62 protein-coding genes and 1 riboswitch (2 of these 63 only partly in view) are annotated in these 53,490 nt (G+C 68.1%); of the genes, 32 read left to right on the plus strand and 30 right to left on the minus strand.

From position 1 onward, the window contains the following. Positions 1–803: the 3' portion of a dimethylarginine dimethylaminohydrolase family protein gene (locus tag EV643_RS02115; protein WP_133798208.1), read on the plus strand. The gene continues 73 nt to the left of window position 1, outside the view; the window shows 803 of its 876 coding nt (coding positions 74–876); its start codon lies beyond the left edge, outside the window; its stop codon occupies positions 801–803. Between the two features lie 39 nt (positions 804–842). Here the strand turns inward: EV643_RS02115 and EV643_RS02120 are convergent, their stop codons facing one another. Further along, a complete protein-coding gene (locus tag EV643_RS02120) occupies positions 843–1,451 on the minus strand; it encodes a PEGA domain-containing protein (protein ID WP_238165293.1) in 609 nt (202 codons plus the stop codon). A 16-nt stretch (positions 1,452–1,467) separates the two neighbouring features. Continuing rightward, on the minus strand, positions 1,468–3,033 hold the full coding sequence (locus tag EV643_RS02125; protein ID WP_133798210.1) for a phage tail tip lysozyme: 1,566 nt from the start codon (positions 3,031–3,033) through the stop codon (positions 1,468–1,470). Positions 3,034–3,233: 200 nt separating this feature from the next. Between EV643_RS02125 and EV643_RS02130 the strand changes: the two genes are divergently transcribed. From EV643_RS02130 to EV643_RS02140, 3 genes are all read left to right on the plus strand, one after another. Next, a complete protein-coding gene (locus EV643_RS02130) occupies positions 3,234–3,902 on the plus strand; it encodes a GntR family transcriptional regulator (RefSeq protein ID WP_133798211.1) in 669 nt (222 codons plus the stop codon). Between the two features lie 159 nt (positions 3,903–4,061). Continuing rightward, positions 4,062–4,448, plus strand: coding sequence for a phage holin family protein (locus tag EV643_RS02135; RefSeq protein ID WP_133798212.1), 387 nt, complete (start codon positions 4,062–4,064; stop codon positions 4,446–4,448). 1 nt (position 4,449) lies between these two features. Next, positions 4,450–4,899, plus strand: coding sequence for a low molecular weight protein-tyrosine-phosphatase (locus EV643_RS02140; RefSeq protein ID WP_202869347.1), 450 nt, complete (start codon positions 4,450–4,452; stop codon positions 4,897–4,899). Positions 4,900–4,945: 46 nt separating this feature from the next. Here the strand turns inward: EV643_RS02140 and EV643_RS02145 are convergent, their stop codons facing one another. From EV643_RS02145 to EV643_RS02155, 3 genes are all read right to left on the minus strand, one after another. After that, on the minus strand, positions 4,946–6,157 hold the full coding sequence (locus EV643_RS02145; protein ID WP_133798213.1) for a pyrophosphate--fructose-6-phosphate 1-phosphotransferase: 1,212 nt from the start codon (positions 6,155–6,157) through the stop codon (positions 4,946–4,948). Between the two features lie 90 nt (positions 6,158–6,247). After that, on the minus strand, positions 6,248–7,000 hold the full coding sequence (ubiG, locus tag EV643_RS02150) for a bifunctional 2-polyprenyl-6-hydroxyphenol methylase/3-demethylubiquinol 3-O-methyltransferase UbiG (RefSeq protein WP_133798214.1): 753 nt from the start codon (positions 6,998–7,000) through the stop codon (positions 6,248–6,250). A gap of 9 nt (positions 7,001–7,009) precedes the next feature. Then, positions 7,010–7,465: an Lrp/AsnC family transcriptional regulator gene (locus EV643_RS02155; RefSeq protein ID WP_238165294.1), complete on the minus strand. Its 456-nt coding sequence runs from the start codon at positions 7,463–7,465 to the stop codon at positions 7,010–7,012. Positions 7,466–7,559: 94 nt separating this feature from the next. Here EV643_RS02155 and EV643_RS02160 point away from each other — a divergent pair, with 94 nt between their 5' ends. After that, positions 7,560–8,483, plus strand: coding sequence for a DMT family transporter (locus tag EV643_RS02160; protein ID WP_133798215.1), 924 nt, complete (start codon positions 7,560–7,562; stop codon positions 8,481–8,483). On the opposite strand, the gene EV643_RS02165 is transcribed toward EV643_RS02160, so the two are convergent. After that, positions 8,421–9,413, minus strand: a complete 993-nt coding sequence (locus EV643_RS02165) for an acetamidase/formamidase family protein (protein ID WP_133798216.1) — start codon at positions 9,411–9,413, stop codon at positions 8,421–8,423. The genes EV643_RS02160 and EV643_RS02165 overlap by 63 nt on opposite strands. 148 nt (positions 9,414–9,561) lie before the next feature. On the opposite strand from EV643_RS02165, the gene EV643_RS02170 reads away from it, so the two are divergent. The 8 genes from EV643_RS02170 (at position 9,562) to EV643_RS02205 (ending at position 19,106) form a co-directional block, all read left to right on the plus strand. Further along, positions 9,562–10,254: a response regulator transcription factor gene (locus EV643_RS02170; protein WP_133798217.1), complete on the plus strand. Its 693-nt coding sequence runs from the start codon at positions 9,562–9,564 to the stop codon at positions 10,252–10,254. Then, positions 10,251–11,879 (plus strand): sensor histidine kinase, encoded by a 1,629-nt coding sequence (locus tag EV643_RS02175; RefSeq protein ID WP_238165295.1) that lies wholly within the window; start codon positions 10,251–10,253, stop codon positions 11,877–11,879. Before EV643_RS02170 ends, EV643_RS02175 begins: the two co-directional genes overlap by 4 nt. A gap of 127 nt (positions 11,880–12,006) precedes the next feature. Further along, a complete protein-coding gene (locus tag EV643_RS02180; RefSeq protein WP_133798218.1) occupies positions 12,007–13,443 on the plus strand; it encodes a S1C family serine protease in 1,437 nt (478 codons plus the stop codon). Between the two features lie 137 nt (positions 13,444–13,580). After that, positions 13,581–16,382 (plus strand): helix-turn-helix transcriptional regulator, encoded by a 2,802-nt coding sequence (locus tag EV643_RS02185; RefSeq protein ID WP_166665282.1) that lies wholly within the window; start codon positions 13,581–13,583, stop codon positions 16,380–16,382. Between the two features lie 176 nt (positions 16,383–16,558). Further along, positions 16,559–16,891, plus strand: a complete 333-nt coding sequence (locus EV643_RS02190) for a hypothetical protein (RefSeq protein WP_133798220.1) — start codon at positions 16,559–16,561, stop codon at positions 16,889–16,891. Positions 16,892–16,967: 76 nt separating this feature from the next. Further along, positions 16,968–17,516, plus strand: coding sequence for a hypothetical protein (locus EV643_RS02195; protein WP_202869349.1), 549 nt, complete (start codon positions 16,968–16,970; stop codon positions 17,514–17,516). Between the two features lie 58 nt (positions 17,517–17,574). Next, positions 17,575–17,763, plus strand: coding sequence for a hypothetical protein (locus tag EV643_RS02200; RefSeq protein ID WP_133798222.1), 189 nt, complete (start codon positions 17,575–17,577; stop codon positions 17,761–17,763). A gap of 83 nt (positions 17,764–17,846) precedes the next feature. After that, complete coding sequence (locus EV643_RS02205) at positions 17,847–19,106, plus strand: glycerophosphodiester phosphodiesterase family protein (protein ID WP_133798223.1); 1,260 nt, start codon at positions 17,847–17,849, stop codon at positions 19,104–19,106. Positions 19,107–19,155: 49 nt separating this feature from the next. Here EV643_RS02205 and EV643_RS02210 read toward each other — a convergent pair whose 3' ends face one another. Next, positions 19,156–19,776 carry an FAD-binding oxidoreductase gene (locus tag EV643_RS02210; protein ID WP_238165296.1) on the minus strand — a complete coding sequence of 207 codons (621 nt, stop codon included), beginning with the start codon at positions 19,774–19,776 and terminating at the stop codon, positions 19,156–19,158. Positions 19,777–19,939: 163 nt separating this feature from the next. Then, a complete protein-coding gene (locus EV643_RS02215; protein ID WP_133798224.1) occupies positions 19,940–20,830 on the minus strand; it encodes a DMT family transporter in 891 nt (296 codons plus the stop codon). Between the two features lie 81 nt (positions 20,831–20,911). Between EV643_RS02215 and EV643_RS02220 the strand changes: the two genes are divergently transcribed. Further along, complete coding sequence (locus tag EV643_RS02220; RefSeq protein ID WP_133798225.1) at positions 20,912–21,814, plus strand: LysR family transcriptional regulator; 903 nt, start codon at positions 20,912–20,914, stop codon at positions 21,812–21,814. A gap of 40 nt (positions 21,815–21,854) precedes the next feature. On the opposite strand, the gene EV643_RS02225 is transcribed toward EV643_RS02220, so the two are convergent. Further along, a complete protein-coding gene (locus EV643_RS02225) occupies positions 21,855–22,124 on the minus strand; it encodes a ribbon-helix-helix domain-containing protein (protein ID WP_133798226.1) in 270 nt (89 codons plus the stop codon). 112 nt (positions 22,125–22,236) lie between these two features. Here EV643_RS02225 and EV643_RS02230 point away from each other — a divergent pair, with 112 nt between their 5' ends. Beyond that, positions 22,237–22,950, plus strand: a complete 714-nt coding sequence (locus tag EV643_RS02230; protein WP_133798227.1) for a pirin family protein — start codon at positions 22,237–22,239, stop codon at positions 22,948–22,950. Positions 22,951–22,956: 6 nt separating this feature from the next. On the opposite strand, the gene EV643_RS02235 is transcribed toward EV643_RS02230, so the two are convergent. Continuing rightward, entirely contained in the window at positions 22,957–23,283 is a 327-nt protein-coding gene (locus EV643_RS02235) for an L-rhamnose mutarotase (RefSeq protein ID WP_133798228.1), read from the minus strand. 138 nt (positions 23,284–23,421) lie between these two features. Here EV643_RS02235 and EV643_RS02240 point away from each other — a divergent pair, with 138 nt between their 5' ends. After that, the gene (locus tag EV643_RS02240) at positions 23,422–24,210 is read left to right on the plus strand and encodes a VOC family protein (RefSeq protein WP_133798229.1); all 789 of its coding nucleotides are present in this window, start codon (positions 23,422–23,424) and stop codon (positions 24,208–24,210) included. Positions 24,211–24,342: 132 nt separating this feature from the next. Next, on the plus strand, positions 24,343–26,259 hold the full coding sequence (locus EV643_RS02245) for a penicillin-binding transpeptidase domain-containing protein (RefSeq protein ID WP_238165297.1): 1,917 nt from the start codon (positions 24,343–24,345) through the stop codon (positions 26,257–26,259). 15 nt (positions 26,260–26,274) lie between these two features. Here the strand turns inward: EV643_RS02245 and EV643_RS02250 are convergent, their stop codons facing one another. Further along, complete coding sequence (locus tag EV643_RS02250) at positions 26,275–27,990, minus strand: AAA family ATPase (RefSeq protein ID WP_133798230.1); 1,716 nt, start codon at positions 27,988–27,990, stop codon at positions 26,275–26,277. Positions 27,991–28,098: 108 nt separating this feature from the next. On the opposite strand from EV643_RS02250, the gene EV643_RS02255 reads away from it, so the two are divergent. Further along, positions 28,099–28,506, plus strand: coding sequence for a nuclear transport factor 2 family protein (locus EV643_RS02255; protein WP_133798231.1), 408 nt, complete (start codon positions 28,099–28,101; stop codon positions 28,504–28,506). Between the two features lie 109 nt (positions 28,507–28,615). Next, entirely contained in the window at positions 28,616–28,951 is a 336-nt protein-coding gene (locus EV643_RS02260; protein ID WP_133798232.1) for a TFIIB-type zinc ribbon-containing protein, read from the plus strand. 9 nt (positions 28,952–28,960) lie between these two features. Here EV643_RS02260 and EV643_RS02265 read toward each other — a convergent pair whose 3' ends face one another. Then, complete coding sequence (locus EV643_RS02265) at positions 28,961–29,374, minus strand: PaaI family thioesterase (protein ID WP_133798233.1); 414 nt, start codon at positions 29,372–29,374, stop codon at positions 28,961–28,963. A gap of 84 nt (positions 29,375–29,458) precedes the next feature. On the opposite strand from EV643_RS02265, the gene EV643_RS02270 reads away from it, so the two are divergent. The 3 genes from EV643_RS02270 (at position 29,459) to EV643_RS43975 (ending at position 32,896) form a co-directional block, all read left to right on the plus strand. Continuing rightward, positions 29,459–30,559, plus strand: a complete 1,101-nt coding sequence (locus tag EV643_RS02270) for a DNA polymerase IV (RefSeq protein ID WP_133798234.1) — start codon at positions 29,459–29,461, stop codon at positions 30,557–30,559. Between the two features lie 365 nt (positions 30,560–30,924). Then, positions 30,925–32,373, plus strand: a complete 1,449-nt coding sequence (locus tag EV643_RS02275; protein WP_202869350.1) for a selenium-binding protein SBP56-related protein — start codon at positions 30,925–30,927, stop codon at positions 32,371–32,373. Positions 32,374–32,743: 370 nt separating this feature from the next. Further along, on the plus strand, positions 32,744–32,896 hold the full coding sequence (locus EV643_RS43975) for a hypothetical protein (protein ID WP_166665283.1): 153 nt from the start codon (positions 32,744–32,746) through the stop codon (positions 32,894–32,896). Positions 32,897–33,215: 319 nt separating this feature from the next. Here the strand turns inward: EV643_RS43975 and EV643_RS02280 are convergent, their stop codons facing one another. Beyond that, positions 33,216–33,503, minus strand: coding sequence for a hypothetical protein (locus EV643_RS02280; protein WP_133798235.1), 288 nt, complete (start codon positions 33,501–33,503; stop codon positions 33,216–33,218). 245 nt (positions 33,504–33,748) lie between these two features. Between EV643_RS02280 and EV643_RS02285 the strand changes: the two genes are divergently transcribed. The 4 genes from EV643_RS02285 (at position 33,749) to EV643_RS02295 (ending at position 36,129) form a co-directional block, all read left to right on the plus strand. Beyond that, positions 33,749–34,138: a hypothetical protein gene (locus EV643_RS02285; RefSeq protein ID WP_133798236.1), complete on the plus strand. Its 390-nt coding sequence runs from the start codon at positions 33,749–33,751 to the stop codon at positions 34,136–34,138. 235 nt (positions 34,139–34,373) lie between these two features. Beyond that, positions 34,374–34,532: a hypothetical protein gene (locus tag EV643_RS43980; RefSeq protein ID WP_166665284.1), complete on the plus strand. Its 159-nt coding sequence runs from the start codon at positions 34,374–34,376 to the stop codon at positions 34,530–34,532. A 322-nt stretch (positions 34,533–34,854) separates the two neighbouring features. Then, positions 34,855–35,364 carry a DinB family protein gene (locus tag EV643_RS02290; RefSeq protein WP_133798237.1) on the plus strand — a complete coding sequence of 170 codons (510 nt, stop codon included), beginning with the start codon at positions 34,855–34,857 and terminating at the stop codon, positions 35,362–35,364. Between the two features lie 234 nt (positions 35,365–35,598). Continuing rightward, a complete protein-coding gene (locus EV643_RS02295; RefSeq protein ID WP_133798238.1) occupies positions 35,599–36,129 on the plus strand; it encodes a hypothetical protein in 531 nt (176 codons plus the stop codon). A gap of 64 nt (positions 36,130–36,193) precedes the next feature. Here EV643_RS02295 and EV643_RS02300 read toward each other — a convergent pair whose 3' ends face one another. Continuing rightward, positions 36,194–36,568: a hypothetical protein gene (locus tag EV643_RS02300; protein ID WP_133798239.1), complete on the minus strand. Its 375-nt coding sequence runs from the start codon at positions 36,566–36,568 to the stop codon at positions 36,194–36,196. A 118-nt stretch (positions 36,569–36,686) separates the two neighbouring features. On the opposite strand from EV643_RS02300, the gene EV643_RS02305 reads away from it, so the two are divergent. Together EV643_RS02305 and EV643_RS46360 are read left to right on the plus strand one after the other, a co-directional pair. Further along, positions 36,687–37,286 carry a VOC family protein gene (locus tag EV643_RS02305; protein ID WP_202869351.1) on the plus strand — a complete coding sequence of 200 codons (600 nt, stop codon included), beginning with the start codon at positions 36,687–36,689 and terminating at the stop codon, positions 37,284–37,286. Further along, complete coding sequence (locus tag EV643_RS46360) at positions 37,243–37,419, plus strand: VOC family protein (protein ID WP_255512917.1); 177 nt, start codon at positions 37,243–37,245, stop codon at positions 37,417–37,419. Before EV643_RS02305 ends, EV643_RS46360 begins: the two co-directional genes overlap by 44 nt. A 147-nt stretch (positions 37,420–37,566) precedes the next feature. Here EV643_RS46360 and EV643_RS02310 read toward each other — a convergent pair whose 3' ends face one another. From EV643_RS02310 to EV643_RS02330, 5 genes are all read right to left on the minus strand, one after another. Next, complete coding sequence (locus EV643_RS02310; protein WP_133798240.1) at positions 37,567–37,878, minus strand: SMI1/KNR4 family protein; 312 nt, start codon at positions 37,876–37,878, stop codon at positions 37,567–37,569. 10 nt (positions 37,879–37,888) lie between these two features. After that, complete coding sequence (locus tag EV643_RS02315) at positions 37,889–38,308, minus strand: alpha-isopropylmalate synthase regulatory domain-containing protein (protein ID WP_166665285.1); 420 nt, start codon at positions 38,306–38,308, stop codon at positions 37,889–37,891. 299 nt (positions 38,309–38,607) lie between these two features. Beyond that, positions 38,608–39,447, minus strand: a complete 840-nt coding sequence (locus EV643_RS02320; RefSeq protein ID WP_133798242.1) for an amidohydrolase family protein — start codon at positions 39,445–39,447, stop codon at positions 38,608–38,610. A gap of 13 nt (positions 39,448–39,460) precedes the next feature. Beyond that, complete coding sequence (locus EV643_RS02325) at positions 39,461–40,549, minus strand: mandelate racemase/muconate lactonizing enzyme family protein (protein WP_133798243.1); 1,089 nt, start codon at positions 40,547–40,549, stop codon at positions 39,461–39,463. After that, positions 40,546–41,616 (minus strand): sugar ABC transporter substrate-binding protein, encoded by a 1,071-nt coding sequence (locus EV643_RS02330; protein ID WP_133798244.1) that lies wholly within the window; start codon positions 41,614–41,616, stop codon positions 40,546–40,548. The genes EV643_RS02325 and EV643_RS02330 overlap by 4 nt, the downstream gene beginning before the upstream one ends. 129 nt (positions 41,617–41,745) lie before the next feature. On the opposite strand from EV643_RS02330, the gene EV643_RS02335 reads away from it, so the two are divergent. Further along, on the plus strand, positions 41,746–42,444 hold the full coding sequence (locus EV643_RS02335) for a GntR family transcriptional regulator (RefSeq protein WP_133798245.1): 699 nt from the start codon (positions 41,746–41,748) through the stop codon (positions 42,442–42,444). Positions 42,445–42,452: 8 nt separating this feature from the next. Continuing rightward, positions 42,453–43,316 (plus strand): fumarylacetoacetate hydrolase family protein, encoded by an 864-nt coding sequence (locus EV643_RS02340; protein ID WP_133798246.1) that lies wholly within the window; start codon positions 42,453–42,455, stop codon positions 43,314–43,316. 155 nt (positions 43,317–43,471) lie between these two features. On the opposite strand, the gene EV643_RS02345 is transcribed toward EV643_RS02340, so the two are convergent. The 6 genes from EV643_RS02345 to EV643_RS02370 all read right to left on the minus strand — a co-directional run bounded on the left by EV643_RS02345 (position 43,472) and on the right by EV643_RS02370 (position 47,219). Continuing rightward, positions 43,472–43,852, minus strand: a complete 381-nt coding sequence (locus EV643_RS02345; RefSeq protein ID WP_238165298.1) for a hypothetical protein — start codon at positions 43,850–43,852, stop codon at positions 43,472–43,474. Positions 43,853–44,046: 194 nt separating this feature from the next. Further along, the gene (locus EV643_RS02350) at positions 44,047–44,430 is read right to left on the minus strand and encodes a hypothetical protein (protein ID WP_133798247.1); all 384 of its coding nucleotides are present in this window, start codon (positions 44,428–44,430) and stop codon (positions 44,047–44,049) included. Then, on the minus strand, positions 44,427–45,542 hold the full coding sequence (locus EV643_RS02355; protein ID WP_133798248.1) for an alpha/beta hydrolase: 1,116 nt from the start codon (positions 45,540–45,542) through the stop codon (positions 44,427–44,429). The genes EV643_RS02350 and EV643_RS02355 overlap by 4 nt, the downstream gene beginning before the upstream one ends. An 87-nt stretch (positions 45,543–45,629) precedes the next feature. Then, entirely contained in the window at positions 45,630–46,190 is a 561-nt protein-coding gene (locus EV643_RS02360; RefSeq protein WP_133798249.1) for a histidine phosphatase family protein, read from the minus strand. Then, positions 46,187–46,954: a CbtA family protein gene (locus EV643_RS02365; protein WP_133798250.1), complete on the minus strand. Its 768-nt coding sequence runs from the start codon at positions 46,952–46,954 to the stop codon at positions 46,187–46,189. Before EV643_RS02365 ends, EV643_RS02360 begins: the two co-directional genes overlap by 4 nt. Before the next feature lie 67 nt (positions 46,955–47,021). Further along, positions 47,022–47,219, minus strand: a complete 198-nt coding sequence (locus EV643_RS02370; RefSeq protein WP_133798251.1) for a CbtB domain-containing protein — start codon at positions 47,217–47,219, stop codon at positions 47,022–47,024. A gap of 29 nt (positions 47,220–47,248) precedes the next feature. Next, a riboswitch (cobalamin riboswitch) is annotated at positions 47,249–47,383 on the minus strand. Positions 47,384–47,474: 91 nt separating this feature from the next. Here EV643_RS02370 and EV643_RS02375 point away from each other — a divergent pair. Continuing rightward, positions 47,475–48,113, plus strand: a complete 639-nt coding sequence (locus EV643_RS02375; RefSeq protein ID WP_133798252.1) for a LysE family translocator — start codon at positions 47,475–47,477, stop codon at positions 48,111–48,113. A 1-nt stretch (position 48,114) separates the two neighbouring features. Here the strand turns inward: EV643_RS02375 and EV643_RS02380 are convergent, their stop codons facing one another. From EV643_RS02380 to EV643_RS02390, 3 genes are all read right to left on the minus strand, one after another. Further along, entirely contained in the window at positions 48,115–49,491 is a 1,377-nt protein-coding gene (locus EV643_RS02380; protein ID WP_133798253.1) for an MFS transporter, read from the minus strand. Between the two features lie 66 nt (positions 49,492–49,557). After that, positions 49,558–49,752, minus strand: coding sequence for a DUF1304 family protein (locus EV643_RS02385; protein WP_370452213.1), 195 nt, complete (start codon positions 49,750–49,752; stop codon positions 49,558–49,560). 205 nt (positions 49,753–49,957) lie between these two features. Next, on the minus strand, positions 49,958–51,871 hold the full coding sequence (locus EV643_RS02390; RefSeq protein WP_238165299.1) for a DEAD/DEAH box helicase: 1,914 nt from the start codon (positions 51,869–51,871) through the stop codon (positions 49,958–49,960). A 178-nt stretch (positions 51,872–52,049) separates the two neighbouring features. On the opposite strand from EV643_RS02390, the gene EV643_RS02395 reads away from it, so the two are divergent. After that, the gene (locus EV643_RS02395; RefSeq protein ID WP_133798254.1) at positions 52,050–52,568 is read left to right on the plus strand and encodes a DinB family protein; all 519 of its coding nucleotides are present in this window, start codon (positions 52,050–52,052) and stop codon (positions 52,566–52,568) included. Here the strand turns inward: EV643_RS02395 and EV643_RS02400 are convergent, their stop codons facing one another. Together EV643_RS02400 and EV643_RS02405 are read right to left on the minus strand one after the other, a co-directional pair. After that, positions 52,569–53,237, minus strand: coding sequence for a TetR/AcrR family transcriptional regulator (locus EV643_RS02400; protein WP_202869352.1), 669 nt, complete (start codon positions 53,235–53,237; stop codon positions 52,569–52,571). Further along, positions 53,209–53,490 carry the 3' portion of a thiol-disulfide oxidoreductase DCC family protein gene (locus EV643_RS02405; RefSeq protein WP_133798256.1) on the minus strand. It continues 165 nt past the right edge of the window, so the window shows 282 of its 447 coding nt (coding positions 166–447); its start codon lies off the right edge, out of view; its stop codon occupies positions 53,209–53,211. Before EV643_RS02405 ends, EV643_RS02400 begins: the two co-directional genes overlap by 29 nt.

Here is a 53,490-nt window from a genome sequence, read left to right on the forward strand (position 1 = left end):
TCAACCCGTTCATGTCCACCCAGGATCAGCCGGACGCGGAGCTGACCATGAAGCAGTGGGACTCGCTCCGACAGGCGATCATCGACGCCGGCGGCGAGGTCGACGTGTTGGCGCAGCGTCCCGACTCCCCGGACATGGTGTACGCGATGAACCTCGGCCTCGCCACCAGCGACGGCCGGGCGATGTTGTCCCACATGCGGTTCGAGCCGCGCCGCAAGGAGTCGTTGACCGCCGGAGACTGGTTCGTCGGCCACGGTTTCGAGTTGCGGCGGACCGGGAGCGATGGGGTTGGCCCGCACTTCGAGTCAGGTGACGCCTTCGTGTTCGGCGACAGCCTGGTCGTCGGCTATGGTCCGCGCACGGATGCCGACGCGCTGAAGCACCTGGCCGCCGAGTGGGACATCCGCGTTCGGGGGCTGCGGATCGCGCACGAGGGGATGTACCACCTCGACCTGCCGTTCTGTCCGATCGACAGCACCCACGCACTCGTGTACCCGCCGGCGTTCGACGCGGCGAGTCAGGCGGAGCTGGCGGGAATCGTGCCGGATCCGATCGTGCTCACCGACGAGGAGGCGTTCGCGTTCAGCGGCAACTCGGTGGTGGTGAACGAGACGATCATCATGCCGGCTTGTTCGCCCCGGCTGCGCGAGATCCTGACCGGTCTGGGATTGCGTGTCGTCCTGGTCGACCTGTCGGAGTTCCACAAGGGCGGCGGCTCGGCCCGCTGCCTCACCAACCCCGTGGATTTCGACCTCACCCCGGCGGCGTTCCCAGGTGGAGAGGTCGTCCTGCCCACCGCCTGACGCTCGCGGGGGCGGGCCGGGGTCGTGAGGTGTCCGGGGTCAGCGGGTGTAGATGATGTCCAGGGTTGCTGGGTCGTAGCCGTGGCCCTCGATCCACTCCAGGGCCTTGGTCTTGCCCTCGGAGTCGAACAGCTGGATCTTGAGGGAGATCGCCTCGGGGTTGTCCGGATCGGACTTCGAGTCGGTGTACGTCGCCTTGAAGCCAGGGCCGATGTACGGCAACTCCAGCAGGATCGGGTACTTGGACCGCAACCGCTTCTGGATCTCGTCGTACCGGCGGCCGGCCTCGGCCTCCGCCTCGAGCGCCTGATCCGGGTTGTCCTGCTCCCAGGCCCGGCCGGCCGGATCGTTGGAGAACAGGTACATCTTGACGAACAGCGGATCGCCGCCCTTCGCGGTGACGGTCTCGGTGTAGCTCTGGAAGCCGTCCCGGGTCGCCGTCAGGGTGTGCTCGCCGGCCCTCACCTTGACGTCGCCGTTCGCCTTGATCGGCTTGCCGTCGAGGGTCAGGGTGAGGTCGTTCGGGATGGACTTGACCGTCAGCTTCGACTCGGCGCCGCCGCGGAACACCAGATAGCCGCCGAGCAGCACCACCACGACGCCGATCACCACCGCGCCGAGCAACCAGACTCTCCGGTTCTCTTCCATCATCTGCTCCTCTTGCTCAGTCGCCCTGCGGCTGCGGCGGGTTCTTCAGCCGGGCGGCGGCGAACTGGTTCCCGATGCTGTACGCGTGACCTGCCTCCGGGACGTGGTCATGCAGCGAACCGGCCGCTGAGTTGTACCCGTTGAACTCACCCACGAACAGATAGGTGTGCCCTGGTCCGATCAGGATGTCGCCGGGTCTGAGCTCGTCGACGGTGATGTCGTCGTACACGTCGTACTTGCCCGAGTTCCGCAGGTAGTCCTCCTGGACGCCGGTCGACCGCTTCGGGTACTCCGGATCGGCGCCGCTCATGTGCATCACGGTCGCGACGAAGACACCGCAGTCGCTGTACGGGTCGTCGGTGGTCGCGCCGTTGTACTCGTCCATCGCCTCGGCGTACTCCGGCTTGGCGTCGCCGCGGTCCTTGCCGTGCCCCGGGGTGTCCCAGGCCAGCATCTTGGCGGTGGCCGCGATATCGCCGTTACCCGCTCCACAACCGCCCGGGGCGGCACCCTCACCACCGCCGCCGAAGGTCTGGAAGACCTGGCGGGCCGCGGTCTTGCGCTGCGTGTAGCGCTCGTGGTTCAGGTTGTCGGAGCCGGCGAAGCGCTCGTAGTACCGGCCGAAGGCGACGGCGGCGTCCTCCGGTGTGGAGGTGGCCTTGAGCTGGGTGCCGGCGTTGCCCTCAGGCACCGGGCCTTCGCCCTCGAGCTGTTTGCGCAGGAACTCGAGCTGCCACTCCAGCGACTCGACCTTGGCCTCGTCGTTGTCGGTCGCGTTCATCGACGGCTCGATCATCTTGCCGGCCGGGGTCCACTGAACGATGCCCCAGCCGAGTTCGCTGTTGATCGCTGCCGAGGGGTGGGTGATGGTGCCCGGGCTGGTGCCCTGCAGCCGGGCCGGCTCGACGCTCGACTCGTGGATCATGTTGCCGACGATGCCGGCGGCCTGCTCCTTGCTGTACCCGTTCGAGACGAAGAAGTTGAAGGCCTTCTCCTGGTTGTTCCCGCCGACCAGTGGGCCGCCGCAGGCGCAGGCACCACCGGAGTCGGCGACGTCATCGCCGATCTCGTCGGTCGGGTCCTTCGCGACCCAGTTGCCGCCGTCCTTGATCCGCAGCTCGAAGTGCAGGTGCGCGCCGTCTTCGCCCGGCTCGTCCTCCTCGCCGGTGCCGACCTTGCCGATCTCCTCGCCGCGATCGACCTCCTCGCCGTTCGAGACGCTCTTGTTCTTGACGAACTTGTACCAGGTCTGGACGCGGCCCTGGGCGTGCTCGATCTTGATCCAGTCGCCCTCGGTGCTGACGACCTTCCCGCGCTCGGCCGCGCGCACCGGGCTGTCCTCGTCGGCGTCGTAGTCGATGCCCTCGTGCTTCTCCGCGCCCTCGTCGTCAAAGCCCTCCGAGGGCTCGTCGTGCACGTCGGTCGGCCAGACGAACGCCTTGCCTTGGGGCTCGCTCGCGCACGGGTTCTCCTGGCCGATGGCACCCATCGCGGTGAACAGCATCGCGGCCACGATGATCATCGGCAGCAAGAGGAGGAGTGCCAGGCCGCCCAGCAGCGGAGTGGCCTTGCTGTCAGCCATCGCTTCCTCCTCGGTTGGTCAGCGGCTCTCCCGGGACGGTCGGGGGAGAGGGCGGCCGTTGACGTCTTGGAACAGATTGCCCGAAAACCGGCTCATCATGACGGAAGTTATCCACAGGTTCACCCTCGACCCCGCCCTCGACCCGACCCTGGGACCGTGCCGCGCGCGACAACGGACGCTGACTGGACGAGAATCTCCCCATGTACGAACGGCTGCGGGTGGACCGCTCGACCACGGTGGACCGGGTGGTCGACGCCCTCCGCGCCGCCCTCTTCGCGGGCGACCTCGAACCCGGTACGCCGTTGCGCGAGCAGCCGCTGGCCGAGGCGCTCGGGGTGGCCCGCAGTACGGTCCGTGAGGCGATGACGATGCTGGTCACCGAGGGGCTCGCGGTCCGCGAACCCAACAAGGGGGTCAGCGTCGCGATCCTGCATCCGGACGCGGTCGCGGACATCTGCCGGGCCCGGTTCGTGCTGGAGTCGGCCGGGATCAGGGCCTGGTACGACGCCGCCGAGGCGGACCGGGACCGGGTCCGGGAGGCGATGCGGGAGTTCGCCGCGACGGCCAAGGACGGGGCCGATCCGGAGGCGATGACGGAGACGCATCTGGCGATCCACCGGAGCCTGGTCGCGCTCACCGGCAGTGCCAGGTTGATCGCGACGGCCGACTCGGTCACCGGTGAGGCCAGGCTCGCGCTCGCCCGCGTCGACGCGCTCCGCCAGGACGCCAAGCAACAGGTCGCCTCGCACCGCAAGCTGATCCGCCTGCTCGAAAAGGGTGAACTCGACGAGGCCGTCGACGAACTCCGCCGCCACCTGGCCGGCGCCGAGGAATCCCTCCTCGAAGCCATCGCCATGCCCCCCACCTGATCCACGCCCGCTCCGACGCACGGCGGTGCGCCCCGGCTCCACCCCTTTCCCGTACTGCGTGACGCCGCGCCGCCTGGTTCCCGGCAACTGCCGCGCCACAGGCCGGACCCTGCGTGGCGGGTGGGGGTTGGGTGAACTGGGGGGTGGGAGTATCGGGGTATGAAGAACTTGATCATCAGGTTGCTGGTGAACGCGGTGGCGCTGGCGGTGGCGAGCTGGATCGTCTCGGGGATCACGCTCCAGGGCGCGACCACCGGGCGGCGAGTGCTCACGCTGTTGATCGTCGCGGCGATCTTCGGGGTGGTGAACGCGGTGGTGAAGCCGATCGTGAAGCTGCTCTCGCTGCCGTTCATCATCCTCACGCTCGGGTTGCTGATCTTCGTCATCAACGCCCTGATGCTGCTGCTCACGTCATGGATCACCGGGAAGCTGGACGTGCAGTTCCACGTCGACGGGTTCTGGCCCGCGTTGCTCGGCTCGCTGGTGATCACCGTGGTCGGCATGCTGCTGAACGCAGTGCTGCCCGAGAAGTGGGAACCCCGCTGACGTGAGCCGGGCACTGAGGCAGGTCGAGATCGTCTGCACCGGCAACATCTGCCGCTCGCCGATCGGCGAGGTGGTGCTGCGGGCCAAACTCACCGCGGCCGGTGTCGACGACGTCCGGGTGACGAGTTCGGGGACGGGCGGCTGGCACGTCGGCGATCCGATGGACCCACGAGCGGCCGCCGCACTGCGACGACGCGGGTACGACGGGAGCGCGCACCGGGCCCAGGAGTTCCGCAGCAACTGGTTCGCCGAGCGCGATCTGGTTCTGGCGATGGATTCCGGCCACCTGTCGGCACTGCGGCGCCGAGGCGGAGCAGACCTGGTCGTACCGGTCGAGCTGTTCGCCGAGGTCGACGTACCGGATCCGTACTACGGCGAGGACGACGGGTTCGACGAGGTCCTGACCCAGATCGAGAAGGCCGCGGACACCTGGGTCGAGCGGCTCAGGTGACCACAGGCCAGGCGGGCCCAAGCAAGCCCACCTGGCTGAATGAGATCTACGGCTGGCCGATTTCGGACTTGAGGGCCACGAACCAGTCGACGCCCGGGTCGAACTCCTTGCCGCCGGCGATCCGGGGGAACTCGATCGCGCGCAGCTCGTCACCACGCTCCTCGTCGTGCCCGACGACCCCGGACTCGCCCCGCAGCGCCGCGTCGACGGCGTAGTCGGTGCATTCCTTGATCAGCGCCAGGTCACGGTCGTTCGCGGCCGCGGAGCGACTGAAGTACCCGCTCTTCTGCACCATCGTCTTCTCCGCGCCGATCCGCTCGGCGAACTGCTTCGCGAACCACGCGCCCGGGTTGATGGTGTCCAGCTTGACGTGCCCGAACGGGTCCCGGCCGACCTCTTCGCCGCGAGCCTCCAGCTCCGCCACGATCGCCGGCACCCCGGCCCCCTCGGACAGGAAGATGTTGACGCAGTCGTTCTCGTCCATCACCGCCTTCAGCCGCTCGGCCTCGGCGTCCAGGTCGATCGTTGCCTCGGGCACGTAAACCGCATGCGCGTCCCAGCCGCCCGCATCGAGCCCGACGCCCGGGTTCCACTCCTGCTGCTTGACCCACTCGCGGTACGCCAGAGCCGTTGCCGCGGTCAACCATCCACAGTTGCGCCCCATCACCTCGTGCACGACCAGCATCCGCGGGTTCGAGCTGTGTTCGGCGATGATGTTGCGCGCGAACAGCGCACCCTGCTCGGCCGCCGTCCAGGCGCCCAGGCTCTGCCGGATCGGGACCACGTCGTTGTCGATCGTCTTCGGCAAGCCGACCACGGTCAGGTCGTAGTCGTGCTCGTGCAGGTACGCCGCGAGGTCGGCGGCGGTCGTGTTCGTGTCGTCGCCGCCGATCGTGTGCAGGACGTCGACGCCGTCGGCGACCAGGCGCTCGGCAGCGACCTGGAGGGCGTTCTGCCCGTCGGCGATCAGCCCGCGCTTCACCAGGTCCGCGGTGTTGGTCAGCTTCACCCGGCTGTTCCCGATCGGGCTGCCGCCGAACTTGTGCAGCAGGCCGGCTTTGGCCCGTACCTCGGGCGTCACCTCGATGTGCCGGCCGCTGAGCAAGCCGTGGTACCCGTTCAGGTATCCGATGATCTCCACGTCGGGCGCCACCTCGGTGTAGCGCTCGATCAGCCCGCCGACGGCGGACGACAGGCAGGGCGCGAGCCCGCCCGCGGTGAGAAGGGCAACTCTGCGGACAGACTTGTCGGCAGCCATGGGTCAGGGTCCTTCCGGAGGTCGCTGAAGTCGCCACCAGCGTAGTGATGCAGACCACTTTCACGGGTGGTTCGGCCCACCTACCGGACATCAGGCCTTGATGGCGAACCCCATGTAGGAGACCTGGAGCCCTCGCACTCTGCCCGTATCCATCCGGCGGCTCAGCTCGCCATAGGTCAGCCGGCCGCGTCGGGTCTGGACGAAATCCCACACCAGGCCGAGCTTGTTCCGGCGCGGGCCCAGACCGGTGAGCTCGTCCACCCGCAGACCGTGACGGCGCAGTACGGCGGTCAGCTCGTCCGGGGTGATGAACATGTCCCAGACGTGCAGCGTCGTGTCGATCATCCTGGTCAGCCGCCAGTCTTGGGCGACCTTGATGAGAACCAGCTTGCTGGCCAGGGTCCGGTTGATCGTGTCGAAGAAGTAGAGCCCACCGGGCCGGAGTACGCGGGCTGTCTCGGCGACCACCGACTCCAGATCGGTGACGTGTTCGAGGACGTCACAGCAGTACGCCACGTCGAAGGCCGAGTCGCGCAAGGGCAGGCGTTCACCGGCCGCGACGAGGTAGTCGATCCCGGCTGCGTGACGTCTCGCGGTACCGATCGACACCGCGGACGGATCGATGCCGACCACCCGGCAGCCGAGCCGGGCGAACTCCTCGGCCAGGAACCCACCACCGCAACCGATGTCGAGCACGCGGAGACCGTCCGGATCTCGGGCCAGGATCGACCGGAAGTACTCGAATCGGCCCGCGGTGAAGCTCCCGTGCAGCAGGTTCAGCGGGTTGTGTTCATCCCACCAGCCGTCGCCTAGCCGGTCGTACACGTCGTTGTCGATCGACACCGCCGGCCCTCACTTCAACGGGACCGGGCGAGGCGGGACCGGCGTGGACACGATGAACGAGCTGTTGGTGGAGCCGTGCACGTTGAAGCGGTCGAGGATCGCTTCAAGGGCGTCGATTGCAGGGACCTGGACCCGGAGCAGGAAGCAGTCCTCACCGGAGATGCGGTGGCACTCGACCACTTCGGGGGTGCGCCCGGCGAGCTCGGCGATCCGGGAGACCTGCCCCGGGCCCGGCTTCAACCGAACCCAGGCGGCGACCGGCAGCCCGAGCGCGGCCGGATCCAGGTCGAGCCGGTAGCCGCGGATCACCCCGGCCTCCTCCAGCCGGGCGACACGTTCCCGCACGGTCGGCGCGGAGACCCCGAGCCGCCGGGCGAGGTCCGTGGTCCGGGCTCGCGGGTCTTCGGTCAGCTCCTGCAGCAGCCGCCGGTTCAGATCGTCCAGGAGGTCACTCGGAAAAGACACAGCCGATCTGACCTTCGATTCGGAAACCACAGCCGCCTCCCGAGCTCCGTTTCGCCATGGAACAACCTCACTCTACCTCCTACCGTTGAATCCCGTGAGAGACGGAAATCGAGTGGCGATCGTGGCCGCAGGCGTGACCGTGGTCCTCTGGGCCTCAGCGTTCGTGGCCATTCGCCATGTCGGCACCGAACTGTCCGCCGGCCCGCTGTCCCTGGCACGCCTGCTGATCGGCAGCCTCGTGCTGGGCCTGATCCTGCTGGCCACAGGCAAAGGCAAGGGCATGGTGTGGAAGCGCCCGGCGAAGCAGGACTGGACCCCACTCCTCGCCTGCGGCCTGCTGTGGTTCGGCGTCTACAACGTCGCGCTCAACGCTGCCGAGCGACGCCTGGACGCCGGGACCGCGGCGATGCTGGTCCACATCGCTCCCCTGCTGATCGCCCTGCTCGCCGGACTGATGCTGGGCGAGGGCTTCCCCCGCCAACTCGTCATCGGCAGCCTGGTGGCCTTCGGCGGCGTCCTCCTCATCGGTACTGCGACCTCCACCGGCCGCGCCGAGACCTGGGGCGTCGTCCTCTGCGTAGCCGCAGCAGTCTCGTACGCCGTGGGCGTGGTCGCCCAGAAGCCGTTGCTGAAACGGTTGCCCGCTGCGCAGGTCACCTGGCTCGCCTGCATGATCGGCACGATCAGTTGCCTCCCGTACACACCGGACCTCGTCCGGGAAGTGTCGACCGCACAGGCGTCCACGCTGTGGTGGGTGGTCTACCTCGGCGCGTTCCCGACCGCCCTCGGGTTCACCACGTGGGCGTTCGCCCTGTCCCGGACCAGTGCGGGCCGGATGGGCGCAACGACGTACCTGGTGCCGGTGGTCGCGATCGGGCTTGCCTGGTTGTTCCTGGGTGAAACACCGGCACTTCTGGCGCTGGGTGGCGGCGTACTGTGCCTGCTCGGTGTGGGGCTATCTCGTCGCACTCCGAAGGTGCGTGTGGATGCCCCCGTAGACGTCGGCGCCCGGCAGTAGGCGTTTGGGAACCTTCGTGACCACGCTGTAGTTGGCGTCGACGACGTTGGCGAGTGGTACTTCGCTGATCTGGCTCAGCAACTGGTACGAGTCCAGTTTGTCGAGTCCGTAGAGCTCCGACAGCCAGCCGACCATGTCCACCTGACCGGTGCGCCACGCGTCCTCCAGCGGACGACTGGAGCCGACCACCGCGAGGTACTCGTCGTTCTCGAGTCGGGGCCAGGCGGGACCGGGCGTCTTGAGCAGGTCCACAACCAGTACGACGTTCATGGCGCCCTCGACCGCCGTACCGCAGGACTCGCCCTCGCCCTGGCGGTAGTGGCCGTCCCCGACCGAGAACAGTGCGCCCTCGACGTTCACGCGCAGGTAGCACGTCGTACCGGGCTTCATCTCGGGTGTGTCCATGTTGCCGCCGAAGTAGTCGGGCACGAGCGACGACCGGACCTCACCGGCCGCCGGGGCGACGCCGACCGTGCCCAGCATCGGCTCGAGCGGCAGTGCGACCTCCAGTCCGCTCCCCTGCGCGACGAACCCAACGGTCTGCTTGTCGGTGTCGACCTGGTAGATCCAGGTCCGCTCCGGCAACGGGTCCTGCAGTGTGGCCGTCCGATCGGTGCTGGTCAGGCCGCCGAAGTACGGGATGGTCGCGGACGCGCCCCAGCTCCGCGCCGGGGTCAGGTCGACGAAGTGCAGGACCAGGGTGTCGCCCGGTTCGGCCCCCTCGACGTAGAACGGGCCGGTCTGCGGGTTCACGAACGGCATGATGAGGGAGGCGCTGGCCAGGTCCGTCGTACTGCGGAGGCTGCCGCAGAACGCGTCCTCGGTCCACAACCGGAGCTGGGTGCCCGGTTTCACCCTGCGGACCGGCGCGGCCCCGCCGAAGGTCCAGGTGAGTTGCTCGGTCTCAGGCGTGAATTCGACGATGTCCACCCGGGGAATCTACGGTCGCGAGGCGTCCTTCGCGAGCGATCAGCGGGTTCTCAGCCGTTTCTCAAAGAGACGGAATAGTCTCGACAGTCGGAGGCCCAGCAGATCTTGGGCCCGTTCAGGTGACGACTCAGGCGAAGCGGGGAGCGGGATGCGAGTACTGGTGGTGGACGACGACCGGGCCGTCCGGGACTCGCTGCGCCGTTCGCTGGAGTTCAACGACTTCGAGGTGGTGACCGCGGCCGACGGGGCCGAGGCGCTCGCGGTGATCGGCAACGTCGAGCCCGACGTGGTCGTGATGGACGTGATGATGCCCAGGCTGGACGGGCTGGAGACCACCAAGGCGCTGCGGGCCGCAGGCAACAACGTGCCGATCCTGGTGCTGACCGCGCGCGACGCCGTGGCCGACCGGGTGGACGGCCTGGACGCCGGCGGCGACGACTACCTGACCAAGCCGTTCGCGCTGGAGGAGCTGCTGGCCCGGCTGCGCGCGCTGCTCCGCCGTAGTACGGCGCCGGGCGAGGGCGGGCAGCGCGGCGAGGTGCTGCAGTACGCCGACCTCGTGGTGGACGTGGATGCGCACGAGGTGCACCGCGGCGACGTCCCGATCCCGCTGACCCGGACCGAGTTCTCGCTGCTCGAGCTGCTGATCCGCAACCCGCGCCGGGTGCTCGAGCGCGCGGTGATCCTGGACGCGGTCTGGGGCTACGACTTCCCGACCACCGCGAACTCGCTCGAGGTCTACATCGGATACCTGCGCCGCAAGACCGAGATCAACGATCTGCCGCGGCTGATCCACACGGTCCGCGGGATCGGCTACGTGCTGAGAGACACCCCACCGTGAGCACGCAACCCCCTGACCGTTCCGGCTTCCCGTCGTACATCGCACGCCAGGATCCGGACCCCCAACCACAATCCGGTACGCCGTCCGCGCAGCCGACGAGTGGACCTCGGCCCGAGCACGCCAACGGCAACGGTCCGAACCGTTTCACCGAGACGGCAGCGCGGACGCAGACCTGGTGGCGGGAGAAGCTCCACCACCTCAGCCTGCATGCCCGTGTCACCCTGCTCGCCGCGGTCGCCGTGGGCCTCGCCGTCCTGCTGGTCAGCGTCTCGGCGTACCTGACCGTGCGCCAGCAGATGTACCGCAACCTGGACAGCAGCCTGATCGACCGGGCCGGCCAGGCCGCGAAGAAGGGCGTGCTCACCAACCTGGCCAACCTGCAGAACATCCCACCGGACGCGCTCGGCCTGAGCGACATCCAGCTCGGCCTGTACACCGCGGACGGGCAGAAGCTCGGCGCGGCCGACAGCTACCTCCCACCGATGGGCACCGCCGAGCTGGCGATCGCGCAGGGCCAGGGCGACGAGGCCAGCGTCCGCACGGTCGGGACCAGTGGCGGTCCGCACTTCCGGGTGGTCGCCGTGCCCGCGCAGTACTGTCCGGAGCCGGACCGCCGGGGCAATTGTTTGGTGGAGTACCAGCCCGCCGCGCTGGTCGTCGCGCAGTCGCTGCGGCCGGTCGATCAGACTCTGCACAACCTCGGCGTCGTGCTGTGGGCGGTCGGACTGCTCGGGGTGATCGGTGCGGCCCTGGCCGGCAACGCGATCGCGCAATCCGGTCTGCGCCCGCTGGCCAGGTTGACCGGAGCGGCCGAACACGTGGCCCGTACAGAGGAACTCAGACCGATCCCGATATCCGGGTCGGACGAGATCTCCCGGCTCGCGCAGGCGTTCAACGCGATGCTCGCGGCGCTGGCCCGGTCCCAGGATCGGCAGCGAAGACTGGTCGGTGACGCCGGACACGAGCTGCGTACGCCGTTGACCAGTATCCGGACGAACCTGGACCTGCTCGCCCAGGCGGACAAACGCGGCGGCCTCCGCCCGGAGGACCGGCAGCAACTGCTCGACGACGTCCGCGCCCAGATGGACGAGTTGACCAACCTGATCGGCGACCTCACCGAGCTCGCCCGCGACACCCCGCAGGTCCGCGACGCCGAGCAGATCGAGCTCTCGAACGTGGTCGAGGACGCGCTGATCAAGGTACGCCGCCGCGCCCCCGGACTGGACTGGGACGTGCAGCTGACTCCGTTCCCCGTCTGGGGCGACGAACGGTTGCTCGGCCGCGCCGTGACGAACCTGCTCGACAACGCGGCGAAGTACAGCACTCCTGAACAGCCGGTTGCCGAGGGCGAACCGACGGGCAAGGTGACGGTGCGGCTCCTGGACGGCGTGCTGACCGTGACCGACAGCGGTCCGGGCATCGCCGAGGCGGACCTGCCGCACGTGTTCGAGCGGTTCTACCGGTCCAGTGAGGCGCGCAGCCTGCCTGGTTCGGGGCTCGGCCTGGCCATCGTCAAGCACGCGGCCGAACAGCACGGCGGGATGATCTACGCCCGGAACACCGTCGGCGGCGGTGCCCAGTTCACCCTCTGGCTCCCGCACGCCGCGACCACCGGCCGAGGCTGAGCCGCCCGCATCACAGGGCTGACCTCAAAGCTTCCGCACAGGTTCTTCAGCGGATCTTCACAGAACTCTTCGGCTGCTCTGACGGGATCTTCAGTTCGTTCTCAGGTCCGGCCGCGAAGGTAAACCCATGACCGAGAACCAGCCGCACCAGCCGCAGAACCAGCCCGGGAACGACACCCCGGCGCCGGGTTCGACGTACGGGAACAACCCCCCGCAGGGGACGTCGCCGTCGTACGGCTCGAGTCCGCAGGAGCGTACTCAGCAGCTGCCGACGACCGGCTACGGCCAGCACTCGCAGCAGCAGTACGCGCCGCACGGACAGGCGCGGCCGGGACAGCACCCCTCAGGTGGGAGTGCTTACCAAGACGGGCAGTTCGGGACCACCGGGACGCATCAGGGGACGTCACCGGGTTCGAACTGGCCGTTCGGCCCGCAGCCGGCCCAGCCGGAGCCCCCGAAGCCCAAGCGGCGCGCGGGTCTGGCTCTGGTGGCAGCCACCGCGCTGCTGGTCGGGACCGCCGGCGGTGTGGGTGGTGCGGCTGTGTACTCGGCGACCAACGACTCGTCCGCGACCCCGTCGGTGACCGCACCGCTGACCGGCGGGCAGGCGGCTCCGGCATCGGCACCGGACGGATCGGTGCAGAACGCGGCCGCGAAGGTGCTGCCGAGCGTGGTGAAGATCGGCGTCACCACTTCGCAGGGCAGCGGCACCGGGTCCGGCATCGTGATCAGCAAGGACGGGCTGATCGTCACCAACAACCACGTGGTGTCGGGTGCCGGGAGCGGCGGCAAGATCACCGTGATCCTGAACGACGGACGGACCGTGTCCGCGACCATCGTCGGCACCGACCCGCTGACCGACCTCGCCGTGATCCGCGCGAACGCCAGCGACCTCACCCCGGCCGTGCTCGGCAAGAGCGGCACGCTCGGCGTCGGCCAGGGCGTGGTCGCGATCGGTTCGCCGTTCGGCCTGGACGCGACCGTGACGAGCGGGATCGTGTCGGCCCTGAACCGCCCGGTGACGTCGGGCGACGAGGAGCAGGACAGCACGACGGTCTTCCCAGCAATCCAGACAGACGCCGCGATCAACCCCGGGAACTCCGGCGGCGCCCTCATCGACCTCGCCGGCCAGGTGGTCGGAATCAACAGCGCGATCAAGACCGCCGGAGGATCGGGACAATCCGAAGGCGGCAACATCGGCCTGGGCTTCGCTATCCCGATCGACCAGGCCAAGCCGATCATCGACGAGCTGGTGGCCAAGGGCAAGGCCACGCATGCGCGGCTCGGAGTGACGGTCGGCGACGCGCGGTCTTCCGACGGGCTCACACAGGGAGCCACCCTCGGCGAGGTGACGTCGGGCGGTGCGGCGGACAAGGCCGGTCTGCGGTCGGGTGACCTGGTCACCTCCGTGGACGGCAAGGCGATCGCGTCAGGGGACGCGTTGGTCGCCGCGGTCCGTTCGCACCGCCCCGACGACGAGGTGACGATCACCTACATCCGGGACGGCAAAACCCTCACCACCAAGGCCAAACTCGGCTCCGACAACGGCAACCCCACCGGCTAGACCTGATCTCCCCCACCCCCACAACGGGACTGCGGCCGCCCACTGAGCGGCCGCAGTCCCTTGTCCGGCTGAACGTGCCGCCGGGGAGTTGCATGATCGGCTGGGTGCGGCAGTGGGTTCGGGCGCATGATGGGCAGATGACCGCGGCGCTGGTCGGTCGAGGGGCCGAGGCTTCACTGCTCGAGACAGTGATCGCCGAACTGCCGAACGCTTCGGCTGCCGTGCTGGTCCGGGGCGAGGCCGGCGTCGGCAAGACCTCGCTGGTCCAACAGGTGCTTCAGGAACGCCGGGAGAGCGGACTGCGGATCCTCCGCGGGGCCTGCGCTCCCATGTCAGGCGCAGTTGCGTACGGCGGACTGGCGGCGGCGCTCGGCCGTTCATTCGGCAAGGGCGGCGAGACCATGGTGTTCCCTTCTGCGGCGGCAGGTCGTGCGCAAACCATCGAGGAGCTGAGCAACGCGCTCGACGATGGGCCGCCGCTGGGCACCGTGCTCCTGGTCGAGGATGTGCATTGGGCCGACTGGTCGACGCTCGACTTCCTCACCTATTCGACTCGTAATCTGCCCGAGCGTCGGCTACTCGTACTCCTGACCTGGCGCGACGAAGTCACCGACCCACAGCGGACCGCATGGCTCGCGGAGCAGCTCCGCAACCCCTCTATCACCGATCTGGCGCTGCGACGGCTCACTCTCGAGGAGACCAGGCTCCAGTTGGCCGGCCTGAGACCTGATCTGACGCAGGACGAGGCCGACGCCGTGTTCCGGCGCAGCGCGGGCAATCCTTACCTCACCGCAGAGCTGGCGAGCACCTATCCGGCTGCTTCGATATCATTGCGCCAGATTCTGTCGGCGCGACTACAAGCCGTGTCGCCTGCGGCGCGGATGGTCGTCGCCGCCACCTCAACGTTACCGAGAGCACTTAGTGACGACGACCTCCTCGCAGCCGCAGACGGTGACATCGACGCCGTACGAGACGCCTGCGACTCAGGGCTGGTGATCCGAGATCCGACTGGGGGCGCCACTGCGAAACACCCCGTCCTGGCAGAAGTCGCCTATGAGCAGCTGCTCTCGGAGCAACGTCGCCGCCTGCACGCCAAGCTGGCCGAACATCTGGAAACAGGACTACTGGTCGGTGCGGGCGCGGCTGCGGTGGCCGAGGTGGCTGAGCAGTACCACCGTGCAGAAGACCCGGACGCCACGCTGACGTGGTCGGTCAAGGCTGCTCGGGCCGCGGAGTCGCGATTCGCCCTCGCGGAGGCAGGCCACTGGTACGCCGTTGCGTCGTCGGTCAGGCCGTCGTCCGTAACCACCCGGTCGGACGTGCCTACCCGATTGGTACTGGCCGAGGCGGCGGCCTCCCTGCTCGGTGGTGCCGGCCAACCCGACAAGGCCCGGGAAGTGCTGGACCAGGCCCTGGCCGACGTCCCCGAACAGAGTGTTGCCGGCGACGACGTCGTACCGGCGCTGCTGACGCGCAGCTGGCTGGGAGTGGTCGTCGGAGACACGGGAAGTGCCCTGAAGGACGCCGAGCGGGCCGAGCAGTTGATTTCTCCCGACGACGGACTCATCCGCGGCAAGGTTCTCTGCGCACGAGCCATGGCACTCGTCACCGCTTCCAGGCTCGATGAGGCTGCCGCACCGGCGAGAGCTGCCTTCGACCTGGCCGACCGTGGATCTGACGAACGGACGACGTGCCGTGCCGCCATGATCCTGAGCGCTATCGACTCGGGGAGGGAGCGATTCGACGAAGCTCTCGGCCACCTGAACGCGGCCCTGTCGATTGCCCGCCGGATCGCCCAGCCCGAGGAGATCGCGCTCGCGGGCGTGAACCTGACCGACCTCTACTGGCGGCTCGGTGACTGCGACCGAGCTGTGGAAGTGGTGGAGCTGATCCGGCCGGAGTTGCGACGACTGACGTTGGGGCGGCACTGGCTCGAGGACCTGATGGAGGGCAACCTCATCGACGCCTTGTTCGACGCTGGACGCTGGGATGAGGCCCTCACGTTGGGACGCGACCAGGCAGAGTGGTCCGGTCTCGGCATGATCGAGAATGTGCTGGCGCAGGTGCACGTTGCGCGAGGTGATCTCCAGACCGCGCTCGAGCTGCAGCAACGGTCGCTGCGTCTCTCGTCCGGTGACCAGCCGATGTTCCAGGTTGGGTTCGCCAACGTCCAGGTTCCCTTGCACCTGCTCGAGGGCCGGCCGCGGGAGGCGCTCGCCGTGGCCCTTTCCACCGCGGAGCAGGTCGCGAGTCGGTTGAACGATCCCATCTGCGCGCCGCTCCTGCTCGCGGGTCTCGAAGCAGCCGTCGCCGTCGAGGCGCTTGAAGAGTTCGAACGATTGGTGGCACTTCTCGGTCACGCGGTGAGCACCGTCACGGCGGCTGCCGTCACGGCAACCGTCGAGGCGGAACGGTCGCGTCTCCACCGCTCGCCCGACGCCGCGCTCTGGCTTCGAGCGGCACGGGAGTGGTCCCGGCTGAGCCGGCCTTATCCGGAAGCCCGTGCTCGATTGCGCGCGGCGGAGGCCTTCCTCGCCCAGCGCGACCGGAGCGGGACACGAAGTCGTGCGACCGGTGAGCTCAAGGCGGCCCGCCGGACCGCCGAGCTGCTCGGCGCGAGACCGCTTCTCGCCGAGATCGACGAACTCGCAAGGATCGCCCGGCTCGATCTCGCCGACTCGCCGGGACCAGGCGCCCGTCGCAGCCAGCACCCCGGGCACGGGCTACCGGCGCTGACCGATCGCGAACGACAGGTACTTGCACTCCTGACCGAGGGCAGGACCAACCGGGAGATCGGCGAAGCGCTCTACATGAGCCCCAAGACCGCGAGCGTTCATGTGACCCACCTACTCGAGAAGCTCGGCGTCCAAACCCGCGTCCAAGCCGCGGCCATGGCGGTCCGCCTCGGACTCGACGATCAACAAACCGAGTCCCGCTGAACCGGTCGTCCGTCGTCGCTCCCGTCGTTGAGTCAGACGGTGGACGCAGCTAAGGATGTTCGACCGAAGACTAAGGACCTGAGCCTCCGATCTGAGGGCAGCTGCCCGATGTGACGGGATGCCCTCCGACCCGACCTTGGAAGGGAAGCGGCGATCCCCGCCGCGGAGGAGGAATCATGAAGCACCGACGCAGTGTCATCGCAGTACCCGCGCTCACGCTCATCGTTTTCGCGATCGGCGCCGCGGATGCATCTGCGCGCGTCCCAGAGGAACCTGCCGAGACGTCCGCGGTCGTTCCGCACGACCCGCACGTGCGGGAGTACAACTACCCGGAGTACAAGCTGAGCCCGGCCGAGTACCCGGAGCCGGCGACCGTCACCGTTGCGGTCGATGACACCGCGGTCGAAGCCCTTCAGGCAGGCGCGTCCGCGGTGGGCGGCGCAGGCCTCGTTCTGGGCACCCTGTGGCTGTACCGAAGGCGTCATCCCCTTCCGGGTACTCCGACCTGACAATCCTCTCCCGGCGCACCGCAATCCAGCCATTTGATCACGGGGCCAACCGGGCGGAATTCGGACTGGAGGTCTGATGGACACCATCGTCACGGTCATCGTCATCGCCGTGGTCGTGATCGCGGTCGCCGCGCTGGCGTTCGCGTATCAGCGACGGCGGTCAGGTCAGCTGCGGGAGCGGTTCGGCCCGGAGTACGAACGCACGATCGAGGAGTCGGGTGATCGGCGCACCGCCGAGCGCGACCTACGCGGCCGGGAGCGCCGGGTCTCGAAACTCGACATCCACCCACTGAGCGGCGAGTCCGCACAGCGCTACCGCGCCGAGTGGAACACCTTGCAGCAGAGCTTCGTGGACGAGCCCAACACAGCGGTCGATGAAGCCGACCGGCTCGTCATCCGGATCATGCGCGAGGAGGGCTACCCGGTCGACGAGATCGACCAGCGGGCCAACGACATCTCGGTGGATCATCCGGAGGTGGCTCTGCACTACCGCGAGGCGCACCGGGTCGCGGTCGCCCGGGCCAAGGGCGAGGCCGACACCGAAGACCTCCGCCAGGCCGTTACCGAGTACCGGCAACTGGTCGACGTGCTGCTGGCGGACCGCACGGAAGGCGGACGCGCCTAGTACTCCGGGTGCAGCCGGTTCCAGAGTCCCGGCCGTCCGGGGCTTCGACGACGCGGTGATGGACGAGGTGACGGACCCGGAGACGGGCGAGTTGAAGGCGGAGTTCATCGGGGCGGTGCTGGAGCTGAACGCTCAGGGACGGACCAAGAACGGCCGTCTCCGCCACCCCAACTTCGTGCGGTGGCGTCCTGACAAGGACCTCATGGACTGCACGAGGGACCAATGCGAGCTGATCACTGAGGTGTGAGCAGCGGGAGATGGAGAACAAGGAGAGGTGATGCAGTGAGAAACATCAGAAGGCTGATCGTAACTACGATCGGCACGGCGCTCATGACGGCCACTGGAGTGGTCGCGCTGAGCAGCACGAGCGTGGCCGTGGAGACGTGCCCGCCGGGCATCGCGCACAGGGGCAACGCTTACACGGGAGCGCCGGTGGAGAACAGCCTGGCGGCGTTCAACACGGCGTTTGGCTCGGGGGCGAAGTGGGTGGAGTCGGACGTGCACTTCACGTCCGACAACGTCCCGGTCATCATGCACAACGCGACGGTCGAGCAGACCACGAACGGGACCGGTGCGATCGCGAACATGACGGCGGCGCAGTTCACGGCGCTGACCTTCGACGCGGACCCGAGCCAGCACCCGCCGACGCTTGACCAGCTGCTGGCCGTGATCACGGCGGCTCCGGACAGGAACCTCCTGCTGGAGTCCAAGGCGCTGAACGTCACGACGACGCAGCAGCAGGTGCTGCTGACGAAGCTGGCCGGCCTGGAGGCGCGCGTGCACCTCCAGGCGTTCGCGAACAGGCTGGCTCCCGTCCAGAGCATGAAGACGGCGAACCCGGCGCTGACCATCAGCGTCCTGGGCTATGACCCGATCTCGCCTTCGCCGACCGGCATCGCGTCTCAGAACCTGGAGTACACCTACATCTCCGCCTCGGAGGTCGCGGCGCTCCACACCCAGGGCCTGAAGGTGAAGGCGTGGACGGCGAACAACTCGACCGCGTGGGCGAACCTGCGCAGTATGGGCGTGGACGCCATCATCACGAACAAGGTGCGGGACTACCTGACGTGGGCCGCCTCGACGTGTCCTACTGAGCCGCCGCCTCCGCCGCCTCCGGTGACTGAGTACGTCACCAACAAGAGCGTGGAGACGGACCTCGCCGGCTGGACGGGGCTGTGGACGTCGACCTCGACGAACACCAGGGTGACGGGCGGCTACGACGGCGCTTACGCGATTCGCTCCCAGAACGGAGCGACGGGGACGGCTCAGCACGGCTTCAGCAGCAGCCCGAGGGTCCTGGACGGCACTCCGGGCAAGGCGACGGTGGCCGGCAAGACGTACGTGGGGTCGGCGCAGGTGAAGCCTGGCGTGACGGGGCAGAAGATCAACCTCTACCTGCGCGAGCGCAACGCGGCTGGCACGACGGTGGGGAGCAAGACCATCGTCAAGACGACCTCGGGGACGGGTTGGCAGAGCATTGCCGGCACGTACACGGCGGTCGGCACGGGCAACACCATCACCTACACCCTGTGGGCGACCAGCGGGGCAGGCGTGAGCTTCTACGCCGACCTGTTCAGCTTCACCGGTTGACGGGCGCACCCGGTCGGCAGCCACCACGCGATGCTGTGGGAGAACAGGTCTACGGCGCGATGTTCTGGTTGAGGTGGAAGAGGTTTCCGGGGTCGTACTTGCGTTTCACCTCCACCAGGCGGTCGTAGTTGCCCTTGTAGTTGTCGGCGATCCGGGTCTGGTCGTCGGCGGCCATGAAGTTGATGTAGCCGCCGGACTCGGAATGCGGCGCGGTCGCTTCGTAGTACCCGCGAACCCACTCGATGTTCGCCTCGTTCTGGGCCGGATCCGGCCACATCCCGGCGATCACGGTCGCGAAGTTCGCGTCGCGGTAGGCGAAGCCGGTCGCGTCGCTCGGCACCCGGTGGCGGGCGCCGTTGATCGGGTAGATGTGCACCGTCGAGTTGACCGCCGGCAGGCCGGGTGCGTGTCGCAGGTGCGCCTGGATCGCCTCGTCGGTCAGCTCGGTGACGAAGTTCGCCTTCCAGTAGTGCTGCAGGCCCGGGGGTACCAACGCGTCGAAGGCGCTGTTCAGCGCGGGGTACGGCATCGGCCCGACCATCTCGGCCACGACCGGCGCGAACTCGCGGAACCGGGCGATCTCCTGCTCGCCCCGGTCCAGGTCCCCGGCCCAGCAACCGACGATCAGCGCGAACGTGTCACCGTGCCGGTCCTCGGAGATGAACGGCAACGGCGGCGCGATCTGGAACGCCGGGAACCCACCGAGCTGCTCCGGCGCGTCCTTGATCAGCTCCCGGAACCCGGCCAGTACGGCGGCCGCGTCCGAATTGCGGTGCGGGGAAGGAGGGCCTTGATGGCCTCCAGGTCCATGTCCGCCTGCTCGCGCAGCTCGATCAGGCGGTGGTGAGTGTCTTGGTCCGGCTTGTGGTGGCGTCCTTTCGGTGGTGGCGTTCGATCGACTGGCCCCAGGTGGTGCCGGTGAGCATGAGGACTGCGCCGATCAAGGCCGGGATGGTGAGTCTTTCGTCGCCGAGGCAGATGCCGATGGCAACGGCCCAGACTGGTTCGGTGCCGAGCAGGAGGCTGGCTCGGCTGGCGGAGGTACGTTGGATCGCCCAGGTCTGGGCCAGGAAGGCGAAAACGCTGCAGAACAAGGCGAGATAGATCAGCTGCAGCCAGGTCGTGGTGCCCGCGTTGACGGGCAGGTGAGAAATGGCCGGCACCGCGAAGAGCGCCGTACCGACGAGCGTCTGAACCGTCGTGAGCTGCAGAGGTCGCAGGTCGCGGCCGGTGGTGAGGCGACCGACGAGGGCGACATGCGCGGCGCGGACGACGGCTGCGGCGAGCATGAGCAGGTCGCCCGTGCCGGGAGTGTGGAGGCCGTCGCCGGACATGAGCAGGCCGACTGCGATGACGCAGAGTCCGGCTGCGAGGAAGAACCTGGGTGGCATCCGGCGGCGATCCATCAGGGGCGTGATGACGAGAGTCAGGCTGATGATCAGCCCGGCGTTGGCCGCGCTGGTGTGCGTGACGCCGTACGTCTCCAGTACCAGGACGGCCGCCTGGCTGAGCCCGAGTAGCCCGCCGACCTTGAGCTCGCCTCGGTTGATGCGGGACGCGAAGACGAGCAACGCCAGGCACGCGATCGCGGAGATGCCGTAGCGCAGGAAGAGAACCGTCAGCACGGGTGTGCTGCCGGTGACGGTCTTGGCCGCGAGGTAGCTCGAACCCCAGACGACGGCGACAAGCAGCAAGACAGCGTCAGTACGGCGGGATCCGGGCATGGCTCCAACCGTGATGGCTCGAGACGTTGAAGCCAAGCACCAACTTCTAAAGCGACCTTGTAGTGGAGCTACAGTGTGGAGATGGACGAGCGGCAGTTGCGGGTACTGCGTGAGGTCGGTGAGCTGGGGAGTGTGACCGCGGCGGCGGAGGCGTTGCTGGTGACGCCGTCGGCGATCTCACAACAGTTGCGCCTGCTGCAGCGGTCGATCCCGGTGCCACTGACCGAACGCGACGGGCGCCGAGTGGTTCTCACCGCTGCGGGTCGTGCGCTCGCCGGCGCGGCAGCGGACGTGGAGAGCGCGCTGGCCCGAGCGCGGCACACCGTCGACGAGTTCGTTGAGCAGCCCGACAGCGTTGTGTCCATTGCCGCCTTTCACAGTGCTGCGGCAGCCTTCTATCCGCATTTGCTGCGTGGTGATGGTGTCGCGCGGCTTGCTCTGCATGACGAGGACGTCCCGCAGGACGAGTTCCCACTGCTGACGCGCGAGTACGACCTGGTGCTGGCGCATCGACTCGATCACGGCGCCGCCTGGCCGGATACCGTAGCGGTCACCTCGCTGCTCCACGAGCCGCTGGACGTCGCCGTACCTGCCGATCATCCGCTAGCCGCCAAGCGGCAACTCACTCCACGCGATGTCGCCGGCGAACCCTGGATCACCGTCCACGACGGCTTCCCCCTGATGGCCACCATCGAGGCCATCGGTGCCGCCGCCAACCAACGCCTCGACCTCGTCCACCGGATCAACGAGTTCGCCGTGGTCGCCGAGGTGGTGGCGGCCGGTGGCGGTATCGCTCTGATGCCCCGCTGGACAGCCCGCCACCATCCCGCCGTGGTACTCCGTCCCCTCCGCGGCGTCCACGCCCGCCGCCACATCGACGTACTCCACCGCCCCGAACGCACCGCCCGCAAAGCAGTCCGATCCGTCCTGACCAACCTCCACCACGCCGCCACACATATCCGCCGCACAGACCCCGAGCCGTAGCAACCATCCGACCAACCACTGCCGGCGTCTCAGACAAGGATCAGCGGCAGAGCGGGGTCCAGCTTGCCTGGTCGGATTGCTCAGCGAAGGCGCGATCGAGCTCGCGTTCCGCCCACGCCCCGTCGGCGCCGGCGGGCGCACCCCGGTCGGCGTCCCACCCAGCGAAGAGTGCATCCATGGCGGCACCCGGAACAAGGCGTGACGCGATGTACGACGAGACCGACCGCGCCTCACCGCGCTCAACGGCGGCCTCGATCGTGTCGACGAGGTCCTCCGGGAGAGCGATCGAGATCTGACGAGTCTTACTCATGTAGCCATCATCGCCGACCTCGAGAGGTTGTGCCGCGATTAAGCACAAGGTCACCGCCGTGTTGGCGCCTGCCGCGAACTCCTTGACGGGGACAAGGGGTATTACTAGAGGCGTGACCGATATCCGCCGGGCGGGCGACCGATTCCGGACCGAGAGTGAGTGGCTCGACTCGCACCACTCGTTCTCCTTCGGCCGGTACTACGACCCGGCGAACGTCGGCTTCGGCCTGCTGCTCGTGCACAACGACGAAGTGGTTGCCCCCGGCACCGGATTCGACACGCATCCGCACCAGGACCTGGAGATCGTCACCTGGGTACTGCGAGGCGCTCTCGTGCACCAGGACTCCGAAGGGCACAACGGCATCGTCTACCCCGGTCTCGCCCAACGGATGAGCGCCGGCTCCGGGATCCAGCACTCGGAGAAGAACGACGCCGGCGAACCGGTCCGGTACATCCAGATGTGGGTCCGGCCGGACGAGCTCGACCTCGACCCGTCGTACCAGCAGGCCGAGGTAGGCAACAGCCTGGCGACGGGTGAGCTCGTCCCGATCGCGTCCGGCCTGGCCAAGCACGAGGGCAGCAGCGCGATCCGGATCAACCAGCAGGACGCCGGGATGTCCGTCGCACGACTCCAACCCGGCAAGGCGATCCAGCTGCCGACAGCGCCGTACGTACACCTGTTCGTTGCCCTTGGCGCCGTTTCACTGGAAGGAGCAGGCGACCTCGGTACGGCGGACGCGGCGCGCGTGGTCGCCGCCGACGGTCAACGGGTCACCGCCGGACCGGACGGCGCCGAGGTCCTCGTCTGGGAGATGCACTCCCGCTGAAGAAACTCAGTCCTGTTCCGACATCGTCCAGACATGGCGCAGCGACTGGCCGGCCAGGCCGTCCGGGTTCTGGGCGAAGCCTTCGACGAACCGGCTCATGTGCTGCTGCCAACGCTGGTCCACCGGCTCGTCCCGGAGCTGCGCGACCGCGGCCTCGAAGTCGTCGCACTCGACCAGGTGGAACAGATCCCGGCCGCTGCGCCAGATGGACCAGTCCCGGATCCCGGCCGCGCGCATGACCGCGATCAGCTCGGGCCAGACGCGGGCGTGCTCGATCTCGTAGGCCTCTTCGGTGCCGGGAATGAGCCGGCTGTGCAGCGCTAGGCGGGTCACAAGCGAGCAGAATACGCCCCTGCCGCGCGCCGGTGACCGAATAGTTATTCGATCCTCATGTGATGGTGTCGACGGGGCCGGTGTCGCCTGGCAGGGTTTGGGGGCTGTCTCTGGCAAACGGATTCCGGGAGTGCATGCATGGTCGAGCGGAACGCGCCGTGGCCGACCGGCACCCCAGCTTGGATAGGGCTGGCCACCGACAATCCCGAGGCGGCCGCCGTGTTCTACGGCCTGTTGTTCGGCTGGGATTGCGAGCACCAGGGCGCGCGCGACTACTGGCTCTGCAAGCTCGACGGCGAGGATGTCGGCGGCATCGGGCCGAAGCACCCGGGGACCGAGCATCTGCCGAGCCGGTGGACGACGTTCCTGGCGACCGACCACGTGGAGCGGACGGCCGAGGCGATCGCCGAACACGGCGGCCGCGTGGTGCTCGAGCCGAAAGACGTTCCCCCGCACGGTCGGATGGCACTCGCGGTCGACCCGAACCAGGCGATGTTCGGACTCTGGCAGGCCGCCGACCACATCGGCATCGAGCGGCGTACCGAACCGGGCCGGCTGGTCTGGAGCGAGGCGCTCAGCCGCCGCGACGACCTCGCCACGGAGTTCTACACCGCCGTGTTCGGTTACCAGGTCGAGGAGTTCAGCGGCGCCACCCGCGACGACCGGTACGCCGATGCCCGGTACGCCGCGCTGTACGCCGACGACAAACCCGTCGCGGGCGCGGGCGAGTTCCACCTCGACATGCCGGCCGACACGTCACCGCACTGGCTGCCGTACTTCGTGACGGCCGACACCGACGCGACCGTGGACCAGGTCCAGCGCACCGGCGGCACACTGCTCGGCCAGCCACTGGACTCCGACTTCGGCCGGCTCGCGGTCCTCCAGGACCCCGAATCGGCCGTCTTCGCCGTGATCCAGCTGGGCTAGGACGACAACTTCACACCCGCCGACGGCGTCGTACCACTGTGCCCGGGACTGCCCAGGTTTGAGGATTTCCCCCTCGTGGCAGGCTGGGCACGCCGAGACTGTTCGGGATGTCAAAACCGTCACCGTGCGAGAGTGGAGACCGTGAAGCGTACTGCCGCCATTGTCAGTCTGAGTGCCCTCCTGATCACCGCCGGTTGTTCCGACAGCACGCCGGACAGCGGTGGGAAGACGGACCCCAACGACGAGAAGCAGGCATCCGCCGCAGTGGTCAAGGCGTTCGCGGCCGGCTGGGTGAAGGCCTGGGCGCCGGACGGCAAGCCCACCGAGGCCGCCGCCCTGACCGATGCCCCGGCCACCTTCGGCCCCCGGCTGGACGACGTCGACAGCGCCCTGGTCGCGCAGTCCGTCGCCGTTACACCACAGGGTGAGCCGAACTGCACAGACGGTTCCAACTGCACGCAGGAGCTCGCGGTGGAAGCGGTTCTGCGCGGCATCGGCACGATGAAGTGGACCAGTACGGCGACCGCCGTGAAGACCGGTGACGCCTGGAAGATCAAGGCATCTGGCGACACCATCTACCCGGGTCTCGGCGACGCGAACTACCTCAAGCGCGTCCGCACGTTGCCGGCCCGCGCCTCGATCCTCGACCGCACGGGCAAACCGCTGACGTCGAACCGGCCGGTCGTGATCATCGGTGTCGCATCGGGTAACAAGGCCACCGCGGCGACGTACGCGGCCTTCACGAAGTACCTCGACGTCGACGGCACCAAGCTGTGGAACCGGGCCAAGTCGTCGCCGGCCGGCCAGTTCGTCGACGCGATCACGATCCGGGCCGAGGAGTGGGACACGCTCCGGCCGAAGTTCGCCAACCTGCCCGGTGTACTGACGATGGGCGGCACGCAGTCGCTGCCGGAGAGTTCGACGTTCGGCCGGTCGGTGATCGGCACGATGAAGACGGCGACCGCGGAGACGCTGAAGAACGCCGGTCCGACCGCATCCACCCAGGACCAGGTCGGCACCACCGGCCTGCAGTACTCGTACCAGCAGCAGCTCGCCGGCACCCCCGGCGGCACCGTCACCCTCCGCGACGGCAAGACCAAGATGGCGATCAAGGAGGTCTTCAAGCAGGAGGGCAAGGCCGGTACGCCGGTCCGGACCACGCTCGACACCAACCTCCAGCGGTACGCCGAGGCCGCGCTCGCGACCAGCAAACTGCCCGCGTCCCTGGTGGCGGTCCAGGCGTCGACCGGGCAGATCCTGGCCGCCGCGAACGGGCCGACCGCGACGAACTACAACCGCGCCTTCCAGGGCCACTACGCGCCGGGCTCGACGATGAAGGTCGTCACCTCGGCCGCGCTGATGGGCACCGGGCTGACCGCGAGCTCGCCGCTGACCTGCTCGAACACGATCAACGTGTTCGGCAAGACGTTCAAGAACTACGACGGGCTCGCGGCGTACGGCGCCGGCACCATGGAGAAGGCGCTCAACCAGTCCTGCAACACCGCCTTCATCTCCCAGCACGGCCGGCTGCCGGCCGACGGGATGACGAAGGCGGCCGCGATGTTCGGCTTCGGCCAGGACCTGAAGCTGTCGATTCCCGCGTACGGCGGGGAGGTCCCGGCACCGAAGGACGACGTCGCCGAGGCGGCCTCGATGATCGGCCAGGGCACGGTGACGGCCAGCCCGCTGCAGATGGCGATGGTGGCCGGCACGGTCAAGAACGGCACCGCCCTGAAGCCCGTACTGGTTCCCGGCAAGGACCCGGCCGGGCCTGCCGCCGCAGCGTTGCCCCCGGCAACTGCCAACGCGCTGCGCACGATGATGCGGACGACCGTGACCGGTGGAACCGCAAAGGTCCTGGCCGCGAACGGCGCGGTGTCGGCCAAGACCGGTACCGCCGAGGTCGTCTCCAACGGCAAGGTGATCACCAACGGCTGGATGGTCGGCTATCGCGGCGACGTGGCCTTCGCCGTCATCGTCGAAGGCGGCGCCTCCGGCGCCAAGGCCGCCGGCCCGATCCTGAAGAACTTCCTCACCCGCTTCAAGTGACCGGCCGCACCGCCGTCAGAAACTCAGGATCTCCTGGATGGCGGTGCGGAGGTCGGGGCCGTCGAGGGTGACCAGGTCCAGGTCGCTGGGGACGCCGGGTGAGTGGAAGAGCCGGAGGTCGCGGTGTTTGCCGGCGGATTCCAGCACGGTGCGGATGAAGCGGGCGTTGCCGAGTTCGTCGATCCGGCCGTTGGAGCAGACCTGGTCGAGTACGGCGGTCAGGCTCAGCATCCCCGAGTCGGTCATGTGGTCGCCTCGGCTGTCGACCAGCCGGTACGCGATCTCGCGCAACTGGTCGGCGGTGTAGCGGGGGAAGTCGATCCGGGAGGAGAACCGGCTGCGCAGACCCGGGTTCGCCTCCAGGAACTCCGCCATCGGCTCCTGGTACCCGGCCACGATCACCACCAGCCGGTCCCGGTCGTCCTCCATCCGCTTCAGCAACGTGTCGATCGCCTCGGTGCCGAAGTCGTTGCCGGACTGCTTCTTCCGCAACGCGTACGCCTCGTCGATGAACAGCACGCCGTCGAGCGCGGAGTCGACCACCTCGTTCGTCTTCACGGCGGTCTGGCCGATGAACTCCGCCACCAGGCCGGACCGATCGGTCTCGACCACCGTTTCCGACGCGAGCAGCCCGAGTGCGCAGTACAGGCGGGCGACGACGCGGGCGACTGTGGTCTTGCCGGTGCCGGGTGGTCCCGCGAAGATCAGGTGGCCGCCGAGCTTGGCGGTCGGCAGGCCGCGTTCGGCGCGCATCAGCCCGGCCCGGACCTGCGCGGCGACCGCGGACACCTGGCGCTTCACGTCCTCCATGCCGACGTTGCGGTCGAGCTCGTTGAGGATGCCCTGGACCGCGCCCCAGTCCGGCTGCCGGTGCAGCGTCGGTTGCGACGGCGCGCCGCGGCGGATCACCGGCCGATCGCCCGTACGACGCTGCGCCGGGCGGGTGTCGAGCCTCAGGTCAGGGTTCGCAAGGGCTTCGGCGACCTGCCGGTGCGAGTTGTCCCGGTTGTAGACCCACTCGAACTGCCGGAGGGCCTGCTCCTCCCGGTTCGTGCCGCGGTAGACGAAACCGAGGTAGTACTCCGCGTCGACCGCGACGTACGGGTTGACCTGCTGGCCGGCCGCGGCCCGGAGTACGGTCTCGGCCTCGCTCCACTGCTCCAGCATCGCCAGCAGCATGCCTAGCCGGAGCGACGCCTCCGTCCCGAGATGCCCGTCCGACGGGATCTTGCGGAGTTCGGCGATCGCCGCGTCGAAATTCTTCCGCACCATCGCGACCGCGGCCAGCAGGAACTGGCGGCGGGTCTCCTCGATCACCTGGCCGACCGCCTCGGCGGCTCCGTCGGCGTCGTTGTCGGCGAGCCGGCGCATCGCCTCGGCGTGCCAGACGTGGTCGGTGGTCTCGAGTGGATTGGTGAACCACCAGCCGGCCCGGAAGCTCGAGCTGAGCCGGCGCTTGTCCGCGTCCCGCTCCTCGCCGAACCGGGCGATCCCGGCGACCATCTTGTCCAGCGCGGTGCCGTCGTCACCCCCGGCCGCGTGGAAACCGAGCCAAGCGTCGGTCATCCCCGGATCGAGCTCCACCGCCCGGGTGAACGTGTCGAGCGCGGCCGGCTTGTCCGGCGTACCGGCTTCCTCGCCGGTCTTGGCGAACCCGAGCTGCCGCGCACCACGCACCCACAGGCCCCGGGCCCGGCGCCGCGCAAGCAGACCCGCGGACTGCTCAGCCATACCCATTCCCTCCGTGGATCATGCCGCCAGGACCGAGGAGCATCTTCCCATCACAGAGTGTCGGGCGTAGGACGAGGACTGTCGGCGCGGCGGTCTACGGTCGGCCTCATGACTGGCACAGAGCAGACTCGGGCCGTAGTAGAGCGGTACCTCGAGACGATGACCGGGCGGGATTGGGACGCGTTCAGCACCGTCCTCGCCGAGGATGTGGTGTACGAGCTCCCGCAGACCAACGAGCGGATCACCGGGCGGGACAAGTACCTCCAGTTCAACCGGGAGTACCCGGGCGACTGGGTGCTCACCGTGACCCGGCTGCTGGTCGACGGGTCGGCCGCGGCCGCGACGATGAACTTCACCGTCGGTGACGAGGAGATGGTCGGGCTGGTCTACCTGCAGGTGAGCGACGGTCTCGTCAGCCGGGTGACCGACTTCTGGCCCGAGCCGTACGAACCGCCGGCCGGCCGGGAGCACCTGGTCGAGCGGGTGCCGTCTGAGCTGGACCGGTTCACCGGTTGATCCCAGCGCCCCGGTCAGCCGCCTGAGAGTTTCCCGCCCGGCCCCCGGCATCCCTGAGAGTTCCCTGAACACCCGGGATTCCGGCCGTTTCGTCACCTAGGGTGGTGCAATGGAGACCTTGACCTGCCCCAAGTGCCGTGGCGCGATGCGGTCCTACGAACGCAGCGGCGTCACCGTCGACCAGTGCACGGAATGCCGTGGCATCTTCCTGGATCGCGGTGAGCTGGAGAAGCTCGTCGACGCGGAGCTGGCGTTCAACGGTGGCGGTCGCCCGCAGCAACCCGTTCCGCCGCAGCAACAGCAGCCGCGGTACGAGGAGAAGCGGTACGACGACCGCCGCTACGACGACCGGCGGTATGACGACCGCAAGTACGACAACAGCTACGGCAATCAGCAGTACCACAAGAAGCGGAAGAAGTCGTTCTTCGACGAGCTGTTCGACTGATCGGCGCACTCAGCGACGCTGGGCGATCACGGTGCCTTGCGCGATCGCGCACTGGGTCGCGACGCCGGCTTCGTCCAGCACGCTGAGTTCGCACGTACAGGTCGCCTGCCGCCCGCCGGCGTGGGCGACCTTCGCCTCGGCCCGCAACACGCTGCCCACGGCGGGCCGCAGGTAACTGATCGTGAAGCCACCGGTCAGCACCGCCGGCCCAAGCGCGGACCCGCCCGCGAACGTGATCGCGTTGTCCGCCGCGTAGCTCAGCACTCCGCCGTGCAGAAACCCGTTCTGCTGCAGCAGGTCGTCGCGGAGGTCGAGCTCGAGTGTCGCGCCACCGGCACCGAACGCCGTGAGGCGGGCGCCGAGCAGAACGCTGAATGGTTGCGCTGCCAGCACCTTCTCGGCCAGCTCGAACGTGAGCTCCATCCGGTCATGGTAACGACCGGTCGGCGGCACCTTCGAGCCGTTCGGCTGTGGTACCTGTGAGGTATCAACTCCGAGGAGCCGCCGATGACCGAACCCGGCTGGTGGATCCTGCACGTCGACATGGACCAGTTCATCGCCGCGGTGGAGATCCGGCGGCGTCCCGAGCTGCGCGGCCTGCCGGTCGTGGTCGGCGGTTCGGGTGATCCGCAGCAGGCCCGTCAGGTGGTCGCGACCGCGTCGTACGAGGCGCGTCGCTTCGGGGTGCATTCGGGTATGCCGTTGCGCGCGGCGTACCGGAAGTGCCCGGATGCGGTCTTCCTGCCGTCGGACCCGGCGACGTACGAGGCGGCCTCGACCGAGGTTATGGACACGCTGCGGACGTTCCCGGTGATCGTCGAGGTCTGGGGTTGGGACGAGTGTTTCGTGGGCGCGTCGACGGATGACCCCGAGCGTCTCGCTACCGAACTGCGTGCCGCCGTCGTGGCCAGGACCGGGCTGACCTGTTCGATCGGGATCGGCGACAACAAGACGCGGGCGAAGCTGGCCACCGGGTTCGCGAAACCGGGCCCTGAGCAACAAGCCGGTGACGGCGGCAGCTATCGGCTGACGAAACAGAACTGGGCCGAGGTGATGAACCATCGGCCGGTCCGCGACCTCTGGGGGATCGGCGCCCGGATGTCACAGAACCTCGGCGAGCTCGGCCTTCACACCGTCGCCGACCTGGCGGTAGCCGACCTGGACGTGCTGAAGAAACGCTTCGGCCCGAAGATGGGCACCTGGTACCTCGCCCTCGGCCGCGGACTCGGCGACACGGAGGTGACCGACGTGCCGCGCGAACCGGTGTCCCGCAGCCACGAGATCACCTATCCGGAGGACCTCACCGAGTTCGCGGACATCCGGGAGCGGGTGCGGCAGATGGCGATCGACATGACCCGCGAGGCCGTCGCCGAGGACCGCTGGATCAACCGGGTGCACGTGAAGGTCCGCTTCATCAGCTTCTACACGCCGATCAAGAGCCGCAAACTCCCCGCCCCCACCCAGGACCCGGACGTCGTCGCCACCGCCGCCCTCACCATCCTCGACAAGTTCGAGTTCAAACGCCCAGTCCGCCTACTGGGCGTCCGCACCGAATTCGCCCCACCCCCGAATGACAGCGCCAACCCCGCACCACCCGAGCGCACCTGACGACCGGCGAACTGCAGCCGCCTCTGTGACGTGCCTACACGCCGGCTGGATCACCGCTACAGGCCGCGTCGCGGGTGCGCTGACGTACGCCGCTCCAGCTACCGGATCTGCCGAAAGTCGGATGTTCCAGCCTCTGCATGGTCATCCAGCCGCCACCCAAAGAGCAGCCCCGTCCGACCCGGCAGGGTATTTGACCCGAGAGCGGACATCAGGGCGCATGTCCGCCTGAACGCCTCGCATGAGGTATCTGGTGGGAACCGTCACCGGACGATCTTTCGGTATGCGCGGCGGTGAGCCGAGGCTGTTGCTCGTTACTCCACGGTGTTATGACGGAAGACACATCGGTCGGGGAGGAGCAGGTGACGATGAGCGAGTCATTTGGTACGCGCCATGAGGGCATGCCGTCGGAGGGGATGGACCCGACGTTTTACCGCAGTGCCGCAGAGGCCGCCGCAGCGCCGAGGGAGACGTTGGCCTACGTCGTCGCGTTTGACCGTGCGGGGGAACGCCCGGACGCGCTGACTGTCCTCGACGTCGACGAGTCGTCGGAGGATTTCGGCACTGTCGTCGGCTGGGCCGAGCTGCCGACCCGGGGGGACGAACTGCACCACTTCGGCTGGAACGCCTGCTCGAGTGCCTTGAGGCACGCCGGTCACGACCTTGGCCCCGACGGCCTGCAGCGGCGCTACCTGCTCCTGCCCGGCATACGTAGCTCACGCATCCATGTCTACGACACCCAGCCCGACCCTCGTTCCCCTCGGCTGCACAAGACGATCGACGCTGGCGAGCTGGCGGCGAAGGCCGGTTACTCACGCCCGCACACCTTGCACTGTGGCCCGGACGGGATCTTCCTGACCTGCCTCGGCGGGCCGGACGGCGCCGAAGGGCCGGGCGGGATCGCGCTGCTCGACCACACCACCTTCGACGTGCTGCGCGCCTGGGAGACCGACCGCGGACCGCAGTACCTGTCCTATGACGCCTGGTGGCACCTGAACCAGAACACGCTGGTCACGAGCGAGTGGGGCACTCCCTCGATGATCGAGGATGGCGTGGTGCCAGAACTCCTGCTCGGGCAGAAGTACGGCCATTCGCTGCATTTTTGGGACCTTGCCGAGGGCCGGCACCAGATGAGCGTCGACCTCGGCGCGGAACACCAGATGGTGCTCGAGCTGCGCCCTTCCCACGACCCTGACGCGACCTGGGGGTTTGTCGGCGTGGTGATCTCGACGGCCGACTTGTCCGCCTCGGTGTGGCGGTGGCACCGCGACGGCACGGACTGGAGGGTTGACAAGGTCATCACCATCCCGGCCGAGCCGGCGGACCCGTCCGATCTGCCGCCCGCCCTGCAGCCGTTCGGGGCGGTGCCGCCGCTGGTCAGCGACATTAACCTGTCCGTCGACGACCAGATGCTGTACGTGTCCTGCTGGGGCACCGGTGAGCTCAAGCAGTACGACGTGTCGGACCCGGCCACTCCACGGGAGGCCGGGTCGGTCCACCTCGGGGGGATCGTCCGGCGCAGCTCGCACTCATCGGCGCCCTCGGAACCACTCGTCGGCGGCCCGCAGATGGTCGAGGTCAGCCGTGACGGGCGACGGATCTACGTCACCAACTCCCTGTACGGGGCCTGGGACGACCAGTTCTACCCTGGTGGCGTAGGCAGCTGGCTGGCGAAGATCGACACGGACCCGGCGTCCGGGGGGCTCACCCTCGACGAACGCTGCTTCCCGCACGGTGATGACTTCCGCGGTCTCCGGGTGCACCAGGTGCGCCTGCAAGGAGGCGACGCCTCCTCCGACTCCTACTGCTACCGCTAACCGCGCGGCTGTGCAGGCCCGTTGGACGACCCGTTAATGAGACATGTCCACGAGGGGCGAGGGCGCGGCTGGACAGATCCCTTCCGGCTCGGGCCCGGCCGTTGTGCGGCTGGCCTTGGCAACGCCAGCACCCGCCAACCGGCGCAGCGGGCGTATCCATGCGTTGCCGGCCCCCGCCTGAACGCCCGCTCATGCCGCGGACAGCGCGGCTAGCTATCAGAGCCACCGCCAGTTTCGGTGCCACGGCGCAACGCAGACCACCATGGCCACGCCTGTCTCCGACGCCTACCGTGTAGGCATGCGAGAGGCGCCGGATGTTATGGATCCGCACTGCCCTACGTGTGGACAGCCACTCCGACACGGAGGTCACATGTTGCGCGAGAACGCAGCGTTCGTCACCGCCTCCGGCAACGCCGGCATCACGTTCGAGACGCAAGGCAGATGCGAGAACGAAGCCTGCCTCGACTTCGGTCGTGAGTTCGCGCCGGGCGAGTGGCTCCAGCCTGCCGACGGACAGGAGTGACGGGGAAACTCCGCTTCTGCCGAGATCCGCTCAGCCCGATGGCAGGTCAACGCGCTCAACTGTCCTGAGCACGGCTGGAACCAGGGTGCGGCAGGGCCTACCTGGGACCACGAGCGTTGGTCTCGCGAACGGGTCTCCCGCCTACCGTCCTCTACTCCTGCCGCTTCGGCTTTCGCCTCGGGCTCCCCTGAGAGCCTGTTGTCGGGATGAGCCGAGTGTCCCCGTCGGATGGCGCCGGCGGCCATCGATTATCCGGTTCGCCGCGATCCGCGCGCTCATGCCGATGTGCGACCGCTTCACTCACGGGCAAGCCGCACCGTCACGGACGGGCGAAGGACCAGACAGGCCGCACCGTGGTCTCGCTCGCCGTCAGATGCAGCTCGGCCAGCAGCAGACGTAGAACGTCGTCCACGTAGGACAGCCCCTCAGATTCCGTACGCCAGACTTCTGCGACGGCGAACCCATCGCCTTCGGGGTAGACCACGTGCGACATGAGTCCAGGCGGCGGCCCACCTGCCTCCGACATGGCCTGGCCCACCCGGGCGTCGAGTTCGTCGAACTGATCGCGGGTAGCAGAGGTCACCGACAGTTGCAGCAGAACGGCCATGGAACGCATTCTCGTCGATGACCGGGCCAACCGGGTAGGGGCGCAGAACGTCCGGATCTGCCGCAGAGAGGGAAGCGCGGTCATGCCGATGACAGCACGAGGGCACGCGGTGTGTTGTACAACTGGGCCACGCGCGTGGACCATGGGTGAAGAACTTCCGGCGCCCCTTGCCGTCGGGTAGCTCGGTGGTCTCCTACCGGGCCGTGGCAACGGGTCGGAGTCCCTCTCGGAGCTGGAGGCGGGGGATGACTGATTTGGTCACGCAGGCGGCGTGGGTTCTCGTTGCGGCGTTCGTGCTTTCACTGGCTTACGAGGTCTATCGCGCTACGGCGAAGGCCGGTACGTCACCCCATGACTCCGCGGCGAGTTTCGTGAAGAACAACGTCGCACTCTATGTGGTCGCCGCCCTGGTGATCGTTCTTCTGTTCAGTGGTTTCGGATGGGCACCATGGGTTGGCCTGATCTTCTCAGCGGTGGTGACTGCCGCGTCGATCCTCTACTACAACCCGAAGATCATGCTGGAGCGCGATCCCGGCATTATCGACTGGCTCGAGGATCTCGTGTTCACCAGTCTTGTCTTCCTCGCCATGGCGTTGCTCGTCTACCAGGTTCTCGGCGTGACTCTCAAGCCGTGATGAGGTGCTTGCTCGGCTGCCGCCACTGCTGGTGTTGCGGACCTGGGGACGCCCTGACATGCCGCGTTCCGAGCGCGACGATCAGTTGCCCGTGCGACGATTCCACTCGTGATCGAATCAGCCGAGGAGTTCGTCCGCCTGCGATCGAGCGACGACCCAGACGAGTACGATCGCGCGGCACATGACGAAGCCACGGTTGGGACGTGGCGCGATGTGATTGAGCAGTTACCCGGACATGCGAGTTTGGGTGGCACACAACAAGAAGGTGCCGCTGATCATCCTCGAGGAGCTCAGGCACGATCCTGACGCGCGAGTGCGGTCCATGGTCCGATGCAAGGGCACCTGGCGAAGAGCTCACCCAGACGACTACAAGCGCCTCGGCGACCCCGAGTGAGTGAGAGGCGCGGCTGCTGCGTGCGTCCGGATCTGCCGCCGATAGTGAAGCGCGACCATGCCGATGATCGGTCATGCCCCGTAGGCGCTCGCCGCGTCGGCCCAGAGTTCCTCCAGGACCTCGGTGCGCTCGGTCAGTTGATCCAGCGGCATCCAGGCGTCTTCTGCGCCCTTGAATACGCCTCGCGATTGAACTCTGCCGCAGCGGAGGCCACGTGGCCCGGCCGCGAGTGCGAGGTGCGAGCGATCGGCGTGATGACGAACGGCCTTGAGGAACTCACCGGTGACCCGAAACCCCCTCTAGGCTTGCCTAGACTGTCGGCATGACCGACGTGATGCCGATGGCGCGTTCCCGACCGATCGAGCGGGGCTCGGAGAGGGCGATGCTGGAGAGCATGCTCGACTTCTACCGTGCGACGGTGGTCAACAAAGTGGCCGGCCTGACCGACGCCCAGGCGTTCACCGCGGCGGTCTCGCCGTCCAAGCTGACGCCGGCCACCGTGGTCAAACACTTGGCCGGAACGGAGCGGTTCTGGTTCAGCATCGACTTCGCGGATCTCGACGTGACCTGGCCGTGGCCCGACGACGACCTGCACGGTAACTTCCGGATCGATCCCGGCGACACGCTGGCCACGATCGTGGCCGACTACGTCGAGGAGTGCGCGAACTCTCGACGCGCGGTCGTGGATGCCGACCTTGACGATTCTGCCCGCGGAGAGGGCATGGACTTCACGCTCCGCTACGCGATCCTTCACATGATCGAGGAGACCGCACGGCACTGCGGTCATCTCGACTTACTACGTGAGGCGACGGACGGTGCCGTCGGCATGTAATGAGCGCTACCTTCGCGCCAGCTGACTGGCCGATGGTCGGCGAGATGCGCGTAGAGATGCGAACAGTGCAGGATGCCAGTGCCACGAACGCACACAAGTAGCCGCTGTCCGCTCTCTGCGGAGACAGCCAAAGAGGATGTCTTAGGGTCATCCCGGATGTGCGGGTGGCCGGCCACCGCTACCGTCAGCGTTGCGGGCCCTTGCCTGGGAACGCAGTCGCCTGGAGGTGACCGCATGAAGATCAATCCCAAGCCTCGCGATCTTGTCCGCATCGCCCTGGCCGAATACCACCCGTTCGACGACTCCATCGAAATCGTCAAGGAGAAACAAGCGGGCAAGGACGCAGCAGTCGCCGTCGCCTTCGAGAGCATCGATGGGACTCCTCGACGTGGAATCATCGGCCTTTGCAAGCACCACGAAGGCACCTGGCAGACCTCAGGCAGCTTCATGGGCAGCGCGGGCGTCACCGGAGATCGTGACGTCTGGATGACCTGGGGCGGATGGGGGTCGGGCGATCCGCGAGAGAGGGACGTGGTGGGAGGCTGGATTGCCGACCCGGCCGCGGTCTCGGCCCGACTCGTCGACCTCACTGGGCGAGTCCTCCTCGAGGACTCCGTGGAAAACGGCGTGGCCGTGTTCATGTGGAAGGGCCAGCTCACTCTGGACCTTGTGCGGCTCGAGCTACTCGACGCAGAACAGCGGGTGCTGAGAGCTGGGCCAGTCCGGCAGAAGCGTGACGCGCTGAGGCCCCGTCCAACTTCCTGACATGCCGCCATCCGCTCGGACCTGGCGATGGTCACGAAGGGTCTAATGCAAGAGCGTGCGCCCACTATGGGCGATACAGAGTCGCGATTGCCCGCAAGTCCGAAGCTGTAGCCGAGGCGAGACGATGAAGCGATGCAACGTCGTCCTGCCATGGTTCACGTGGCGCGTTGTAGTCCGCGGCCTTCGGGTTGAGCCACCACGCGCCAGCAGGAAACTGGCCACCGAGCTCGTTCAAGTCGGCCTGCGAGAAACCCTCAACCTGTAGGCGCCGCGCTCCTGCGGCCCTTGCTCGAAACAACTCAGCAGCACGCGGATCGTCGTGCGCTGCGAAGGCATCGGCCAGCCGCTCACAGATCAGCTCGAAGTCGACTAGCTGGGCCTCACGATCCTCAGCCGTGAACACGTGCTCGACGCCGCGTGGCAGCTGCGCATCTCCCATCCGGACATTGTCCCGCAGCCAGCGCGCGGAACTCACGCACATGCCGCTGTCAGCGCGGTCATGCCGATATCAGTACGGCTGATCTTTGATGTGCCAGACTGCCGCTAGCATCGTCGGCATGGCAACGCGGCTTGTTCAAATCAACATGAAGGCTCGGGACGACTCCGCGCTAGGCGGTTTCTGGGCGGCGGCGCTCGGCTGGAGAGTCTCGAGCGAGGGACCCGGCGTGACCAACCTGGAACCCGAGGGCTTCGTCTACCCCGACCCCGTCGCCGTCTGCCTCGACCTCATCGCCTCCCCGGAACCCAAGACGGTGAAGAACCGCGTGCACGTCGACCTCGCCACCACCTCGGCGGCCCATCAGGCGGAGGTGGTCACGCGCCTGAAGGATCTCGGCGCAACACCCGCCGACGTAGGCCAGGGCGACGTCCCATGGACGGTCATGGCCGACCCAGAGGGCAACGAGTTCTGCGTGCTGGACTCGCTCTACCAAGACACCGGACCGATCGCCACGGTAGTGGTCGACTGCGCGGATCCGCGAGCCATGGCCCGCTTCTGGGGCAAGGCCATGGACTGGACCCTGCACAAGGTGACCGACCACAACGCGGTACTGCGCTCCGCCAAGGGCGTCGGCCCATATCTGCAGTTCCTCCGCACACCCAGACGTGAAGACCGTGTGGAACCGAGTCCATCTCGACCTCCGCCCATACCCAGGTGACGACCTAGAGGCAGAGGCGGCCAGACTGCGGACTCTCGGCGCCACCGCCATCGACCTAGGCCAGAGCGATGTCCCGTGGACGGTCCTCGCCGACCCGGAAGGCAACGAGTTCTGCCTCCTCGCCCCAGGCTGACCCAAACCCTCTTCATCCGCTCACTACGGCCACGAGCCCGGATTTGCGACGCGCCCTAGCCGGAATTGCCGACCAGTAATTCGGCACGTCCGGATCTGCCGCTGTCAGCGCAGCAGTCGTGCCGAGCTGATATTTCTGGCAGAGTCGTCAGACCTTGAGACGCCCCGTCATCCACTCTTCGAGAAACCGCAACACAGTAGGCGCTACCCACGTGCGGCTGTCATCCTCGTGGTTCCAGACGTAGACCTCTCGGTTACCGCGCATGACTACCGCGAACTGGTCGCCATTCCCTGCGTCGGAGAAGAAGACGAGCGGGTCGAACGGCATGTATAGCTCAGCGAAGTCAACGCTGCCACGGAACCGGGTGTTGTCCTGCGCGATTCGCTCGGCGCTCCACATCAGGCAGCGGGCGACGGAACCCGCGGCGCGGCGGCGCTCGCGCTCATCGACCACGGTCATCTCACTGGACTCAGCCTCGTGCCGGCCGCTTCGCGTTGTACTGGTTGAGGGCCGCGACGAGGGCAAGCCCGGCGGCCTCCACGACATCCGTGGACGACGCCCGGACCGCAACCCTGCGGCCCGGCAGTTCCACCTCGAGCTCGACCTCTCCGACAGCGTCGCTGCCCGGGCCGACTGAGTACGCCCGGAACGCGACTACCCGTGCCTCCACGCCCGTCGCCTGCGAGATCGAATGGCACACCGCGTCGATGAGCCCGGTGCCAGAACCCTCAGCGTGCACCTGTTCCCCAGCCCCGGAGAGCTTCACGTTGGCGCGCGGCCCGTCCTGCGTGCCCCCGGAGTACGTGATGGCGTCGAGCTGCCAGCCGGTGGACGGCTCCGTCATGCGATCCCCCTTGATGTCCAGCAAAGCCAGGGTCGGTACGGTCATCGAAAGCATATTGCGCCCGGCGCCCTAAGCCGGAGCCTAACCGGTCCGACCTGCGAACGGGCCCACAAACTGATCTCCGCCGCCGAACTCCGGCCCATCACCGTGCCGACCTCTCAGCGACCGCTGCCGGGGCTGCGTGGCCGGGCCGCTCTCGGGCGGTGCGAGCCCTCCGTAGGAACCCCGGCGAGACAGAAACGCCACAGCAGGTGGCGGTCGCATCCCGCGAACGCTCATACATGCACGGTGGCCACATCCCTTCACCACGCCCGGATCTGCCGCGATCCGGAGGGTAGGCAGGGTCAGAGCTGGTAGACGCGGCGGGCGGTTTCGCCGAAGATCTGGTCCCGCTCGGCCGGTGTCAGGTCGACGGTGAGGTCCTCGGCTGCCTGGACGACCTCGGCGTACGACGCTGCCAGGAGGCAGACCGGCCAGTCGGAGCCGAACATGACCCGGTCGGGGCCGAAGGCGTTCAGCACCACGTCGGCGTACGGCCTGAGATCGGAGACCTTCCAGTCGGTCCACGACGCCTCGGTCACCATCCCGGACAGTTTGCACGTCACGTTCGGCAACGCGGCCAGCGCGCGGATCCCGGCGGCCCACGGCTCCAGGTCGCCGCCGACCACCGGTTTCGAGATGTGGTCGACCACGAACGACACCTCCGGCAGGGCCTGCGCGGTCTCCAGCGCAGCCGGCAAGTGCGGCGCCTTCGTCAACAGGTCGTACGCCAATCCGGCCGCGCCAACCACCGCCAGCCCACGCCGTACGTCGGGACGACCGAGCCACCGTGGATCCGGCTCGTCGTGCACCTGATGCCGAATACCCTTCAGCCATTGACCATCCGGACGTTCGAGCAACCCGGTCAACGCATCCTCGACGTCTTCCGCCGTGAGATCCACCCACCCGACCACACCGGCGACCAACTCGTTGCCAGCAGCAACCGCCAGGAACTCCGGCGTCTCATCCGGCAACCCGACCGTCTGCACCAGCACGGTCTGCGTCACCCCGGCCGCCGAGGCCACGGGCACCAGATCGTCGATCGAGAAACTACGCCGGATCGGCTCCAACTCCGGCCCGACCATCCAGGGCTGCTCCCGGATCGAGAGATCCCAGACGTGGTGATGTGCATCGACCCTGCTCATGACACCGTCCCTTTCAACTGACCCGCCGGTCGTCGATCGCGTCCCGGTCCCAGTCGATCCCGAGCCCAGGTACGTCGGGCGCAACCGCGTGCCCGTCGACGACCTCCATCTCCCGATGAGTGATCGCCCGCAACTGCGGAATGTGCTCTACATAACGCCCGTTCGGTACCGCCGCCGTGAGGCTGACGTGCAACTCCATCAGGAAGTGCGGGCAGACCTCCAGGTTGAAGGTCTCGGCCAGATGGGCCACCTTCAACCAGGGAGTGATTCCGCCGACCCGAGCTACGTCGACCTGGACGATTCCGGCCGCTCCGGCGGCGACGTACTCGCGGAACTGCGACACGGAGTACATCGATTCGCCGACCGCGATCGGGATCGAGGTGGACTCGGCGAGCCGGATATGCCCGGTCAGATCGTCAGCAGGCAGCGGTTCCTCGAACCAGCTCAGGTCCAGCGGTTCGAAGGCCCGGGCCCGCCGCTTCGCCTCGGCGTACGTCATCGACTGGTTCGCGTCGACCATGATGTCGAGGCCTGCGCCGACGGCATCCCGGACAGCGGCGAGGCGTTCGAGATCCTCGTGCACGCGCGGTTTTCCGACCTTCAGCTTGACCCCGGGCCAGCCCGCCTTCTGGGACGCGAGCGCCCCGGCGACCAGCTGATCCGTTGTCAGGTGCAACCATCCGCCCTCGGTGTCGTAGAGCGGTACGCGCTGCCGGAACCCACCGGCCAGCCGCCACAACGGCTCCCCGGCCCGGCGGCAGCGCAGATCCCACAGGGCGGTGTCGACCGCGGCCAGCGCGAGCGACGTGATCGCGCCGACCGTGGTCGCCCGGGTGGACGCGAACAGGTCGAACCACACACCCTCGACATTCCGTGCGTCCGCACCGATCAGCCTGGGCACCAGGTGATCGCGCAGCATCGCGAGCACTGCCGTCCCGCCGGTCCCGATGGTGTAGGAGTACCCGAGCCCGACCAGGCCGTCGGAGGTCTCGAGCTCGACGAAGACGGTCTCCTGCTTGAGGAACACCTGGACCGCATCGGTCCGGACGGTCTCGACCTCCAGATCGACGAGAAAGGCGTCGGCGCGCGTAATCGTCGTCATTGGCAGGTCAGCTGGTTGGTGAGCTCGGTCTGCAGATCCCTCGTCTTCACCTTGCGCTCCTCGTCGTACTTGTCCACGTTGTCCTTGGTCACCACGAAGGAGCCGGAGTCGACGATCAGACCGGGCGTCTTCAGCGCGCACTGCTTCGAGCCGAGCAGGGCAAGCAGCCAGCCACCGATGTAGGCCTGGCCGATCGGGTTCTGCACCACGGTGGCAGTCACCTGGCCGGATCTGATCCCGTCCATGATCTCGGCGTCGTCGTCGATCGCCACCACCTTGATCGGCAGTTGCTGGGTCGACACCCCTTCGGCGGCCGCGACCGCCGGGTTCGTCGCGGTGGTGACGATGCCCTTGATCTCCTGGCCCTTCGAGGCAAGCAGGTCGCTGACCGCCTTCTCCGCGGTCGGCAGATCCTTGTCGAGATCGGTGATCACCGGTAGCTCGGTCACCTTGCCGTTGGTCTCGTCGACCGCCTTCTTCACCCCGGCGATCCGGCGCTGGGTGATGTAGTTGGCGTCCTTCCCGGTCAGGTGCACGATCGTGCCCTCGCCGCCGATCGCGTCGATGGTCGCCTTGGCGGCCTTGTACGCCGACGCCTCGACGTCGGTGGCCAGGCAGAAGTCGGCCGAGTTCGTGTCCCCGGCCGGGCAGACGGCCAGCGAGCCGGTCGCGACCCCCTGGGCCTTGAGCTCCTCGAAGGTGGCGTTGATACCGGTCGGCGACACGCCGGTGATCCCGAACGCGTTGTAGCCCCGCGCGGCGAGCGAGTCGATCACCTTCTTTTGCTCGGCCTGATCCTCCGCCGCGCTCGCCTCGACCGTAACGTCGCCGAGTTTGAATTCCGCCTTGGTCTGCTCCGCGGTCGCCTGCCACGGCTCGAAGTACGGATGCGCCGCTGTGGTGATGAGGGCAAGCCGCACCGTGGCGGCGTCCTTCGGCTCGACCACGCGGCCCGGCGTACCGGGGGAAGCATCCGCATCGCTCTTGGTACTGCAGCCGGCTGCGGTCAAGGAGACGAGAGCCAACCCCACCGCGGTCATGGTGTACCAGGATGAGCGGACGGTCATCGGTGGAGACTCCTCGGGGATCCTATAGGATATTGCGAAGCTGATGCTGCCGCCTCACACTGGTGGCGTCAAGACACGCCCCCGGTACTGACCATAGCGGGGCAGAATGGGTGCCCGAGAGGAGCGACCGTGACGGATGCGCATGTGGGTCTGGCGGGGCAGCTCACCCGCCTGCCGCAGCGACAGGTCCTGAGCGACGACGTCTACGAGACGGTCAAGGGCCTGATCATGGACAGCGTGGTCGCGCCGGGCACCCGGCTGAACATCGACGCGCTGACCCGGGAGCTGGGCATCTCCCAGACCCCGATCCGCGAGTCACTGGCCCGACTGGAGTCCGACGGCCTGGTGATCAAGGAACCGCTGCGCGGGTACCGGGTGTCGTCGACGCTGACCCGGGACGAGTTCGAGGACCTCTTCGAGTACCGGCTGGTGATCGAGCCATGGGCGGCCGGCCGCGCCGCGGAGCGCAGTTCCGGCGCCGACCTGGTCCGGCTCAAGGACGAGATGCTCAGCTACACCGACGTACCGGACCGGCCCGACTACGACAGCTACAAGGCGATGGCCGCGCACGACCAGCGCTTCCACGACCTGGTGCTGGAGCTGTCCGGCAACGACACGGCCCGGCAGTCCTTCGCCCGCACGCACTGCCACCTGCACCTGTTCCGGCTGTACTACGGCGGCGGGATCGCGACGAAGGCGTTGCGCGAGCACAAGGCGATCGTGACCGCCGTGCGCAAGGGGGACGCGACCGAGGCGACCGCCGTGATGCGGGCGCACATCGAAGCCTCACGGGCGCGCCTGCGTCCCGTGTTCGACCAAGATCGCTAGGAGATTCTGTGGAACTGCTCCGCCTCGGCGCGGTCGGCGAGGAGCGCCCGTACGTGCGCGCCGCCGACGGCACCGTCTACGACCTGACCTCCGTAACCCGTGACACTGGCGGCGACATCGACGGCACCTTCCTCGCCTCGGACGGCATCGCGCGCGCCCGGGCCGCCCTGGAGGCCGGCTCACTCCCGGCCGCGGACGTCGAGGGACTGCGGATCGGCGCGCCGATCGCGAAGCCGTCGGCCGTGGTCTGCATCGGCCAGAACTACGCCGCCCACGCGGCCGAGTCCGGCGCACAACCGCCGAAGGAGCCGATCGTCTTCTTCAAGCACCCCAACACCGTCGTCGGCCCGTACGACGAGGTGCTGGTGCCGCGTGGTTCGGCCAGGACCGACTGGGAAGTCGAGCTCGCGGTCGTGATCGGCAAGACCGCGCGCTACCTCTCGTCCGACGAGGAGGCGCTCGCGTGCATCGCCGGCTACGCGGTGTCGAACGACGTCTCCGAGCGGGCCTTCCAGCTCGAGGTCTCGGGTGGTCAGTGGTCGAAGGGCAAGTGCTGCGAGACGTTCAACCCGCTCGGCCCGGTCCTGGTCCCGGCGGACGAGGTGGAAGACCCGCAAGCCCTCGATCTGAAGTCCTGGGTGAACGGCGAACCCAGGCAGGCCTCGAACACCCGCGACATGATCTTCTCCGTGGCGACCCTGGTCCGCGACCTCTCGCAGTACATGACCCTGGACCCAGGCGACATCGTCAACACCGGCACCCCGGAGGGCGTCGCCCTCTCCGGCCGCTTCCCGTACCTCGCCCCCGGCGACACCGTCGAATGCGAGATCGCGGGCCTCGGCCGCCAGAAGCAAACCCTCGGCAAGGGGTAAACCATTAGCGGATCACGGGTGTCTTGCGGCACGGTTTGGACATGACTTCCGCTGTCCGGACGTGACGTTCGACGCCCGTGATCCCAATCAACTCGCCGGACTACGCTCCGCCGCGGAGCGCGCTGCGACAAGCTAGGCAACCTGGTACGGCGTACTTACTCGGGGATTTCCGGGGTTTCGCCGGCGAGGGTGAGCCGCCATTCGCCGTCCCAGCCGTGGACGGCGATGTCGTAGCCGTCCCGGGACGCGGCGACCCGGTGGTGACCAGCCTCGACCGGCTCGACCTCGACCTGCCAGCCGCGCGCGGTCAGCTCGGCAGCCGCGGCGGCCGTCTGACCGACCGGGTCGACAACCTTCGGATCACCCGTCTGGACCGTGATCGAACAGACCGTGGCCGGCCCGCTGCCATCGGACAGCACGTTCGGGTTGACCGGCCCCGGGTCGTGCGTGACCACGCCGTCTAGCCCCGGTACCGAGGCCGCGGCCACGGCGAGCAGCTCTTCCCGGAGAAACTCCCGGGCCTGAGACAACGTCATCGAGCGGGTCCTTCCGGTCGGTTCTTCGCCGTACCCGCCTCGTCCGGCAGCTCCCGGGCACGTTCGATCAGTCGATCGAGCTGCTCCGCCTCGGTCATTGTCATCCTTCGTCTGGTCCTGGCAGCAGGACTCGGACCACCGACCGGGGTTACCGGCCTGTCCACGGCGCAGTCCTCGACGGCAGCCGACCCGGCCTACGCCGACGGCGTCTTACCGATGGGTGTCTCGCCGATGAACGTGATGCGCCAATCGGTGGACCACGCGTGCACGGCGACGTCGAAGCCGTTGCGGCTGGCAACGACCCGGTGATGGCCGTTCTCCTCGGCGGCGACCTCGGCCGTCCAGCCCCTGGCCCGCAACACCTCCGCCGCAGCATGAACCGCGGCCGCCGGATCCGGAGCGGACGGGTTGCCGGTCTCAACCGTGATCCGGCAGACCGTGGCCGGACCGCGCCCGTCGAACAACGCAGCCGGATTCACCGGTCCGGGGTCGTGCGTGACCACCGGCCGCTGATCCGGTACGACGGCTGCCGCGACCGCGATCAACTCGTCCCGCAGGAACTCCCGATCATCAGTCATCGCGCCGGCCCTCCCGGACGCCGGGCCGCCCCGTCCGTAGTACGCGCCGCCGCGGCCGAAGTACGAGCTGATGCGGCGCGGGCGGACTCCGGGGACGGTTTGCCGGGTGACACAACCCCGTCATACACCTTCGACGCGGTGCCCGCGACGGCCGCCAGCGAATCGCCCCACGATGTACCAAGGATCAGCTTGGTCTCGGCCGACCGGCTCGTGTCCGTCGTCGTGATCGCGGCCAGGTCGCCCCGGACCACCCGGCCGATGTTGCGCAGAGCCTCGCTGTTCGGGCGGTAGTACTCGTTGTGCCAGTGCACCGAGACCGCTTCGTCGTTGGCCAGCGGATCGTTGGTCGCCATCCGGATCGCGTCCGGGAACGTCGCCGGATCGGGGCCATGCCACTGGGTGTACGAGACGTAGTCGCCGGGCGCACGTTCGACGTACAGGCGGGTTGGCGGCTGAACGAAGTCGGCCGCCTCGTCGATGTACTTCGTGATCCCGGGCGAGCCGGTCATCACGACCCGGTTGGCGCGGCCGCCTTGCAGCAGTGCCTGACCGACCACGTCCGTGCCGTAGCTGTGCCCGACCAGCGTGGTACTCGCGGCCGGTGACTTCAGGTCATCCAGTTCGGTCAGGAAGTCCGCCAGCCTGGCTCCACCGTCGATCGCCGCATCCTTGCTCGCGGCAGCCACGAGGCCCTGCGGCGAGTCGTAGTCGAGCCAGACGACTACAGCGGTCCCCGGGCCGGACTCCTGCCGAATCAGGTCACCACGGTCCGACTGGCCGCGGAACGTGTCCAGGCTGTTGCCCATCCCCGGGACCAGGACCGCGATGTTGTTGGCATCGGGAAGGTTGCCGAGCACCTCGACGGCCCGCCCTTGTCCCTCGGGATCCACCTTGAGGAACTGGCGGTACCGCTGTACTTCGACAACGTTGCCCTCGGCATCCACCTCGGTGGACGAGACCGGTGCGATCAACTCGCCGATCGTGGCCAGCCGGCGTCGGTCGTCGTCGGTCGCGGTCCCGGCGTCGACCGCGACCTGCAACCGATCGTGGGCGGCGACCAGGCGTGCGTGATTGGCGCGGTAGCGCTCGGCGAGCTGGTCCGCCTCCGTCATCGCGACTCCCCGTGACTGTCGGTCACCCGGCCCTCACACCGGGCTAGTGCAGTCTGACATCGTCAAGCGCTGACGGGAAGCGGTGATTCAGTGGAAGGCGAGTGACCAACTGCCGGCGTGCAGGGAAAAAGTCACCGTCGCCAGCGGCCGCACATCCACCCGCCGCAACGACTCGGCCGGAGCGTCCAACGCCGCCAGCACCATCCCCCGAACCACCGACGGATGCACCACCGCCACGACCGTACGCCGCTCCTCCGGACTCTCGGTGGGCTTCGCCAGATCGGCCAGCCAGTTGGCGGATCGGGTGATCAGGTCGTTCTCGGTCTCGCCGCCGGGCGGTGCGGTATGCGGGCGCTCGAGCCAGGCGGACACCCGTTCGGGATCCACCGTCAACAGCTCCTCGAGATCCCGACCGGTCCAGTCTCCGTAGTACCGGTCCCGCAGCGCCGGATCGACGATCGGGCTCAGCCCCATCGCCTCCGCCGTCTTCACCGCGGCCGGCTCCGGCCCGCAGTACGCGGCGTCGGCCTCGATCCGCACCGACCGGGCCGCTTCCAGCCCGGCCCGGTCCGGCTCGGGGTCACCACCGAGAACCAGGCCGCGCAGACCCGGAGTCAGGGCGTGCGCGACGAGCCGCAGCACCGTCACGCGGTGACCGCTTCGGCGTGAACTGACTTAGTGCGACGATCCATCACCGCAGCGTAGCCGAATCCGAGCAGTGTCCAGAGCACCGCCTGCGTGCCGAGCGAGGCGAACCGGAACTGCCAAAGCAACGTCGCCGGGAACGACCCCGGTACCTCGTTGATCGCCGGCAGGATCAGGTACGCCGCGACCACGGTCGCCACGAACGCGGCTCCCCCGACGCCCCACCGGATCCACGGCTGCTCCCCGAGCCGGGCAGCCCAGCGGGACGCGGCCACGCCGGCCCAAACCGCGAGCAACCCGATCACCAAGGTCAGCAAGTAAGTGATCGTCCGCTTGGTGATCGTCTCCGGATCACCGACAGCCGGCGGGTTCGGCGGGTACTTGAGGAACGGGATCAGCACGACCCCGACGAACCCGGCGGCCGCCAGCCCCAGGGCGGCGTACGAGTCGCTGGGGGTCCGCAGTTTCCGCCGGAGCAGCGCGAACGCGACCGCGAAGATGCCACCGAGCGCCACGCCGTACAGGGCGGTGGCGAGGAACAGTCCGGCCCGCTGGCTGTCCCGGCTGACCAACGGCTCCTCCTCGGCCGCTGCGGGCTCAGCGGCATCGCCGGTTTCGTGGGTGTGCGTGGCGCCGGCGGCTTCCTCGATCGCGATCGCGGCGTCGATGTGCGGTTCGCCCATCACGTACGCGAAGGTCCCGGCCAGCAGACCGGCGAAGAGGCCGACGATCAGCCCGCGCACCAGAAGAGATCCGAATGTGCGCATGACAAAGTCCTGTCAAGTGGTTCAGGCAGCCCGGTTCACGGGCAGCGAAAAGGTGATGGAACAGGACTCAGTGGCAGGGCACACCGAGCAGGTGGCGGCCGTCGTGCATCAGCTCGTGCAGGTACATCCCCGAGCGGGAGACGGCACCCTGGTCGAACGCGACCAGGTAGGCCAGCATCAACAGCAGTCCGACGGTGAGCAGCGCGAGCGCGAGCAGGCGCGGCGAGACGGCCGGTACGGCGACCGAGCGTGCGGGAGTGGGCATCGTGACCTCCTGGGGAAGTGCGCGTCCCCTTCGAAAGGCTGCTGGTGCCCGAGCGTCCTGACTCACGAGCAAGCTCGCTCACAGTGGCGCGGCCGTACCGGACTCTCACCGGTTTCCCTCTTGGCACCGCAGGTTGTCCCCCGAACCGTAGCGGCCGGATTCGGCGAGGGTCAACGGAACCGGCGTGGCGGGTGACCTATCCCACCGGCCGGAAACCCACCTGCCACCGACGTGGATCGCGCCTACCCTGAGCAGATGCCGTCCACTCAGCACCTGATCGCGTTCGCCGTCACCGCCCTGGTGATCATCGTCGTCCCAGGGCCCAGCGTGCTGTTCATCGTCGGACGGGCGCTCGCCGTCGGCCGGCGCGAGGCGTTGCTGACCATGCTCGGCAACACCCTCGGCGCGGCCACGATGCTGTTCGCCGTCGCGCTCGGTCTCGGTGCGCTGATCGCCGCGAGCGCCATCGCCCTCACCGTGGTCAAGCTGGCCGGCGCCGCGTACCTGATCTACCTGGGCGTGCACGCGTTCCGGACCAGGAAGTCGCTCGCCGAGGCCCTCGCGAGTGGGGTGAAGCCGGGGAACACGCGGCGAGTCCTGCGGCAGGGGTTCCTGGTCGGCGTGACCAACGCGAAGACCGCGGTGTTCTTCGCGGCCGTGCTGCCGCAGTTCGTGGACAAGAACGCGGGATCGGCGTCCGTGCAGATCCTGCTGCTCGGGCTGGTCTTCATCCTGATCGCGCTGTGCTGTGACAGCATCTGGGCCCTCGTCGCCGGCACCGCACGGGACTGGTTCGCCCGCTCACCCCGCCGCCTCGAGCTGGTCGGCGGTACCGGCGGCCTGATGATCATCGGCCTCGGCGCCAGCATCGCCGTCACCGGCTCGAAGGAGTGAACTAGACCCTGGTACGCCGCGCCGCGTGGATGCCCAGGACCGCCAGTGCCGCGGGCAGACCGAAGGCGACCAGATAGGCCGTGATCGGGGAGTGCGGCTCCATCGCGGCGAACAGTGACCCGCCGATCGCCAGCACGGTTGCCGTCAGCAACGAGTCGCTGAGTTGTGCCGCCGAGCTGTTGACCCCTTGCTGCTCAGGGTTCGAGTACTCCAGCACCAGCACCGAGGCCGTCGGGAACACGGTGCCCATCCCGAGCCCGGTGAAGGCCCAGCCGATGATGCCGACGACGACCGGCACGTGCTCGTTGAGTGTCAGCGCGGCGGTCACGATGCCGAGCACGATCGAGACCATGCCCGCCTGCAGGAACACGTGGTGTGCGAACGGCTGGTTGGGCCGGCTGCGGTACCACGAGGCCGCCGTCCAGGTGAGGCCGCTGACGGTCAGCACGAGCCCGGCCCAGGCCGGCGAGAGACCGCGCTCACGGGTCAGCATCAGCGGCAGGAACACCTCGGCCCCGAAGCCCGCCGCCGCGACCAGCCCACGCAGGGCGATCACTGCCGGCAGACCCGACGCCATCGCGAACGTGCCCTTCGGCAACAACCTCGGCGCGAAGGCGACCACGCTGCCCAGGCCGACCGCGACCAGGACGATCTGCAGCAGACCGCGCTGCTGACCTCCGTAATGGAGCAGCCCGACACCTAGCGCCGCGCCGACCGCCCAGCCCGCCTGCCGATCCCAGATCCGGCCGGGCGCCGCCGTCCGGCCGGCTCGAGACAGCCCTGGACGCATGATCACCGCCGCCGGGATCGCCATCACCGGTACGGCGAGGAAGACGATCCGCCAGTTGGCGTGTTCCACGATCAGCCCGGCGATCGCGGGACCGACGAGCGACGGAACCACCCAGCCGGTCGCGAAAGCGGCGAAGATCCGTGGCCGGAGCTCGGCCGGGTAGAGATGCCCGACCACGACGTACAGGGCGACCGTGACCAGTCCGCCGCCGAAGCCCTGGATAATGCGGCCGACGACGAGCACTTCCATCGTCGGCGCGAGTCCGGCGATCAGCAGGCCGGCCAGGAACCAGGCGGTCCCCTGCCAGAGCGGCCGGGTCGGGCCTTTCAGGTCGGACCATTTGCCCGAGACAACCATCGCCACGACCCCGGAGGCGAGCGGCCCGCCGAACGCGAGCGCGTACAGCGACAGGCCGTCCAGCGCCTGCGCCACGGTCGGCATCGCGGTCGTCACGGCGAGGGCCTCGAACGCGACCAGGGTGATCAGTGCGACCATCCCGATCGTCAACGCCCGGTACTCCGGCGCCATCACACCGGTCGGCCGGCTCCCGGCGGGACGGGTGGTCTGATCCTCAACTGTTGCGGTCATGCCGAGAACCCTCGGACATCAAGTGGGCTTTAAGTCAACCCGTGGACTTCAAGTCCACCTGAAGTTTTAGAGAACCGCGGCGAGCACCAGGGCGACGATCGGCGGCACGGCCTGCAGCGCGGCCGGCCGGGTCATCCGCCGGTCCGACGCCACCAGGACCACCCCGGCGCCGGCCATGCACGCACAGGCGAACAGCGCGATCGCGTGACCGCGGTCGCCGCCCGCGATCAGCCCACCGAGCGCGCCGAGCGCCAGGAACAGGTTGTAGAACCCCTGGTTGAACGCCCACGGCCGAACCGACTCGGCCGCCTCCGGGCGACTTCACCAGAAACCGGCGATAGGTGCTCGGCTTGCGGAACAGCAGGCTCTCCATCACAAAGACGGCGAGATGAAACACACCAGCCAACCCGACAAAGACCTGCGCAACAGTGTCCACCCCCGAACGCTACCGCCCTGCCGGGTTTTGTCAGCGTCCCCTGCGGGACGCGCCTGCGCGGGAACCGGCGGAGAACGCGGCTGCGCCTGCGGGCCGGCTGTTCGAGCCAGGTGTCGTCGTGCTGTAGCTCAGGCCCGACCCACCGCCCGAGCCGCCACGGTTCCCACCACGCGCCTGCCCGCCCTTGCCCGACCCACGTCCCGAGCCCTGGCCACCGCCGGACCCACGACCCGATCCTTGACCACCCGTGGACCCGCGTCCTGGAGCGACAGCCGGCCCTCGTCCCGCGCTCTGGCCACCGCCGGACGCACGCCCGGCACCCTGACCGGAGCCGGATCCACGCCCGCGGCGACCACGGCCGCCGCCTGACGAGCCACCCGCGCCCGCGGTACGCCGTACTGACTGCACCTCGCCGGCGGGCTTCACCTGCGGTTCCACGAAGCTACGTTCGCCCGGTGCGAGCTCGGTCAGCAGCGGATCACCGATGACCAACTTGGTCACAGTCGGGGCGATACCGGCCTTGCGGGTGAGGTCCCGGACGTCGCGGACCTGGTCGTCGGTCATCAGCGTGACCACGGTCCCCTCCGCCCCGGCACGCGCAGTACGGCCCGAGCGGTGCAGGTAGGCCTTGTGCTCGATCGGCGGGTCGGCGTGGATCACCAGCGACACGTCGTCGACGTGGATACCGCGAGCCGCGATGTCCGTGGCGACCAGCGTGTTCGCGGAGCCGTCCGAGAACGCCTCCAGGTTGCGGGTCCGCGCGCCCTGCGACAGGTTGCCGTGCAACTCGACCGCCGGAACGCCCTGCGAGATCAGCTTCTTGGTCAGCGCCTTCGCGCCGTACTTCGTCCGGGTGAAGACGAGCGTCCGACCGGGTGCCGCGGTCAGGTCGACCAGAACCGGCAGCCGGCCGTCGGGCTGAACGTGCAGCACGTGGTGCGTCATCTTCGAGACCGGCGACTGGGCCGAGTCGACACTGTGCGTGACCGGGTTGTGCATGAACCGCTGCACGAGTACGTCGACTCCCGCGTCGAGCGTCGCCGAGAACAGCAGCCGCTGGGCGCGTTCCGGCGTGGCCGCGAGGATACGACGGACCGCGGGCAGGAACCCGAGATCGGCCATGTGGTCGGCCTCGTCGAGCACGGTGATCTCGACCGCGTCGAGCTTCGCGTGCCCGGCCTTGACGTGATCCTCCAGCCGGCCGGGGCAGGCGACGACGATGTCGACACCCTTACGCAAGCCGGTGATCTGCGGCGCGTGTCCGACACCGCCGAAGATCGTCATCGTGCGAAGGCCGAACGCGTCGGTCAGCGGCGTGATCGACGCCTGGATCTGGGTCGCCAGCTCACGCGTCGGCGCCAGGATCAGCGCCCGCGGCTGGTTCGGCCGGCGCTTCTGGTTGCTCGCGGCAAGCCTGGCCAGCACAGGCAGGACGAACGCGTAGGTCTTCCCGGATCCGGTCCGGCCACGACCGAGAACATCCTTGCCTGCAAGCGAATCCGGCAACGTCGCCGCCTGGATCGGGAACGGCTTGGTCACCCCGTTCGCGGCCAGCGCCTCGACCAGCTCGGCCGGTACGCCGACGTCGGCGAAGGTCAGGTCCTCCGGCACCTCGAGCGCCACGACATCGTCGTACGCCTCTGCGGAGGTGGTTACTTCGGACGTGGTTGCCGCGGACGCGGCGCGATCCGCGGTCGTAGTACGGGAGCGACGCCGACGGCCACCGTCAGTACGGCGTCCGTCGCGCTGTGCGAGATCGTTGCCCTGGGCAGCGTTTTTGCCCTGCGTGGTGTTTTGGGCTTGGACAGTGGAGCCCTGGGCCGGGTTCGCGGCCTGGGCGGAGTTGTTGCCGGGGGCGCCGGAACGGCGGCGGCGACGGGAGCGGGCCGGGGTCTCCGGGGCTCGATGGGAATCGGACGTGGACGTGGGGCGGCTGACCGCCATGTAGTACTCCAAAGAGAAGTCGATAAGGGTCGTCCTGCCCGGCGCGGCTACGTGGCCGCGGCGCGTGGGGGTCGACTGCCAAATGGTCCGAGGCAGAACTGGGCGGACCGTCACCATCAGTATAGGTCACCCCGGTTCACTTCCCGGCGTGATTTCCATCGCGGTAGGTTTCACGGCTGTGACCACAGATCCCACGTCCGCGTTCCGGGCCGACCCTCCGCAGATCGGCGGGGAACGCGCACTGTTGCAGGGATTCCTCGATTACCACCGCGGCACGCTGCTGTGGAAGACGTCCGGGCTGACAGGTGAACAGTTGGTGCGAGCGAGCATCCAGCCGTCCACGATGAGCCTGATCGGGCTGGTCCGGCACCTGTCCGAGGTGGAGCGGTACTGGTTCCAGCTGTGCCTGGCGAACCGGCCGGTTGAGCTCAAGCTGTGGACCGACGAGCACCCGGACGGCGACTTCGACCTGGTCGACCCGGATCGCGCCGAGCAGGACCTGGCCAACTTCCGCGAGGTCATCCGCACCTCCGACGAGATCGCTAACTCCTACGACCTCGACCACATCTTCGTGCGACCCCGCCGCGGCGAGTACTCGGTCCGCTGGCTCTACCTCCACCTGGTCGAGGAGTACGCCCGCCACAACGGCCACGCCGACCTCCTCCGCGAACGGATCGACGGCCTGACCGGCGAATGACTACGGTTTGACCGATCTGACCAAACCGACGATGTCGTTGACCACCCCACGGACACCCGGGATCCGGGTCAGCCGGAGGAGGCGGTCGACCAGCGGTACGGATCGGTCGATCAACGCCCTCGTCCGGCGTAGGTCCTGGCTGTCGTCGTGCACCCAGAACAGCACGATGCCCATCTGCATCAACCAGAGCAGCTCAGGCAGCTCCGCCTTCAGCTCGGCCGGCAGCTTGAGGTCGGACCCATCCACCACCTGCCGGAACACGGCGACACTCGCCTCGCGTGCCGGCTTGGACTGCTCACTGAACGGCGACAGCGGACTCGTCGGCTCGGCCGCTGTCTTGAAGAATGTCCCGGCGAACTCGTGGTACGGCCTCGCGACCTCAAGCCAGCTATGGAGAACCCCACCGAGCCGCCGGGTGAACACTTTCTCCTCGGCCAGGATCGTGTCGACCACTTCCTGGTGCTGCGCCTGCAGGTGGTCGTAGTACGCCTGCATGAGGTGCTCTTTGGAACCGAAGTAGTAGTACGCGTTGCCGACCGACACACCCGCCTCGGTGGCGATCGCACGCATCGTGGTCTTGCCGTAGCCCTGTTCGCGGAACAGCCGCAGGGCAGTCGACAGGATCAGCTCGCGGGTCTGCTCACCCTTGGCGGTCGCACTGTCCGTCACACCGGTCAGCGTAGTCATCCTCCGCTCCCGCCTCTCTGAACTCACCACCACCGACGCTGTTCCAACTCCGCAGACCAGCCGCGGCCTGCACCATCGCCTTCGCCACCGGCCGCATCGCCGGACTAGCCAGCCGTACTGCGGTGTGCCGGTGCTCCCAGGTCGCCCAGAGGCACACGATCCACGCCCGGTCGCCGACGTACACCCGCCCGTCGTCGGCGACCACTGTCACCTCGCGCAGGGTCGCCGCGTGGTT

This window comes from Kribbella caucasensis, from assembly GCF_004361855.1.
Taxonomy (GTDB): Bacteria; Actinomycetota; Actinomycetes; order Propionibacteriales; family Kribbellaceae; genus Kribbella; species Kribbella caucasensis.

What these genes read in the sequence shown, in the direction of transcription:
- EV643_RS02120 (WP_238165293.1), bottom strand. Translation starts at nt 1,451, where the DNA reads ATGGAAGAGAACCGGAGAGTCTGGTTGCTCGGCGCGGTGGTGATCGGC.
- EV643_RS02125 (WP_133798210.1), bottom strand. Translation starts at nt 3,033, where the DNA reads ATGGCTGACAGCAAGGCCACTCCGCTGCTGGGCGGCCTGGCACTCCTC.
- EV643_RS02130 (WP_133798211.1), top strand. Translation starts at nt 3,234, where the DNA reads ATGTACGAACGGCTGCGGGTGGACCGCTCGACCACGGTGGACCGGGTG.
- EV643_RS02135 (WP_133798212.1), top strand. Translation starts at nt 4,062, where the DNA reads ATGAAGAACTTGATCATCAGGTTGCTGGTGAACGCGGTGGCGCTGGCG.
- EV643_RS02145 (WP_133798213.1), bottom strand. Translation starts at nt 6,157, where the DNA reads ATGGCTGCCGACAAGTCTGTCCGCAGAGTTGCCCTTCTCACCGCGGGC.
- EV643_RS02170 (WP_133798217.1), top strand. Translation starts at nt 9,562, where the DNA reads ATGCGAGTACTGGTGGTGGACGACGACCGGGCCGTCCGGGACTCGCTG.
- EV643_RS02180 (WP_133798218.1), top strand. Translation starts at nt 12,007, where the DNA reads ATGACCGAGAACCAGCCGCACCAGCCGCAGAACCAGCCCGGGAACGAC.
- EV643_RS02185 (WP_166665282.1), top strand. Translation starts at nt 13,581, where the DNA reads ATGACCGCGGCGCTGGTCGGTCGAGGGGCCGAGGCTTCACTGCTCGAG.
- EV643_RS02190 (WP_133798220.1), top strand. Translation starts at nt 16,559, where the DNA reads ATGAAGCACCGACGCAGTGTCATCGCAGTACCCGCGCTCACGCTCATC.
- EV643_RS02195 (WP_202869349.1), top strand. Translation starts at nt 16,968, where the DNA reads ATGGACACCATCGTCACGGTCATCGTCATCGCCGTGGTCGTGATCGCG.
- EV643_RS02200 (WP_133798222.1), top strand. Translation starts at nt 17,575, where the DNA reads ATGGACGAGGTGACGGACCCGGAGACGGGCGAGTTGAAGGCGGAGTTC.
- EV643_RS02205 (WP_133798223.1), top strand. Translation starts at nt 17,847, where the DNA reads ATGACGGCCACTGGAGTGGTCGCGCTGAGCAGCACGAGCGTGGCCGTG.
- EV643_RS02215 (WP_133798224.1), bottom strand. Translation starts at nt 20,830, where the DNA reads ATGCCCGGATCCCGCCGTACTGACGCTGTCTTGCTGCTTGTCGCCGTC.
- EV643_RS02220 (WP_133798225.1), top strand. Translation starts at nt 20,912, where the DNA reads ATGGACGAGCGGCAGTTGCGGGTACTGCGTGAGGTCGGTGAGCTGGGG.
- EV643_RS02225 (WP_133798226.1), bottom strand. Translation starts at nt 22,124, where the DNA reads ATGAGTAAGACTCGTCAGATCTCGATCGCTCTCCCGGAGGACCTCGTC.
- EV643_RS02240 (WP_133798229.1), top strand. Translation starts at nt 23,422, where the DNA reads ATGGTCGAGCGGAACGCGCCGTGGCCGACCGGCACCCCAGCTTGGATA.
- EV643_RS02250 (WP_133798230.1), bottom strand. Translation starts at nt 27,990, where the DNA reads ATGGCTGAGCAGTCCGCGGGTCTGCTTGCGCGGCGCCGGGCCCGGGGC.
- EV643_RS02255 (WP_133798231.1), top strand. Translation starts at nt 28,099, where the DNA reads ATGACTGGCACAGAGCAGACTCGGGCCGTAGTAGAGCGGTACCTCGAG.
- EV643_RS02260 (WP_133798232.1), top strand. Translation starts at nt 28,616, where the DNA reads ATGGAGACCTTGACCTGCCCCAAGTGCCGTGGCGCGATGCGGTCCTAC.
- EV643_RS02265 (WP_133798233.1), bottom strand. Translation starts at nt 29,374, where the DNA reads ATGGAGCTCACGTTCGAGCTGGCCGAGAAGGTGCTGGCAGCGCAACCA.
- EV643_RS02270 (WP_133798234.1), top strand. Translation starts at nt 29,459, where the DNA reads ATGACCGAACCCGGCTGGTGGATCCTGCACGTCGACATGGACCAGTTC.
- EV643_RS02275 (WP_202869350.1), top strand. Translation starts at nt 30,925, where the DNA reads ATGAGCGAGTCATTTGGTACGCGCCATGAGGGCATGCCGTCGGAGGGG.
- EV643_RS43975 (WP_166665283.1), top strand. Translation starts at nt 32,744, where the DNA reads ATGTTGCGCGAGAACGCAGCGTTCGTCACCGCCTCCGGCAACGCCGGC.
- EV643_RS02280 (WP_133798235.1), bottom strand. Translation starts at nt 33,503, where the DNA reads ATGGCCGTTCTGCTGCAACTGTCGGTGACCTCTGCTACCCGCGATCAG.
- EV643_RS02285 (WP_133798236.1), top strand. Translation starts at nt 33,749, where the DNA reads ATGACTGATTTGGTCACGCAGGCGGCGTGGGTTCTCGTTGCGGCGTTC.
- EV643_RS43980 (WP_166665284.1), top strand. Translation starts at nt 34,374, where the DNA reads ATGCGAGTTTGGGTGGCACACAACAAGAAGGTGCCGCTGATCATCCTC.
- EV643_RS02290 (WP_133798237.1), top strand. Translation starts at nt 34,855, where the DNA reads ATGACCGACGTGATGCCGATGGCGCGTTCCCGACCGATCGAGCGGGGC.
- EV643_RS02295 (WP_133798238.1), top strand. Translation starts at nt 35,599, where the DNA reads ATGAAGATCAATCCCAAGCCTCGCGATCTTGTCCGCATCGCCCTGGCC.
- EV643_RS02300 (WP_133798239.1), bottom strand. Translation starts at nt 36,568, where the DNA reads ATGGGAGATGCGCAGCTGCCACGCGGCGTCGAGCACGTGTTCACGGCT.
- EV643_RS02305 (WP_202869351.1), top strand. Translation starts at nt 36,687, where the DNA reads ATGGCAACGCGGCTTGTTCAAATCAACATGAAGGCTCGGGACGACTCC.
- EV643_RS02310 (WP_133798240.1), bottom strand. Translation starts at nt 37,878, where the DNA reads ATGACCGTGGTCGATGAGCGCGAGCGCCGCCGCGCCGCGGGTTCCGTC.
- EV643_RS02315 (WP_166665285.1), bottom strand. Translation starts at nt 38,308, where the DNA reads ATGACCGTACCGACCCTGGCTTTGCTGGACATCAAGGGGGATCGCATG.
- EV643_RS02320 (WP_133798242.1), bottom strand. Translation starts at nt 39,447, where the DNA reads ATGAGCAGGGTCGATGCACATCACCACGTCTGGGATCTCTCGATCCGG.
- EV643_RS02325 (WP_133798243.1), bottom strand. Translation starts at nt 40,549, where the DNA reads ATGACGACGATTACGCGCGCCGACGCCTTTCTCGTCGATCTGGAGGTC.
- EV643_RS02330 (WP_133798244.1), bottom strand. Translation starts at nt 41,616, where the DNA reads ATGACCGTCCGCTCATCCTGGTACACCATGACCGCGGTGGGGTTGGCT.
- EV643_RS02345 (WP_238165298.1), bottom strand. Translation starts at nt 43,852, where the DNA reads ATGACGTTGTCTCAGGCCCGGGAGTTTCTCCGGGAAGAGCTGCTCGCC.
- EV643_RS02350 (WP_133798247.1), bottom strand. Translation starts at nt 44,430, where the DNA reads ATGACTGATGATCGGGAGTTCCTGCGGGACGAGTTGATCGCGGTCGCG.
- EV643_RS02355 (WP_133798248.1), bottom strand. Translation starts at nt 45,542, where the DNA reads ATGACGGAGGCGGACCAGCTCGCCGAGCGCTACCGCGCCAATCACGCA.
- EV643_RS02365 (WP_133798250.1), bottom strand. Translation starts at nt 46,954, where the DNA reads ATGCGCACATTCGGATCTCTTCTGGTGCGCGGGCTGATCGTCGGCCTC.
- EV643_RS02370 (WP_133798251.1), bottom strand. Translation starts at nt 47,219, where the DNA reads ATGCCCACTCCCGCACGCTCGGTCGCCGTACCGGCCGTCTCGCCGCGC.
- EV643_RS02375 (WP_133798252.1), top strand. Translation starts at nt 47,475, where the DNA reads ATGCCGTCCACTCAGCACCTGATCGCGTTCGCCGTCACCGCCCTGGTG.
- EV643_RS02380 (WP_133798253.1), bottom strand. Translation starts at nt 49,491, where the DNA reads ATGACCGCAACAGTTGAGGATCAGACCACCCGTCCCGCCGGGAGCCGG.
- EV643_RS02390 (WP_238165299.1), bottom strand. Translation starts at nt 51,871, where the DNA reads ATGGCGGTCAGCCGCCCCACGTCCACGTCCGATTCCCATCGAGCCCCG.